Below are 40,424 nucleotides of genomic sequence, written 5' to 3'. Positions count from 1 at the left end.
AGCAAACGTTTTTTTGTTCAATTATTTTTATTTTTCCAATTTCGTTTTCTATTGCTTGAGTTATATCATTTTTTTCATCAGAACTCATATTATTTCCAAGAATTACACAATTAAAAGCGTCTCTCGGAAGTATAATTTGTCTGTCAGAGATTGTAGCTGGGATTTCCCAAAACTTTTGTGTTCTATATTCTTTTTCAAATTCCCATTTCTTTTCTTTAAAATATACTTGCTTCCACCTGATTTCTTCTCTACTCATAATTGGGTCAGGTAAAATTGTAGGCAATTCATTCACGTATTCTACTTTTCCACCACCACCAAGATATTCAAATAGAATTCTTGAATTGTAACCAACGCAAAATCCTTTTCCATTGTCAGCATATTTATTCCACATCGATTCAAGGCAGTTTTCGGCAGTAAGACTCAAAACCCCTAATCTCTCAAAATATCCAGAAAAGTAAATTTTCTGATAATTTGCATTAAATTCTGGGTCTAAATATTCTTTTCTGTCTAATAATTGTCTAACTCTTTTTCGTTTTTGTTGTCGGCTTAATGTGTTATCCAATTTTGATATTCTGGTATAAACTTGTTTTGCTTGTTCAGGTGTCATTAAATCATATCTCACAGGTATCTTACAATCAAGTCTGTCCTCAAACATATCTGGTGAAGCCATAAAGACTTCTCTTTTGGTTATAAATCTTTTGTTAAATTCATTATTCCAACTACGATATTTATAAAGAACTTCTGGAAATTCAATATCGTCTAATGTCTTTATTTCTGTTTGTTGCTTCAAATGTTTGCTAACGTTTATGTATAAGATTAGTTGCGGTTTTGTATGTGAGGATTTTCCGAAGGAAAATCAGACGTAACAAAAATGCAACGACCTTTATTTAAGCACTAATGTAGCAATTAATTTTATACGGTGTTGGCAGTAGTTTTTTTCTTTTTTCCAGCTAATAACATTAACAACAATATAATTCCACTTAAAATAACATTCAGAATATAATTATACATCGGATTGTTGTCTATTAACGGTATGAATGAAAATACTTTAGATAAAAGTAAAGCAATCAGATATGCAAATCCTCCCAGAAATATAAATCCAAGTAGAGTAGCAAAAATATCTTTCCTTTCAGTCAATAATACAAAAGGTAGCGCAATTAGTATTATTCCGAATGAAAGCACTAACCACCAAGCTGAAGTAATGAAATGTATTCTAGAATTTCTTTTGGCTTCTAATTCTACCGTTTCGACAGTTTCTGTGGCTTCTTCGTCAGAGGTTTCAAAATTCAGATTTGTCAAATAATCATAAACTTTATCTTTAAGAGTTTTATGTTCAATTAATTCAGTCCGCAGTTTGAGTAGTTTCTTTTTTTCCGAAACAGAAAAAGTCGAGTCTTTTAATCCTTCGTTAATTTCCTTTATCTGTGTTACTTTTTGAGAAGTATTGTAATAGTATGAAAAACTAAAAGTATTGTCTAAAAATATCAATAGTATAAACCCAAAAACTATAAACAAGGCTTTGGATGATAAATTTCTTGTTTTGTCGGTTAAGAAATGTATGATTGATGAAAAATCCATTCAATTTAAGTGTTCGTGAGTTTAATTACTGCCAACACTTATATATACGTACTTTTCTAAATATAATAAAATTTTAACCATAATCTATAAATGACAATAACATAAGCGGTTTTACGCATTTACAAACAAGTACAAATACTTATAAGTATTTGTACACGCCTACCACTTTATAATGGCACTTCCCCAGGTAAAACCACTACCAAAAGCCGCCAAAACCACATTGTCACCCTCTTTAATTTTACCGTCTTCCCATGCTTCAGTTAAGGCAATAGGTATGGATGCTGCAGTCGTATTCCCATAACGCATTATGTTATTGTACACTTGGTCGTCACTTAGCCTAAATTTCTTTTGTATAAACTGTGCAATACGCAAATTTGCTTGATGTGGAATGAGCATATCAATATCCTCTTTTTGTAGATTATTTGCGTTAAGGCCTTCAACAATAGCTTCACTAAAACGCACTACAGCGTGTTTAAATACAAACTGTCCGTTCATATAAGGATAGTAAGACACATCATCTGGGTCGTTTTTTTCCATAATGGTATCTACCCATCGCCCAGTACTTGGCCCTTCTAATGCCAGTTCTTTGGCATGTTTGCCTTCAGAATGTAAATGCGTAGATAAAATGCCTTTAAAATTATCTTCCTCTCTACTCAGTACAACTGCGCCTGCGCCATCACCAAAAATAACCGTGACACCACGCCCGCGCGTTGAGCGTTCCAAACCACCCGAATGGTTTTCACTACCAATCACCAAAACATTTTTATACATGCCCGTTTTAATAAACTGGTCGGCAACAGATAAGCCATAGATAAAACCAGAGCATTGATTGCGCACATCTATGGCTCCGATGGTATCCATTTCTAAAAGTTCTTGCACGCGTACTCCACCGCCAGGGAAATACATATCTGGACTTAAGGTTGCAAAAACAATAAAGTCAATATCATCCTTGGTCAATCCAGCACGTTCTATAGCAATCTTAGCCGCCTTTGCTCCCATTATCGATGTGGTATCATCACTGGTTTTTGGATCGATCCAGCGACGTTCCTTTATACCTGTACGTTCTTGAATCCACTCATCACTCGTGTCCATCCATTGTTTTAAATCGTCATTGGTCACAACGTTTTCTGGGACATATTTTCCTAAACCTGTTATTCTTGAATTGTACATCTAAAATTTATTTTCGTTTCCAAAAGAAAATGGAAAACTTGTTAAAGGACAAATTTAACCCATTTCGTATGAATCTTATATCAATTCGTTATGCGTGCATAGCAAACTGTTCGCATCTTTTATTCTAAACAAAATTTAACATCTTAATCACATTTTGAAGCCTTATTTTTCAGTACCTTCAAACCACTAATCAATAATCAAAAAACATGAAGCATTTAATCAGATTTTTTGCATTTCTCTTTCTTTTAAATAGTTATGCACAACAAAGTCTCACCTATCAGCAGCCTTCCGAAGAAATTTTGGAATTGGCAGATGTAGAATTGGCGCCCGGAGTACAAATTGACAGTAAAGGTAAAAACATGGTATTACTCTACCGCGACCAGTACAAATCTATTGAAGAACTTTCTGAAACCGAACTGCGACTTGCCGGTTTGCGTATCAATCCTGTGACCAATATTGGTAGCAGAACCAATTATTACACCAATATTAAGGTTAAAAAGATAACCGATAAAGATGCTAAACAAGTCTCGGGTCTGCCAGAAAATGCAAGACTTTCTGGGTTTAGTTGGTCACCAGACCAAACCATGATCGCCTGTTTAAACACCACATCTAAAGGTGTTGAAGTTTGGGTGCTCAACATTGCCGATGCCTCTGTAAAAAAATTGACCAATGCTAATGTCAATGCCAATATGCGAAGTACCATCAACTGGTTTAAGGATAATAAAAACCTTTTGGTTAAAATGTTACCTAGCGACCGAAAAGAGTTAATCGATACAGATGTTGCCGTTCCGACAGGGCCAACGGTTTCTGTGAGCGATGGTGCCAAAGCTCAAAACAGAACCTATCAAGATCTATTAAAAACACCGAATGATGAATTCAATTTTGAGCAATTAGCACGTTCTGAAATTAAAAAAGTGTCCATTAATGGTGATATTCAAGATTTTTTAAGTGCTGATATGTATCGTGGCATTAGTTTTTCTCCTGATGGAAACTATATCATGGTAACAAAAGTTAAGCGGCCGTTTTCATATATAGTGACTTACACTAGGTTTCCGAGCGAAAGCATTATGTATGATGCTAACGGCAAAAAAATAAAAACTGTCAATGAAGTTCCTTTGGACGAAGTAAGACCAAAAGGTTTTATGTCTACTAGAACCGGTAAACGCAACATGACATGGAGAGGAGACAAACCATCTACATTAGTTTGGGCAGAAGCTTTAGACAAGGGTGACCCTGCGGTTGAGGTCGATTACAGAGATGTGGTTTATGAGCTTGACGCTCCGTTTAATGGCAAACCAAAAGAGATTTTAAAAACAAAACAACGCTATGCCGGTGTAGAATGGGGAAATGACAATACAGCGATTGCTTACGATTATTGGTGGAATACAAGAAATTTAAAGACCTATTTGTTTAATCCTTCAAACGGAAAGGCTAAAGTTATTTCAGATAGAAATTACCAAGACCGATATAGTGATCCTGGTAATTATGTGACATCGAGAAATGAATTTGGCAGGTCTACTTTAAATATGAATGGCGATAAACTCTACCTTATGGGAGATGGCTATTCTAAAGAAGGGCAATTTCCTTTTATTGATGAATACAATATTAAATCAGGAAAAACAAAACGACTCTACCAATCTGAATATACCGATAAGCTCGAAAGCCTTAACTATGCCATTGACATGAAAAAGGGCGAAATTCTGGTTCGTATTGAATCCAAAAAGGAATATCCAAACTACTATATACGAAACATTAAAAAGAACGAATTAACTCCGATTACCGATTTTGAAAATCCTTTTAAAAGTCTTGAAGAGGTTGACAAGCGAGTTATTAATTATAAACGTGATGATGGTTTAGATCTAGAAGGCACATTGTATTTACCCTTAGATTATAAAGAAGGAGAAAAATATCCAATGATTCTTTGGGCTTATCCCCGTGAGTTTAAGGACAAAGCTAGTGCATCGCAAAGTACTGCAAATCCTAATGAATTTGTATATCCGTATTGGGGCTCTCCAATCTATTGGGTCACCAAAGGCTATGTGGTGTTAGATGATGCCGCCTTCCCTATTGTAGGTGAAGGAGATGAAGAACCCAACGATTCTTTTAGAACACAATTGGTTGCCAACGGAAAAGCGGCTATTGATGCGGTTGATGATTTAGGCTACATAGATAGAAATAAAGTAGCAGTTGGCGGTCATAGTTATGGAGCTTTTATGACAGCCAATCTATTATCACATTCTAATCTGTTTGCAGCAGGAATCGCCAGAAGTGGGGCGTATAACAGAACATTGACTCCTTTCGGGTTTCAAAGTGAAGAACGCAGCTATTGGGAGGCACCAGAAATCTACTATAATATGTCCCCTTTTATGCATGCGGACAAAATGAAAACCCCTCTGCTCCTTATTCACGGTGTGGCAGACAACAACTCTGGTACGTATCCATTACAAAGTGAACGTTATTTTAATGCCCTAAAGGGATTGGGAGCTCCCGTAAGATTAGTAATGTTGCCGAAAGAAAGTCACGGCTACAGAGCCAAAGAATCGATTATGCATATGCTTTGGGAACAAGACCAATGGCTAGATAAGCACGTAAAGAATCGAAAGAAGAAAGAAGAAACCATTGAAAGTGCTGAGGCTATAAAAGACTAACATAAATACATAAGATCAAAAGACGGTCTAAAATGTGAATAGTTCTACCATTAAGAACAAGTGAAGAATCTCATCTTTAAAAAGATTTAAAAGTTAGAATTCAACAAGATTTTTTATGACATTCAGAGCAAAACATTTTTGACCGTCTTTTTTATGCCATCTTGTCACAAATGTTGTCTTGGTATTTTATTTGTCTATATGATACTGAAAAATAAACAACAACTTTCGTCAGTTCGAGTTAAGACAAAGTCGAATTATCGAGAACTTCTCGATAAATTTTGAACACGTTCAAAATACTCGAAGTGACCATAAAATTAAAATACAATGACAAAAGGAAGTATTAATGTATCGGTAGAAAATATCTTTCCGTTAATTAAAAAGTTCTTATACTCTGACCACGAAATCTTTTTGCGTGAGCTGATTAGTAACGCTACTGATGCCACATTAAAACTAAAGCACTTAACCAGCATTGGTGAGGCCAAAGTAGAATATGGCAATCCACAGATTGAAGTTAAAATTGATAAGGATGAAAAAAAGCTTCATATCATCGATCAAGGTCTTGGCATGACTGCTGATGAAGTAGAAAAATACATTAATCAGGTTGCTTTTTCTGGTGCTGAGGAATTTTTAGACAAATACAAAGATGCTGAAAAGGATGCTGGAATTATTGGTCATTTTGGTTTAGGTTTCTACTCGGCTTTTATGGTTGCTGATAAAGTAGAAATTATAACAAAATCGTTTAAAGATGAACCTGCGGCACATTGGACATGTGATGGTTCTCCTGAGTTTACTTTAGAGGAAGCAGACAAAACGGATAGAGGTACAGAAATTATTCTTCATATTGCAGAAGACTCAACCGAATTTTTAGAAGAAGCTCGTATTCGAGAGTTACTAATGAAGTACAACAAGTTTATGCCCATTCCAATTAAATTTGGAACAAAGGAAATAAACGACCCAGATTTTACACCAAAGACAACAAAAGGCAAAGACGGTAAAGAAACTACTGAACCTCATAAGCAGATTACAGTAGACGATATTATAAATAACCCAAATCCGGCGTGGACAAAACAACCTGCCGATCTAAAAGATGAGGACTACAGCAAGTTTTACAGAGAGCTGTACCCAATGCAGTTTGAAGAACCGCTCTTCAATATCCATCTTAACGTAGATTATCCGTTCAACTTAACAGGAATCTTGTATTTCCCTAAAATGACGAATGATCTTAATATTCAAAAAGACAAGATTCAATTGTACCAAAACCAAGTGTTTGTAACAGACAATGTAGAAGGTATTGTTCCAGAATTTTTGACTATGTTAAGAGGTGTTATCGACTCACCGGACATTCCGTTAAACGTATCGCGTAGTTACTTACAAGCAGATGGTAATGTAAAGAAAATTTCATCTTATATTACACGTAAGGTTGCAGATAAACTAAAGTCGCTATTCAACAATAATCGTGAAGATTTTGAAAAGAAATGGAACGATATAAAAATCGTTATTGAATACGGTATGTTATCAGAGGAGAAATTCTTTGAAAAAGCAGATGCTTTCGCCCTATATCCTACAGTCGATGGTAAATTCTACACCTTTGAAGAATTGACCAATGCTATTAAAGCAAAGCAGACTGATAAGGACGATAAAATGGTAATTCTGTACGCTTCCAATACAGATGAGCAGCACAGTTATATCCAAGCCGCAAAAGATAAAGGCTACGAAGTTTTATTATTAGATTCTCCTATCGTGAGCCATTTAATGCAAAAGTTGGAAACGTCTAAAGAGCATATTTCTTTTGCACGTGTAGATGCAGATCATATCGATAACCTCATCAAGAAAGATGATACAACGATTTCAAAATTGTCTGATGAGGAAAAGACCAAGTTAGATGAATTGTTAAAAGACGTCGTACCATCAGAAAAATTCATGGTACAATTAGAAGCTATGGATAGCAATGCTTCACCATTTATGATTACACAACCAGAGTTTATGCGTCGTATGAAAGAGATGCAACAAACCGGTGGAGGCGGTATGTTTGGTATGGGCAACATGCCAGAAATGTATAATTTGGTGGTGAATACTAATCATGACTTAGTCAACGAAATCTTAAATACTAAGACCAAAAAGAAACAAGAACGTTTAATAAACCAAAGTTTGGATTTGGCGCGCTTATCTCAAGGTCTTCTTAAAGGTGAAGAACTCACTAACTTTATTAAGCGTAGCTATGATATGATTAAGTAAAATCCATATTTATAATTTACCTATCATTATAAAAACCACTTAGAAAACTCTAAGTGGTTTTTTTATAACTCACAGTTACTACTACTTAACTCATTCAAACAACCCATTAACTCAATATCCATTTTTCTTTACAATCAATAAGTATAGGTTTGATGTGTCTAACACAAATACTTATACCATGAACACACAATTCAATTTAGAAATTAAAAAGCCTTGCTTAGAAAACTACGATCAATTTCGACCTACAGAAAAAGGTGGTTTTTGTGACAATTGCCAAAAAGAAGTCATTGACTTTACCCAGATGAACAATAAAGAGATTGTTAACTACTTTAAAACTAGAACTACCAACAATACTTGTGGCCGTTTTAATACTCAACAATTAAGAACACCTTTTAAATCACCCCAAAAAAAATATCTGAACTTTTTTACGGGACTTGGACTGACTTTATTATCATTCTTTTCCATAACACCTGCTGAAGCTCAGGAACAAAACCAATCAACTAAAAAAGTAAAGGACAGCTCCAGTACAGAAGAGTTAAAAAACAAAGAACGAATAACGGTAAAGGGAACTGTTGTTACAGAAGAAGATGGGTTGCCCTTGCCTGGTGCAAGTGTTATTTTGCAAGGTACCGCTCACGGCATTCAGACAGATTTTGATGGCTTTTTTGAATTTCCTAAAAAACTCAAAAAAGGAGATGTGTTAATTATTAGTTATGTTGGTTTAGAATCACAAAAAGTAATCATAGAGAATAAAAAATCTGCTACTAATATTGAGTTAAAGGTGAATATGGAATATACATCTTGTGTCATTATGGGTGAAGTCGCCGTAAAAGAGATTTTTAAGTCGAAGAGAAATTAATCTTCTAAGGAATCATGAAGTATATATTAGCTTTTGTATTTTACTTTTTTCTACATTCACTAATTGCTCAAATCTCGGATTTTAATCATATTGATTTTAATAAAGCAGACAATATTGTTAAGCTTAATGAAGGCAAAGATTTAGATAATTTACCTTTATTGACGTTTCAACTTACTCATAAACTTTCTACGGATATAGAGAAATTTAGAGCTATTTACACTTGGGTCTGTCTCAATATCCGTGGAGATGCTTTTCAGCATAACTTAGTCAGCAGGAAACGAGAAAAATTTAAAAACGATAGTCTTGGTTATATCGCATGGAATAATGAGTTTAAGAAATCAGCTTTTAAAAAACTACTAAAGTATAAAAAAACAATGTGTACGGGTTATGCCTACCTCATTAACGAAATGTGCTTTATAGCTAATATACAATGTAAAATAATCGATGGCTATGCTAGATCTTTTGAGACTAACATAGAAGCGCTAGAATCCTTTAACCACTCATGGAATGCTGTAAAGCTAAATAACAAATGGTATTTATGTGATGCTACCTGGTCTAGTGGTTATATGATTAATGGCAGTCTTTTTGTTAAAGATTATAATGATGGCTATTTTTTAACAGACCCTATTCTTTTTGCAAAAAACCATTATCCACTACAAAGAAAATGGTTTTTAAATGACAGTATAATAGAACGTAAATTTACACCAGAACCAATTGTTTATGGAGAAACCTTTAGACACAAAATTATTCCAATTAGCCCTAAGAACCTAAACACTGTTATTACTAAAAATCATGAGATATGTTTCAAGTTTAAATCATTAAGCACTATCAACAACAAAGATATTTCATTGGTTCGTGTTGTAGGCAAAAAACATAGAACTTTCAAAATTTATGATCTAAAAAACGAGGATGGAGATATTTCATTTAAACATAAATTTGAACAAAAAGGATTTTATGATGTGCACTTAAAAATTAAAAAAGATATAGTTGCTTCATACAGTTTTGAAATAAAGAAATCTAAAATTTTGAATTAAGGTCTAAAGATTAGAATTTGAATGTTTAAACCACTTAGAGTTTTCTAAGTGGTTTTTTGTAACTTTATTTCTAGGGTATCGTCTCACTATAAACAACCAATCTTAAAACACATGAAATCAAAATTTTCTTTCTTAATTCTAGCATTAAGCTTTCTTTTTACGACAACCTTACAAGCACAAGATTTAACCCAGCAATTCGATGAAATTGTTTCAAAATATTATCAATCAGATATGCCAGGAGCTACAATTTTAGTAGCAAAAAATGGCAAAGCAATTTATAGAAAGGCTGTTGGTAAAGCCGACTTAGAACTTAACGTCGATATGATTCCCGAAAATGTGTTTATGTTGGCGTCCATAACCAAACAGTTTACTGCCATTGCCATTTTAATGTTAGAAGAACAAGGTAAACTCAGCTTAGATGATCCTATTACCAAATTTATCCCAGATTATCCCATAAACGGTAAAAATATAACGATTCATCATTTGCTCAACCATACGTCGGGCATAAAGAGCTACACAGGCATTGGAAATTTAGTAGAGGTGGCTCGTGTGGATAAAACCTTGGATGAGTTAATCGATTATTTTAAAAATGAGCCTATGGACTTTGATCCTGGCGAAGCATATCGCTATAACAATTCTGGTTACGTACTTCTTGGAAAAATCATCGAAGTAGTTTCTAAAGACACTTACGAAAACTTTATTGAAAACACCATTTTTAAGCCACTCAATATGACCAACAGCTATTATGGCAGCAACAAAAAATTAATAAAAAACAGAGTCAACCCATACGAGGAAAACGAATCTGGCTACGTCAATGCCAATTACCTTAGTATGACTTTACCACATGCTGCAGGCTCTCTCATGTCTTCAATAGACGATATGCTAAAATGGCAAAACGCGCTAGCCAATAATACATTGATAAAAGCGTCCTCTCTAGAAAAGGCCATAAATGGTTCTACACTCAACGATGGTGAACATATAGATTATGGCTATGGTTTAAGTGAAATGAGCTTCAGAGGTTCTAAAGGCTATTCACATAGCGGAGGTATCTTTGGTACGTCAACTAATGGTATCTATTTAATTGATGAAGATGTTTATGTTATCGGACTCAGTAATTGCAGTTGTAATAATATTGGAGATGTTACACAAAAGCTTGCTGCCACTGCCATAGGAAAACCTTTTCCGACCATGAAAGATGTTGTGAAACTTTCTGAAGACCAACTAAAGCAATGGGTAGGTGCTTACGAATTTGAAGATGGTGCAATACGACATATTTTTATAGAAGATGGCCAACTAAAAAGTATGCGAGAATCTGAAACAAATACCGTTTTTGATATTTTCCCATTGTCAGAAAACCGCTTTATGTTTAAAGAAGGTACTACGGAGTATAAATTTTCTAGATCTGCCGATGGCAAACGCCAAGCTATTTTTATAACCGATTCGGAAAATGTGGGAAATGAAGTTGAAAAATCAATGCCTGAAGCCCGAAAAGAGATGACATTATCCAATGATATTCTAAAACACTATGCAGGAAAATATGAATTGGGGCCTAATTTCTATGTCGAAGTTACCGTAGAAGGCAATCAAATTTTTGGGCAAGCTACAGGTCAGGGAAAATTCGAGATTTTTGCCGAAAATGAAACGACATTCTTTGCAAAAGTTACGGCGTTAAAAGTGAAATTTAATAAAGGTAAATCTGGTGAAGTGGAAAGCTTTACTTTGTACCAAGGAGGTGCAGAAACTATAGCTAAAAAAATAGAATAGATTTACGTAACAGCACTAAATATAAGCCACCTGAAATGTTCAAGGTGGTTTTTCTTATATAAAAGAACAGATAAACCTTTTTAAATATCTAATATCGAATTTAATCGCTTTGCTTAAAAGCTTTTACGTAATTTAAACATAATAATAAACTTTAAAGTGCGTTCCGATAATTCTAAGATAAAAGAGATTTTTAAAGATCTTGTCTTTACAGATGAAGAAATAAAACTTATTGAATCTGTTTTTCATAAAATCAATGTTAAAAGGGGAACCATCTTACTCAATGCAGGCGAAAGTGTTAACGAGCAGTACTATATTTTAGAGGGTTGCTTAAGGTCATTTCATATCGATCCAAATGGTAAGGAATATACGGTTCAATTTGGCATTAAGGATTGGTGGATAAGTGATTATACGGCGTTTTTTTCATCATCAAAAGCCATAATGAGCATAGAGGTTATACAAGATGCCATTATTTATAAAATCACTGAACAAGACAAAGAGCTTTTGTATGCAAAAATCCCAAAAATAGAACACTTTTTTAGAGTAAAGCTCGAAAAAGCTTTTGCTTCATTTCAAAAACGGATTTTATCTAACCTATCTCAAACCGCTAAGGAACGTTATCTAGATTTTGTTAAAACTTATCCTAACATAGAAAAAAACGTTAAGAACTACCACATAGCTTCATATTTGGGCATTACTACAGAAAGCCTCAGCAGAATAAGAAAAGCCTTATTAAGTAGCTAAATTTCTTATCATACATCAATTTTTGATTGTTATAATAACTCTAATTTTGTACTCCTAACAAGATTAATTTAAGTTATCCCTAAGAATTAATAGCTAAATAGCGCAAGTTGAATAAACTTGCGCTTTTTTTCACATCATTCACTAAGGCATTTTAAACTTTTGAAAATAATTTGAATAGCTATCGGTCAAGAAAATGATGCGGAATACAAAAGCATTTTACAATTGACTGTTTTCAACTACCTTTACTGCAAGAAATAGCCCAAATGTTGCAAAAAAAGAAAGCACACCCTAAAATAAAATCCCAACTTCATTCCAGAAGTCAACATAGAACACGTTATAACTTTGAAGCACTCATTAAGAGTTCTCCAGAATTAAAACGCTTTGTGTCACCAAACAAATATGGGGACGATTCGGTTGATTTTTTTAATCCTGATGCCGTACTGGCTTTAAATAAAGCACTCCTAAAATATCATTACAGTCTTGAATTTTGGCAAATACCAAAGCATTATTTATGCCCTCCAATTCCAGGTCGTGCTGACTATATTCACTATATCGCTGACGTATTACAAGGAAGTCTCAAAGACATTCCAAGAGGCAGTAAAATTAGAGGTTTAGATATTGGCGTTGGTGCCAATTGCATCTACCCTATTATTGGAAATCATGAATATGGTTGGTCGTTTATAGGAAGTGACACGGATGAAAACGCTATTGCTTCAGCTAAAAATATTATTGAGAATAATTTTAGCTTAAAGTCTCACGTAGATATTAGGCATCAAAAACATTCCGGTTCTTTTTTCAAAAATATTCTTAAACCCAATGAATATATAGATTTTACGATTTGTAATCCACCTTTTCATGCATCTAGAGAAGAAGCTCAAAAAGCAAATTTAAGAAAACTCAAAAACCTAAAAGGAAAAACCAAAGTAACACCAAAACTTAACTTTGGCGGACAGCACAATGAGCTTTGGGCCAAAGGTGGTGAAGCTCGTTTTGTAAAGGATATGATTTATGAGAGCCGCCATTTTGGCAAGCAATGTCTTTGGTTTACAAGTCTTATTTCAAAAGAAACAACCCTAAAGCCGACATATAAGATTTTACAAAATATAAGAGCAAAAGATGTAAAAACTATTGAAATGGGACAAGGCCAAAAAGTAAGTAGGTTTATTGCATGGACGTTTTTGTCACCACAACAACAAAAAGACTGGCGTAAACAACGTTGGTAAATTATTATTCTACCTTTGTTTCAAATTCTTGTAAATGTCATTTAAAGACTTAAAACTTATAAAACCTTTATTAAAAGCTATTGAAGCTTCTGGTTATACCGAACCTACTTTGGTACAGCAAAAAGCAATTCCTCCAATACTAGATAAAAAAGATGTTATCGTTTCCGCACAAACGGGAACAGGTAAAACCGCAGCTTTTGCCATGCCAATTTTACAGCTATTGTTTGACAAGCAAGATGCGCCAAGACGCGGTAAAAAAATTAAAGCTTTGATCATAAGCCCTACGCGAGAACTGGCATCACAGATTCAACAGAATTTTAAAACGTATTCACAATTTTCTAACCTAAGAACTTTTGTGATTTTTGGTGGCACTTCCATAGAACCACAAATCGATGTCTTAAAAAAAGGAGTCGATATATTAGTTGCCACTCCTGGTCGTTTGCTAGATCTACATAAGCAAGATTATATCAATTTAGACTACATAGAAACTTTAGTTTTAGACGAAGCTGATTTAATGTTGGCCATGGGCTTTATTGACGATGTAAAAAAGATAGAACGTCTTTGTCCCGAAAATAAACAGACCTTATTGTTTTCTGCGACGATTCCTTATAAAATTGAACAGTTGGCCATTACCATCCTTAAAGACCCTGAACGTATTGATGTAACTCCAACCAAATCCGTTGCTAAAGATGTGAGTCAGGTGCTTTATTATGTACCTAAACGTAATAAAATAGAATTGTGCTTGCACTTAATACGAAACACCATAAAAGGCAATGTACTCATTTTTAGACGTACAAAATTCGGCGTTAATAAACTAGAGCAGACCTTACTTAAAAACGGCTATAAGGTAGATAGTATTCATGGAGACAAAAACCAAAGTGATCGGCAAACAGCTCTAAATAAGTTTAAAAATGGATATGTAAAAATCCTTATTGCTACAGATGTTGCTGCTCGTGGTATTGACATTAATGAGCTCGATAACGTGTTTAATTTTGACATGCCCAACGTTGCCGAAACCTATGTACATAGGATAGGAAGAACTGGTCGTGCCGGTCATATCGGTAAAGCTTATGCTATATGCTCAGCAGACGAAAAAAATTATGTAAAAACCATAGAGCAGTATATTAATGTGCAAATCCCTGTTGAGACCGAACATCCTTATCCTTTAGATCCAAAAGCGAAGCCTATAGTGCATAAAAAGAAAGGTAGCAAATATAAAAAAGGTCGTAAAAGTACTGCTTCTAAGAAGAAGAAAAAGCGGTGGTATTGATATTTTCAATGACTAAATCCTTGGATTGTTAGATGGTTTAGAATACAAAAATTGTCAAAAACCGGTACTAATTATATTATTACATTGAACGCAGTCGAAATGTATTTAAATTCGCAACACAAAGGTTTTCGACTGCGTAGAAATATTTTACTATTTACCTACTTACTCAAATTTCATCTCAAAAAGTAGATAGTGTTTAATCCCGTATTCCTCACCCCATTTCTCAATATCATCTCCAGAAGATCCGACTTGACACCATGATTTTGAGCCATCCTCTCTTTCGTATGGCAAGATGTAAGCCAGCAGATAGAATGCTTTATTATAACCAATTTCTAAGTCGCTTTCATCCGCTAAATTTCTTAAACTGTAATCGTCAGATTTAATGGCATCGAACTTTTTTGTAATACCAAACCTCGGGAATTTAAAAGTCATTTTTAACTGATTATCAGATGTCAATTTTGAAATGACTTTAAAACTTAACACTGAATCATTTATAGTTTCAAACTGTTTTACTCCCAACGTTTTACTATCTACTACTACCGATTCAGATTTCACTTTTCCATTCCAAATTTCTTTTACGGTAAGTTTATAGCTTTTACCCTTTAATTTTTCATCAGAGAATTTTAGCTTTAGGTAATCTATGCCTTCAAAACTTAAAATATCGCTTATCTCTTCGTTATTAGAGGCATATTCTGTCTCCATTTTTAAACCTAATGGATTATTAAAATCCACTTGTGTTTCTTGTGCCTCTGTTACTCCACAGCAAATAAATGCAAAAATAAATAATTTTAATACCTTCATAATTTAGTCTTTGTTTATTGTTTTGATTGCGTCGTTATGTGAGTAAATAATACCATTTACAATATCAAAGAAGATGTGACCTGAGAAATCTTCTTCAGGTTTTGATGGCTTAGACATCAGTAAATTTCTCGTTTTGCTTTTGGGCTGCATCGTTATTTCTGTTGCATCATCACCAAGTAGATTTCGGGTATTGTAACCTACAACCTCTAAACTGTGATTGACATATGGTGAAAAGAAGTGAATTTTAGAATATTCGGAACGCAGATCAAAACGTTCAAAATTATTAGACCAATTATAGAAAAAATATTCGCTATTAAAATCTATAATTTTATTATTTTCCCCTATTTCCCCTATTTCAACTTTTGTAAATTCTGTATTTATAAATGAATTACTTAAACGACCTATTCTAACCTCTTTTGCATTAGCAAAATCATATTTTCCATTTAAGACAGTTTCTGCATTAAAATAACCATTGTCTACATCAAAAACATTCATGGGGTTACCGATTTTTTTAAATCTTAATCTGGTGTTTCTAATATTCATGGTTGCACGATTATAAAAATCATCCATAAAAACTAAATTTGAATTCTCTAAAGTGGCTCTAACATGAATATCTTTTGGGATTTTTATAACCATTTTAGATATTATAATATTACTTGTATTCTTATTCCATCTCTCAACTTGACGCGGTTTTATATTTAGTACCTTTCGTATTTTATTTCTACGGGTTAACTCTGACAATTTTATGTCTTGCAGAACAGAATCTATCGATTTTCTATGGATTGGCTTTTGAATAGAATCGCTACCTGTAATCTTTTCACCTAAACGACCTATAACCAGTTCTTCATAGTTATAAAACCTATCACCGATATTACTTCTAACTTTAGAAGAATAGTTTATTTTATTACCTTCCTTTTTTCCTGAAACTATTAGGTGTTTTAACTGTCTTTCTTTTATTTTTTTTCTAACATTTTTAAACTTTATTGTGTACTCAATATATACGTTATCATCTGGTGACTCTAGTACCTGAGCTGTAGTATTCTTTAAATTTAATACTAAAGTCGTATTATCATTTGTAGTGAAATTCTCTTTGTAAATGGTGTGTATTTCGTCCATCTCAATAGTAGATGACTTTTGAGCATAAACTATCGTTGATATGATTAGCACCAACAATGAGAGTTTAAATTGATTTTTCATACTGTTCGCTTTTTTGATTTAATATTTTAATATGTTCTTGTATATCTCTTAATATCTGAAGCCGAGTTTGTAAATTATCAACTAGGGCTTCTATGACTAAAATATTATTAGTGTCGTTCTTAAACTGTATAGAAATCTCTTTGTAATCGCTATCTAATTCGTCTAGTTTTTTCTTAAACCTAGCCACTAGCACTTCATCATTTGCAATAGATAAAAAGTTTTTCCATTCTTTTTCAATGTCTTCTAAATACTCAGCTTCCACAGCTTCTATCTGTGCAATCATAGGCGAAACATTTTCTTCAGTTGGCTTATTATAGAAAACACTAATACCTACGGTCAATGCAAAAACAACTATCGCTGCAATGCGTAACCAAAAGAATGAATTTGATTTCTTCTTTGGTTGGTTCTCTAATTTATCTAAAAACTCAACTCTATGATTTACCGGAGGTATTTTTAAATCCTCTCCTTGCTTAAATAAATCTCTAATATCTTGCTTCATTGTACTTAGGCTTTAATAGGTCTCTTAATGTGGCTTTTCCTCTACTGAGATGTGTTCTTGAAGTTTTGATTGGTATATTCAAAATTTCTGAAATCTCTATATGATCATAGCCTTCAATGAGATAAAGTTGTACTACAATTTTGTGTTTTGCTTGTAGCTGATCAATGGCTTTGAGTATGTCTGTTTTAGTAATTGAAGTTTCAAAATTCCAATTGTTATCTTCTATTAGTTCTAAGTCTTCAACCTCAGCATCACTAAATTTTAACTTCTGCTTTTTTAAAACGTCTAAACATTGATTGATAACTATACGTTTTAACCAAGCACCAAAGGTTGCGTTTGGCTTATAACTTTCAATATTTGTAAATGCTTTGAGAAAACCTTCTTGCATGGCATCCTTTGCACTTTCTTCATCATTTAAATATCTATAGGCTATAGTGAACATGGCTTTACAATAGTTATCATAAACCTGCATTTGAGCAACTTGATTTCCTTTCTTACAGGCTTGTATTAATAAACTATCGATTTGGTTTTGCATAAAGGTTAGTCAGTCTCTTTGTATTTAAAAACGAAGAAAAATGATAAGGGTTTCAAAATTTGAATAAAAAAGTTGAAATTAACGGAATATGAGTAAATTTAGAGTAAATTAATCCTACCAACTAAAAAAAGATGAGTCAAGATTATAATAATCCTGCATTTAAAAAACTACTACAAAAACTACAGGAGGAAAGCTGGCAATTAGAATTACTGATCTCTGGTTTCGCCATTTTTGGTTTGTTTACTGCGTATCCGCATATAAAAATTGCAGTCACTGCAGCTCAAAACGACCAAAAACTATACTTATGGATTGTGCTAACTGTAGTATTAATTTCTTGCGCTATTCTTATCTTTAATTTATTGCTACATGTGGTGTTGAGAGGTCTTTGGATTGGCGCTTTGGGTTTGCGATATGTGTCTGGAGATATTGATTATGATGAGCTTAACTACAGTCCTAAATTCACCGATTACCTTAAAAGAAAAGTAGGCTCGTTTGACAAGTATATTGGTAAATTAGAGAACTACTGTAGTGTAATTTTTGCCATTTCGTTTTTACTAATTTTCTATGTGCTCGCCTTTACATTAACCATTATTGGTATTGTAATGGTAATAAAACTATTTTTAGATAATGACAATATCAATGATACACTCGGGCAATGGATTGGTATTCCATTGGTGCTCTTTATAGTTGTTGGCTCCTTACTCACTTTTATTGATTTTGTAACACTTGGTTGGCTGAAGAAGAAGAAATGGATAAGTAAAATTTACTTTCCAATGTATTGGGTATTTACCAAAATTACCTTAGCCTTTTTATACAGACCTTTAGTCTATAACTTTTTAGATAATAGATTTGGAAGACGTATTAGTTTGGCTCTTGTTCCTATATATATTTTAATTCTTGTACTAACGACATTGAATTACAGGTCTTCAAATTATTTTGAAACTGGTGTAAGTTCTAACGAAGTTGTTGCCAATAGTAAAAATTATGAAGCCTTACTTGGCGAAGGTGATTTTATTGAAGATGTAGCTATTGGCACAAAGGTGATTACAGATCATCATATAAAAGTGTTTATGGTTATGGACGAAGATTTTGATGACTACGTATTTACCTTCAACAAAAATTTAAAAACGAGCAAAGATAATAGAGGCTTAAATTCTAACCTGTTTTACGACTCTAGCTTTAATTGGCGCAAAAGAGATAGTTTACGAAAAGCCTATTTAAAAACTCTAAACGACGTGTTTACGGTAAGAATAGATTCTGTAGATTATAAAAATGAGTTTGTTTTTACCGAAAGTCTTAAAAAACAAATGGGTTTTGAAACCTTTGTTGGCATTAAAGATTTAAAACCTGGCAAACATTTACTTAAAGTACTTAGAAAACGGATTAGAAAAAAAGATACGCAACAAATCTATCACTCTAGAATACCTTTTTGGTACTATCCTAATTAATAAGACAACCTATTATTATAATACTGTTTTAGTAAAGGAATCTGGATATTCACCATAATAGCGAACAATACCATAGCGTACATTAAAATACTAGAAAAATTAAAGGATAATCCCTCAAATAAACTTAATGAAACATCAGGTAGATCATAGCGTTCTGATAAACTTATAGTACTACTGGTTGGTTGCTTAAAAAGAACATATGTAATCAATGCTGCAAAACCTGAAACAATCAACCACCAAACATATTTAGGAATTAAAGGCTTATAAACTGTAATTTCAGAGTGACTCAAAGCTTCAACCTTAGACATTACTTTGTCCGTAAAATCGAAGGAAGGTTTATCGAGCCTATCGGCAGACATTAGCTTGTCTATTACTGCTTCTATTTTTTTATCGTCCTGTTTCATAATTCACTCTGTTTTGCGGTTGTAAATGGTGTTCTAAAATAACAGCTAGTTTTTTTCGAGCTCTAAAAAGCTTCACTTTTACTGTATTGGCTTCAATATTAATAATCTTGGATATTTCATCTAAAGATAGTTCTTCAAAATAAAACAACGTTAATATAACACTGCTATCTTCAGGTAATTTATCAATACAATTTTTTATTAAAACACTTTTTTCTTCTTTAATAATATGATCTAAAGCGTTATCTATAGTATCTAATTTATTGAACGTAAATTCATCTATTGCCACATTGTTTAAATATTTTTTGTTCTTTTTAATGTTGTCTAAACAAGTGTTATATGCCACTCTATATATCCAAGTAGAAAATTTAGAATCTCCCTTAAACTTGTGCAACGATTTAAACACCTTTATAAATGTATCTTGCGCTACTTCTTCTGCCTCTTCCTTATGCTTTAGCATTCGTAACGCTAATGTATACACCAAATCCTTATAACGATCCACCAGTTGCGCATAAGCTCTAGTATCGCCATTATTAATAGCATCTATTAATATATTTTCGTCGTTGGTGGTCATTTTTATTTAAGACGACATTAAATGTTATAAGGTTACACAATCTGATAAAAATTATTTTTTTTTGAAAAAAGTGTAACCTAAATTAAAAACTCATCGTCATAAGCTGTGAACAAATAAAATTAATCAATTAAAAAACAACTATTATGGATGCAGAATTTTTAATACCAATTAGTCTCTTTGCTGCAATTTTTGGAATGGTATATTTATACTTCTCAACAAGAAACAAAGAGCGTTTAGCCTTAATCGAAAAAGGTGCTGATGCAAGTATATTTAATATAGGCAAACGTGCAGGTTCCTCATGGAAAGTCATTGTTTTAAACTTAGCATTTCTTCTTATGGGAATTGGCCTTGGGGTATTTATTGCCAATATTTTAGACACATACACAGGTCTAGACGAGGAAGCTGTTTATCCCGCAATGATATTCTTTATGGCTGGTGTAGGACTTTATATTGGCTTTACACAAACAAGAAAAGCTTTAAATGACTGATGCATCAAGATAATCAATCAAAATAGCAAAGCGTCTCAGAAATGAGGCGTTTTTTTATGGCATAAATAATGTAGTTATAAAATAATTTGTCATGCTGAATTTATTTCAGCATCTTTAGTTTTATTAATTCTTTTGATTATAGACCTTGAAACAAGTTCAGAATGACAAAAGTTATGATTTTTGAACGATTGAAGCATACTTAGTAAAATGAAAAAAATTCTATACCTACTGCTATTTAGTCAAATAAGCATTGCACAAATCACAGTTATAGATAGTATTACAAAATATCCTGTAAGCTATGCAACCGTATCATTTGGCAATGGCAATGGTATTTTTGCCGATGATGAAGGCAAATTTGTCTTTACAAAAAAGCTGTACCCAGATATTGATTCGCTATACATTTCGGCTTTAGGGTTTAAAAATTTGAATATCTCTACCGAAAATATTCCCAAACAGCTCCTAATGCAAGCCCAAGCCGATGAATTAGATGAGATTGTTATCGATACAAAATTGAACAGAAAATTTGAAGAAGAAACCTTAAAACCCTATCTCGATGACGATTATTACAAATGCTGGTTACCAACCATAGAATCTGAAATTGCAGTTTATTTTCCTAAAACAAAAACTGAGGATCAAAAGTTAACTTCTGTTATTTTTCCCATTGCTCTAGAATCTAAAGATTGGAACAAACGCAAACGCTCCAATAGCGACAAGAAAAAATTCTCAACCTTATTTAAGGTAAAGTTTTATGCCAATGATGAAGGAGTTCCAGGAAAAGTATTAACCTATAAAACCATTGTTTTTAGAGCAACAGAAAAAAATGGAGATGCTTATGAATTGAGCGTGGAAGATTATGGCATTTATATTCCAAAGGATGGTTTTTTTGTATCACTGCAAGTTATGGGCTACACTGATAAAGCTGGTAAATTACTGCCCAATAAAAAATACAAAGAGATAAAAACCAAAAATGGTATAGTTAAAATTCCCACTAATTTTAGACCATTACTTCCTTTTACAGATAGAGTAAAAAACAAAAACACCTATATAAAACGTGTATTTATTAATGGTAACAATTGGGTAAAGTTTGATAAAGGCAATGGCTTTAAATCGAGCTTATTAGATAAAAATCTTCACAATTACGGCATTGGCCTAACCTATAAAACTTTTAAAAATGAATGAGCCTATCGGACTCTATATCATGGCCATTGTGTATATCTTAGCAGGTATTATGCATTTTATTAAACCTAAGATGTATATGCGTATTATGCCAAAATATTTACCAAACCATAAGGCTTTAGTCTATTTGAGCGGTATTGCAGAAGTACTATTAGGAATCGGATTGTGTATTCCTGTTTTAAAAGTGGTTTCAATTTATGGAATCATCATTATGCTTATCGTGTTTCTTCTTATACATTTTTATATGTTATCTGGTGAAAAGGCTTCTGCTGGCATCCCAAAATGGATATTGATTTTACGTATTCCTCTTCAATTTTTTTTAATGTATTGGGCTTGGGTTTATTTGAATTAATAGAAAATGGATATTAGAAAACATTGTCAACTTTGTAATCACCAAATAGTAGATTTTAAGACGGGTACTATATGTGGTATTACAGAACGAAAACCGGATTTTGTAAATAAATGCGTCAACGCCAAGTTTGATGAAAAGCTAGAATCAAAAATTGAAGCTGTTAATGTTGAATACGAAAATATAATAAAGACAAAATGGCTTATCTATGCCAATTTTGTTGTTTTTCTATTTATAGCAGTTGCAGTAATTTTAGCTGGTTATTTTCTAGCACAATATTTATTAAAATTTAGAGTTATTGCAGCAGCTCCATTTATTATTTCCTTAATAGGCTTATTATTTGTTATGCCATTAGCAACTGGGCCACTAAACACTTTTAGAAATGATCTGAAACTTGCCAAGGCAAAAAAAGAAAATGTCGATAAAGTTCTAGAGCTATATGGAGTCAAATATACCATTGATATATCTTTCGGAAAAAAATATCATGGAACGCAAGAAGTCTACACTGATTTAAAGATTAAGAAATAAACTACTCAATCTCAAAATCAAAATAAGTGTTAGCAAATGGTTCCCAACGCAACGTAAAATGCCACCATTCCTTAGGGTAATTTCTAAAATTATACTTTAACATAATACTTTTAAGTAAGTGCCTGTTCTTTTTTTGGTGTTCCTCTATATTTTCATAATCGACCCAAGATTCTTGGCCAAAAAAATCAAAAGGACTTCCCATATCCAGAGGCTCACCTGTTTCTCCACAAACTATAGTTAAATCTACAGTACTTCCCCTACTGTGGCCTGAGCGTGATGCAATATAACCCGCTTTAAACAAGTTCCGCTTGTTTACATTCGGATAAAATTGCTGCTTATTTATGGTGTCGTTTAAATCTTTGGCCCAACGTATAAAATGATTAACAGCACGTTGTGGTCGGTAGCCATCATAAACTTTTAGACATAAATTTTGCTGTTGCAGTTCATCTTGAATCAGTTTTAATTGTTCTGCTGTACCTTTGGTAACTATTAATCGGTTGATATTATAACCATCTATGGTATCGCCAACAAAATTATTAGAACTATAATACCGTAGCTCAACATCTAAATCTTCAATTATAGTATCAGCATATACAAAACCATCTGGTAATGTTTTTTTTTGAAGAAACCCGAACGAAACCGTTATAACAAAAAGTAGGTATGTGAGCGTTTTATAATTCATAACGAAGCACTAATTTAGACAAAAATTATACTATGGACTTGTTTTCAGCAGAGAAACAACATTTTCAGTTACCCAATGCAGAGCTGATCTATCTTCCCAGCTTCTTTAGCAAACAAGAATCCGATTTATATTTTAAAACGATTAATGCAGAAACCAACTGGCAACATGATGATATTACCGTTTTTGGAAAAACCTACAAACAACCAAGATTAACAGCACTTTTTGGCGAAACAAATCAGCCATACAGTTATTCAAACATTGTAATGTACCCTCAAACTTTCACACCAACATTATTATCCATAAAAAATAAGGTTGAACATTGTTCTGAACAAAAATTTAACACACTTCTAATCAATTTATATCGTGATGGTAATGACAGCAACGGCTGGCATGCCGATAATGAAAAAGAACTAGGTAAAAATCCCGTAATTGCTTCTGTTAGTTTTGGTGAGGAGCGTCTATTTCACTTTAAGCACAGAACTCAAAAAAAAACAGAGACATAAGCTCATATTAAAGCACGGAAGTTTATTACTTATGAAAGGCGAAATGCAACACCATTGGCTACATCAAATCGCAAAAACCAAAAAAAACATAAATCCTAGAATAAATCTAACCTTTAGAAAACTCATTCAAAGCGCATAAGAAATATACCTCATCAGAAATTTGGTAGCCAAACGTCATGGAAAACAAAAAACCGGGTTCCCTCAAACCCGGTTTCTCTAATTTGCTTTTTTTATTATGTAAGTAGATTTAGGGTCACTAAGTCAACACAACATAATGCAAATATTAATTAATTAATCCATTGAACTAAAAACTAAATTTTAGTACACTTCAAATATATAATTAGGTTTTAATATTAACGCTTAAAAACACTATTAATCGACAAAATACATATAAATTTAACATTTGAGAGTAAAATATTGCATTTCATCGATTAAATGCATATGATTTAAATTAGAAAATCGTATTTATGAATACTAAAACGGTATAAAACTTGTTTTTGAGTTAAAGATTCTTTTTAAGAACAACTAACTTTACACTTATAAATGCTAAAAATGAGACAATATATATCAACCTTGCTTCTTCTATTCTCTGTCTTCAGTTTTTGTCAAAAAAAAGCATACAGTGAAAATGAGGTTTCAGTGTCAAATTGGATTGATGGTACATTACTTACACCCAATGAAAATAAAAAACACACTTTAGCCATTATCATAGCTGGTTCGGGACCAACAAATCGAAACGGTAACCAAAACTTTCAAAAAAACAACTCACTAAAAAAATTAGCAGAAAGCCTTACCAATAACGGTGTAGCAACATTTAGATTTGACAAACGCATTGTAAAACAAATTCGTAAAGGCAAAGTCGATAAAAACTTAATGTTAGACGATTTTGTAAATGATGCTTCAGATGTAATTACCTACTTTAAAGAAAAAGATAACTATTCAAAAATATACGTTATAGGTCATAGCCAGGGAAGTTTAGTAGGTATGCTAGCCGCTAAAGATAAGGTTGATGGGTTCATATCGCTTGCAGGAGCAGGTCAAAACATAGGAGATGTTATTACCGATCAGGTTTCAAAAATGTCTCCTCAGCTGGGAGAGGAAGCTAAAAAGATAGTTGATAAATTAAAGCAAGGAGAAACCGTAAAGGATTATCCTTCAGCACTAGCATCTCTTTTTAATGAAGAGATCCAGCCATTTATGATCAATTGGATGCAATACAATCCTACAGAAGTTATTAAAGAACTTAAAATGCCTCTTCTGGTTGTAGTTGGCACAAATGATCTTCAAATTTCAGAAAATGACGCAAAGCTTTTAAAAGAAGCAAATGATAAAGCCAAACTCAAGATTATTGAAAACATGAATCACGTTCTTTTTGAAATAAAAGGAGATGATTTAGAAAACTCTAAATCTTATAATGAATCGTTCAGGCCTATTTCTTCAGAATTAATTGATAGCATTGTTAAATTTATTATAAATAATTCTTGAAAATTTGTGAACAATTAAAAAAGTATCGGGGCTAAAGATTATTCTTTATTTGTATTTTGCTAAAAATCCTATTTGAATATAGAAAATGAGTGATATAAAGAAGATATTTTTAGATAAGCTTAAAGATTTTTCAAAAGAACTGACCGAGTATGTTTCTGATAAGGTTGGAGGCTGGAAAGTTAAGGGTTTCATAGATACGGAAAAGAGTATTTACACAATATCTTCTGACACCAAAATAATCTCGAAAATTCTTGAAATCCAACTCTTCCCAAAATTTCGAGAATTCGCTGATCAAAATGGTTATGACATAGTTCTTGCCGAAATGCAAAATTGGTACCCAGATTTGTCGTTTGTAAGTAAAGAAAATCCAAAAATAAAATTTGCAGTTGATATAAAAACTACGTACCGATTAGAAGACTATGATGGGTTTTGTAACGGATTTACTTTGGGTTCTCACGGGGAGTATTTTAGAGAAAGAACAAGTGCAAAGAATATTCAGTTTCCTTACTCTGAATATACTTCCCATATTTGTTTGGGCATATTGTACACGAGAGCTTTATCAGCAGATATTGATGAAACAAGAATACTTCAATTAAACAAGTTAGATGAAATCACCTCTGTCATTAAAGACTTCGTTTTCTTTGCAGAAGAAAAATGGAAAATATCAAGTGATAAAAGTGGAAGTGGTAATACTGCTAACATAGGAAGTATCAGATTTATAGATGATATTCTAAAAGGAAATGGAGTATTTAAAAATCTTGGAGAAAAATGGTTTGATGAATATTGGATAGATCATGGAAAAATAGATCAAAAAGATGAAAAAGGTAAGCCTATATTAACACCCAAAGGAAAGATTAAGAAAATAACGAGCTTAAAAACTTACTTAAAGTATCGGGGAGAAGATATTTCTAAAATATATCCTGTTAGACCAAAAAGAAAAAATAAGAAAAAATGAAAACATTTGTCCCTCCGATAAAATCGCAAGGTATAAAAACTAAACTTGTAAATTGGATTTCTTCAAACGTAGAAAAGATAGAATTTGACCGTTGGGTTGAGCCATTTATGGGAACAGGTGTTGTTGCTTTTAATATTCGTCCCAAAAAAGCACTGTTATGTGATAGCAACCCTCATTTAATAAGCTTTTATAAAGCAGTTCAAAACAAAGAAATAACAAGTAGTATAGTAAGAAATTTTCTAAATGAAGAAGGCCAGAAACTTTTAGAGACGGAAGGAGAATATTATTATACTGTTCGTAATCGCTTTAACGAAAGAGGTAATCCGTTAGATTTCTTATTTTTAAGTCGCTCTTGCTTTAATGGAATGATGAGGTTTAATAAAAAAGGGGGATTTAATGTCCCATTTTGTAAAAAACCAAATCGTTTTGCTCAGGCATTGGTAACAAAAATAACTAATCAAGTAGAAAATATTTCTAAAATAATCGAGCATGGAGAATATGAGTTTAAACATCAAGATTTTAAAAAAACATTATCAGAATTAAAAAGTTCTGATTGTGTTTATTCTGATCCACCTTATATTGGAAGGCATGTTGACTATTTTGACAGTTGGACAGAAGAAGAAGAAATACTATTAAATAATGGATTAGAGGAATCAAACTGTAATTTCATTCTTTCAACTTGGCTAAGCAATAAGTATAGAACCAATGACTATATCTTTTCAGTTTGGCAAAACTGCTTTATAACTACAAAAGAGCATTTTTATTACGTAGGTGGTAAGGAAACTAATCGAAATGCAGTGTACGAAGCTCTTCTGTCAAATATTAAATTAAATGATAGTATTTCTAATTCCGAAATGAAATTTAGATTAGATAATAATATTTCTCAACTAACAACAAAAAAATATAAGTCAAGCACAAGCAAGCAGCTTCTATTAAAGCTAGAAGAAGAAAAACAAGAGTTTTTCTAAACAAAAAATAACATACTTACACACGTACGATATAATTAGAAAAAGCATCTCAACCACGAGATGCTTTTCTACTAACTAACCAACCAAATTGTAATGTCGCGATTTTGTAGTATAAATATCGCTGTAACCATTACACCTATTATTAATCAAACTGTGTGCCAAACTCTATTTTATATTTTTTTTCTAAAACTGTAACAAAAACATCTATTTATACACTTATATATTATATCTTTATTATATCATTTTAATATCATATTGATTTAATAAATAATTAACCAATTAAATTTTTAGATTATGAAAGAAGAAAAAACCACCGTCCCAGCTAATGGCTACTTTATGTTACTTGTATTTTTAGTATTGTTTTTTGGAAGTATAGCCACAATAATTGCCTTAGAAACACCATGGCCAGGTATTACTATATTCCTATCCTTAGTAATGGCATTTGGCTTTTTAATGGTTCAGCCCAATGGCTCCCGTGTTTTACTCTTATTTGGAAAATATGTCGGAACCGTAAAGAAAAATGGTTTCTATTGGGTAAACCCTTTTTATACCAAAAAGAAGATTTCCTTGAGAGCAAGTAACTTTGATAGTGAACGCCTAAAAGTCAATGATAAACTCGGAAACCCAGTTATGATTAGTACCATTTTGGTTTGGCGCGTGCAAAACACCTACAAAGCTGCTTTTGATGTGGACAATTATGAAAACTTTGTCCGTGTACAGACCGATGCTGCAGTGCGTAAACTGGCAAGCATGTATCCTTACGATAACTTTGCTGACGAAGGGCATGATGAGGACATCACCTTACGCTCAAGTGTTAATGAAGTCAGTAATGCACTCGAAAAAGAGATTGATGAGCGTTTATCCATAGCAGGCATTGAAGTTTTGGAAGCACGTATAGGCTATTTGGCTTATGCACAAGAAATCGCCAACGCCATGCTAAAACGTCAACAAGCAACAGCTATTGTAGCAGCGAGACACAAAATTGTAGAAGGTGCTGTTAGTATGGTAGAAATGGCCATAGAAGAACTCAACAAAAAAGGTGTTGTAGACTTAGATGAAGAGCGTAAAGCAGCCATGGTAAGCAATCTAATGGTAGTACTTTGTGGTGATAAAGATGCTTCACCTGTTGTAAATACAGGAACTTTAAGTCATTAACCACGAAAGCCTATAATGGCATTTGATAGAAAACAGTTAATACCAGCCTACATATTTAAAAAACAAATTGTTACAAAATTTTAAATAGATAATGAGAATTTTTAAAGAACAACAACGTTTTAATCAAATTTGGATTATTGCTTTAATGACCATTAGCATATTAATTATTATTGGAATAATTATAAGTGAATATATCAATGACCCTAATAGTTTTTCCCCAATGGAACTGGTATTGTTAATTGGTTCTTTAATGTTGATTTCTGGTTTTATATTTTTGCTTACGCTGACATCAAGGATTGATGAAAAAGGGATTCATTATAAATTCTTTCCATTGCATTGGAAATTTAAATCCATAGAATGGAATGACATAAATAAGGCCTACGTAAGACACTATGATGCCATAAACGAATATGGAGGTTGGGGATTTAAAGGAGGTTGGTTGTGGAAAAAATCAAAAGGAAGAGCAATAAATGTATCTGGTAATTTAGGCATTCAACTCGAATTAAAAAATGGTAAAAAACTTTTGATCGGTACTCAAAAGAAAGAAGAAGCTGAACGCATTTTGGCTACTTACAAAGAAAAAACAATTAACAATGGCTAAGAAAAAAGCGTTTGCGTTGCGCATCAATGAAGATATGCTGAAAGCTATTGAGAAATGGGCAGCTGATGAATTTCGTAGTACAAACGGACAAATAGAATGGATGTTGATGCAATATCTCAAAGACCATAATAGACAACCGAAAAAGAAAGAAAAACCAGAAGAAAAGTGATCTCAATGGATCACTTTTCCTATTGCAAATTATTGTTGTTTTTCTAAATACGCCCAAGTAAAATTGGGATGATGTCCATCCCTTCGAACCATCTTTACCCAAAGTAAGGTCATATGCTCTAAATGTAAAGATTGATCTAAATTACCTGTATCCAAGGTCATAAAACCTAAATCCTCATTTAACGCTGATACCAAGCTCTTTGATGCTTTAAAATTACCTGCAATTAACATCACAGGTTTTACATTATAATTGCTAAAACTAGAATTAATTAAATTTTCAAAGCCATAAATGGTATATGCTTTTACTACTTTGGCATCATTGGCCCATTCTTGAATTTTTTCTGCACCTGAAATTTCACTTTCTAATCCATGAGAAATACCTTTACCCACTGGATTAGTGCAATCAATCAAGGGTTTTCCATTAAACTTTAAGGGCTTTAATAATTCTTCAGCAGCAAAAAATGGTACTGCCAAAAATACCGCTTCAGAATTATTTATTGCCTCTTGGACTTTAGTAGTGCTAAAACCATTATTCTTCATTAATGCTTCTTTCACCGTTTTGTTGTTAGAATCATTATGAGCTACAATAATCTTATGTCCTCTTTTTTGAAGGTTATTCGCTAAAGCAAAACCTACATTACCAATTCCTATAAATGCTAATTTCATATTTGTCTTCGGTTTAATGCTTCTATTACCAATCTTGCAGCTGCAGCACCAGAATTTTGCTGTTGCCCTGTTATTAAATTACCATCTGCAATTACATAAGAAGCAAAGGGGTTGGCTACTTTAAAAGTTGTGTCCGACATTTTTCTCGCCTCATCTTCAATACGAAAAGGTTGTATTTTCATGCCTACAGCATTATCTGCAAAATCTTCTTCAGCATTTGCAAACCCTGTCCAAGTTTTTCCTGTAACCAATAACTCACCATTAGATGTTTTAGTTTCTAATAGTAATGCTACAGAGTGGCAAACCGCTGCACTTGGTTTATTTGACTCATAGAAGTCTACAAATAGTTTCTGTAAGTCTTCATTACCTTTAAAGGTGTACATAGGCCCCTGTCCGCCAACTAAAAAGATAGCATCATAATCCTTAGGATTTACTTCAGTTAGTTTTTGGGTACTTTCTAACATTTGGTTAAACCAGCCTTGTTGCATGTATCCTAAAGTAATAACATCATGCACAGCATAACCACTTTCATCTGTTGGGTTAGAAAAACTATCCATTACTACTTTTCCACCTTCGGTTGAAACTAATTGTATTTTGTACCCTGCTTCTTGAAACGCATGTAATGGATGCGTTAACTCTGCTGCCCAAAATCCGATTGGCCAGCCTGTTTGCTCTGAAATTGTTGGACTGCTTGCTACCATTAAAATTTTCCCTTTATATTCTGCACCATGAAAGTGCACATAACTTTCAAATTCTTTTACCATACTCGCCATTTTTTTGTGTGTTATAAAATTCATACTGTTTTTAATACCACAAAGTTATTTTGAAATTGATTATGCTCAACAAATACTTATATTTGTTAGCAACTAACATCCATGTAAGTATGCCAGATTTTTTAAACGACAAGAAACGATATTATACTCCTGTAGAATATGTGTTTGACAAAGTTGGTGGACTCTATAAAATGCCAATCCTTTGGCGATTGAAAGATAAATCATTGCGCTTTTCAGAATTAAAAAGAAGTATAAATAGAGCTTCAGACAGAATGCTCAGTAAGACTTTAAAAGAATTGGTAGCTGATGGATTTGTTTCTAAAGAAATAATCCCTGAAGTACCCGTAAAAACCATATATACTATTACTGAAAAAGGGAAACGCTCAATTGCAATTATTTCCACCTTAAGAGAATATGGGTTTGAACTAATGAAGGAAGATGGAATAGAACATTGATATTTTCGTATTTTGCATCACTAAACTGACTAACATGGAAAACGAACCTATTTTCACCAACGACGCTATCGTCTTTGGATTACTTATGATTGCCTTGGGCTTTGTATTTTTTACAGAATCTAAAAAAACGGGGTTTTGGCATAAATTTTACCGTATTGTACCAGCGCTTTTAATGTGTTATCTTATTCCTGCAATATTTAATTCTTTAGGTTTAATTTCCGATAAAATTTCTCAAACCTATTTTATTGCCAGTCGTTATCTATTACCTGCTTCATTAGTTTTATTAACCTTAAGCATAGATTTAAAAGCCATTTTTAATCTAGGTTGGAAAGCTTTGGTAATGTTCTTTACCGGTACAGCAGGAATCGTAATTGGTGGACCGATAGCTATATTACTCATTTCTTCATTTTCACCAGAAACGGTTGGTGGCGCTGGTTTTGATGCTACTTGGCGAGGCTTGGCTACTTTAGCCGGAAGCTGGATTGGTGGTGGTGCCAACCAAGCGGCCATGTTAGAAATTTATGAGTTTAACCAAGAGTTATATGGCGGAATGGTACTTGTAGACATTGTTGTAGCCAATATTTGGATGGCAGTAATTCTTTTAGGAATCGGAAAGAGAAAACGCATTGACAACTGGCTAAAAGCAGACAATACAGCTATTGACGAATTACAAAACAAGGTACAAGCCTTTAGTGATAAAATTACACGTATTCCATCAACTTCAGATCTTATTATAATATTAACAATTGCCTTTGGCGCTGTGGGTATTGCACACTTTGGGGCTGACCACATCTCTGTATTCCTTAAAGATAATTTTGAAGCTATAAGCAATCCCAAAAGTGCATTATCATCTTTCGGTAGTGGGTTCTTTTGGTTAATTTCTATTGCCACGTTGATTGGTGTATTATTATCCTTTACCAAAGCTAAAAATTATGAAGGTGCTGGTGCCAGTAAAGTAGGCAGTGTCTTTATTTATATTCTTGTAGCGACTATTGGTATGAAAATGGATTTGGGTAAAATTCTTGAGAACCCAGGACTCATTCTAATTGGCTTGGTTTGGATGGCCATTCACGCAGGGCTTCTAATCTTAGTAGCCAAACTTATAAAAGCACCCTATTTTTTCTTGGCTGTTGGCAGTCAAGCCAATGTTGGTGGTGCAGCATCCGCACCAGTTGTGGCGGCTGCTTTTCATCCTTCTTTGGCAACTGTTGGAGCCTTACTCGCCGTATTTGGTTACGTCGTCGGAACCTACGGAGCTATCCTCTGTGCAGAACTTATGAAAATTGCAGCAGGCGGTTAGTATTTTTAATTTCAAAATAAGATATTTGCCATCTCTATTCAACAAAGCATTTATGTGAAGTTGTAGCCTAATTATATAAACAACACATGTTTAAACTAAATAAAGTTATAAGCCTAGTTATTTTAGTAATAATGGTGGCTTCTTGTAATAAAGACAAGGAAACCAACTTCATTTTAAAAGGAAATATCAAAGGTCTGAAAAAAGGTGTGGTATATCTTCAGAAAGATGGTGATTCAACCATAATAGATCTCGACTCCATGGTAATTAATGGGCAATCAGAATTTACATTACAAACTAATATTGAAGAACCTATTCTGCTCTATTTAAAGCTGTTTAAAAACGATGGTGAGGAGCATTACATTCCTTTTTTCGCTGATAAAGGCACAACGGAAATCAACACTACACTGAAGAATTTTAGTTTTGATGCTAAAATAGATGGTTCCAAACAGCAAGATCTTTTAAATGATTACACAGATGTAATGTCTAAATACAATGATAAAAACCTAGACATTATTGAAGCTAGTTTTTTAGCAAAAAAAGACAATGATAGCATTGCCCTAGACTCTTTAAATAAGCTTTCTGAAACTTTATTGAAACGTAAATACTCTTATACCATTCAATTTGCGTTAAATAACAAGGATAATATGATTGCACCTTATTTGGCATTATATGAAATTCCATCTGCTAATCCGGTTTATATCGATTCTGTCTATAATGGGCTAACAGAAGACATAAAGCAGTCTTTTTACGGAAAAAAGTTAAAAGAAGTTGTTGAAAACAGAAATTCTGAAGATTAGAATAGAAAACAATTTAATGATGGCACTAAAAAAGCCAATCAATTTAATGATTGGCTTTTTAGTAGAGTTGCAAGTATATACTACTTTAAATTGTTAATTCTATCTATTAAAGCTCTTCCTTTAGATTCTAAGTCATTATTAATTGCCTTAAAATGTGCTTTAGGGTTCTCAATATCTCTTTCATTTACACGAGCTATTAACTCATCAAAACCTGCAAAAGCATCATCAATAATGGCATCACTTTCTTTGGTTGGTTTTTGGGTGTTTTCTAATTCCCAATAGTAAACTGCTTCAATGATATCGCCAAAAACATAGTTGATATCCTTTTTTAAATCTCTTTTATTTGCCATAATAATTCTATTTATTTCAGTTTCAACTCCGCAAAATAAACGTCGTTGAATTTAAATGCAAATGTAATGAATACTTATATTAATAATTCAAATTTAATTTTGAAGTTTTAAACATAAACTTCAAGAAGCTTTGCTCCTTTAGTTTTTAATTTAAAGTCTTTAATCACTGCAGGGATCAATAGTGTTTCACCTTTGGCAATCCTATCAGTTCTATTATCAGTTAACACTTCAACCTCTCCATCTACACACATGTATATCAAAAAAGAATCTTTATCATTTTTCTTTACAATTTCTGAATTTATCTCAATATAATTCGTGGTAAAAAATGGACAGCTCACCATTGGGTTTGATACATTTTCTTGTTTTTTATAAGCAATTTTAAAATCATCTTCCATATCAAACTTAAAAGCATCAATGGCAATATCATTATGCAATTCGCGCTCATTACCTTCATCATCTACACGATCCCAATCATAAACACGATACGTTACATCACTGGTTTGCTGAATTTCTGCCAATAACACACCAGCGCCAATGGCGTGGACTCTTCCTGCTTCAATAAAATAGGTGTCGCCTTCTTTTACGCTATCAAAATTTAAAATCTTGGTTAATGTATTATCTTCGAGATGTTTGAGGTAGGTCTCTTTATCTGTTTTTTGATTAAAACCTACGATGAGATTTGCATCATCATCTGCCTGCATCACATACCACATTTCTGTTTTGCCAAAAGAGTTATGGCGCTTTTTTGCCAAAGCATCGTCCGGATGTAATTGAATGCTCAGATCTTGTTTGGCATCTATAAATTTAATTAGCAGTGGAAAGTTGTTGCCGAACCGTTCGTAGTTTTTTTCTCCCAGCAAATCAGATGCATGTTCCTCTAAAAGCTCTTGTAATGATTTACCTTGCAGTTCACCATTTTCAACTATTGAAATATCACCAGGAACAGTACTCACTTCCCAACTTTCGCCCAATTGCTTAGAATCGGATTTTTTATTGAACTTTTGAATCAGTTTCTCTCCTCCCCAAATTTTATTTTTCAAAATGGGTTTAAATTTTAAGGGATGTAGAATATGCTTCATAAAACTATTCTCCGGAATATGTTACAAAGTTACGAGGTGTTTCGTAAAGTGTAATTTCCAAATGGAACTTGGAATCTAATTTTGCCTTAATCTTGTTATAGATTACAACTGCAATATTTTCTGCCGTAGGATTTAGATCTTTGAACTCGGGCACTTCCATATTTAGATTCTTATGGTCAAAGGCATTTTCAACTTCCGACTTAATGATGTCTTTTAAGATTTTAACGTCCATAACGTAGCCAGTTTCGGGGTCAATATCACCAGTAACACTTGCTATCAATTCATAATTATGTCCGTGAAAATTTGGATTATTGCACAAACCAAATACAGCATCGTTCTTTTCGAAGCTCCAATCTTTTCTGTAAAGCCTATGAGCTGCATTAAAATGTGCCTTTCTATGTACGGTTACTTTCATGAGTTATCAACATTTATGAATTCATAAAATTTCTCGAATATAATCTTAAACCAAGCTGTATAATTTTCAGGATGTAAGGCCATGTCTACTTTTACTTTTTCCAACGGCATCCATTTCCAATCGACAACTTCGTCCGTATTAATATTTGGTGCAGCATTGTAATGACCGATCATAATATGGTCGTACTCGTGCTCTGTTAACCCATTATCAAAAGGGGCTTTGTATATAAATGATGTTGACTCCTTTAAATCGGTGACAAATCCCATTTCTTCTTGCAGCCGTCTCTTACCAGCTTCTAAATTAGTTTCACCGTTGCGTTGATGACTGCAACAGGTATTGGTCCAAAGTCCCGGAGAATGGTATTTATGCAACGCACGCTGCTGGAGCATCAATTCACCTTTGTTATTAAAAATAAATACTGAAAACGCACGGTGCAGAAGTGCTTTTTCGTGTGCTTCCATTTTGGGCATTAAACCGATTTGGTTATCGTTTTCATCCACAAGGATGACTTGTTCTTCTGTCATAAAGCAAAATTAATGACTAAAGCTTTAAAAAAGCTAAAGGAATTCATAAAAAAAATAGCCGTTTATATTAAACGGCTATTTTGATACTTTATTAAACTATTATATTACTGTTTATCGTCACAAGATTTACCGTTAATACTGGTGATAATAAATTCGCTACGTCTGTTTAATTGATGTTCTTCTTCCGAACAGCTTGATTCGTTTGTTGGCTCACACCCGCAATCGTTAACCAATTGTGACTCACCATAACCTTTAGCTGTTAAACGATCTGCTGCTATACCATTATCCATTAAATACTGACGTGTCGATTGTGCTCTTCTTTCAGACAATCTTTCATTATAGTCTGCAAGTCCTCTACAATCTGTATGCGAACGAATATCGATATTCATTGTTGGATATTTGTTCAAGACTGCTAACACTTTCTGTAATTCAATCTCTGCATCGTATCTAATATTTGATTTATCAAAGTCGAAATAGATAATAGGAATATCGAGAACCTTAGCTAAATCGTCACAAGGTTCAACTTCTTGTTCGTCCTTCTCCAATAATAATTGCAACTGCAATTCTTGTTTACGTTTTGGTGTAGTAAAACGTTTTTCGTCCGAAGCATAGGTTGCTTTTTCACCTCTGATTAAGTATTCTTTTTCGCATTCTAGCTCAAACTCAAAAGTACCATCGGCTGTAACAGTTTTACGCTCAAGTTCGTTGCCTTTACCATCAAATAAAACCACTGTGGCACCTGGTATTAATTCGTCTGTGTTTTTGTCTTGGACAGTACCTTCAACGATTTGCTTACATTCTGGAACTTCGAATGTGTAAATATCATCACTACCCTTTCCTCCTTCTCTGTTAGAACTGAAATATACACGCTTGGTAACTAAGTTTTCATAATAGCCAAAATCATCTGCAGAACTATTTACAGGCTTGCCAACATTTTCAATTGGAAAGCTTCTGTTAGAACCCGAAGCAACTTTTTGATCTAATTCTTCAGATTTAAATACATCCAATCCTCCTAATCCTGGAAATCCAGTTGACGAAAAGAACAAATTACCATTGGTATCCACAAAAGGAAATGATTCTTGTCCCTCGGTATTAATTGAAGATCCCAAGTTTTCTGGTTCGCCCAGAGTACCATCGTCATTGACATCCACCACAAAAATATCGGACTGACCATAAGTTCCTGGCATGTCCGAAGCAAAATACAATCGTGATCCCGTGAGATTTAATGCCGGATGTGCAACACTGTAATCCTCACTGTTAAAATGAATTTTGTGAATTTCATCCCAAGTACCATCTTCACTCAAAGTAGCTCTATACAATTGTAATCTATTGACACCTGTTTCGTCTTCTTTATATTTTAATCTGAAGAAATTGTTTCTTGTGAAGAACATGTATTTTCCATTTGGTGAGAATACAGCACTGGATTCGTGATACTTTGTATTTACCTTACCATCAATTTCAGTTATTTCACCAAAACCATTATCTGTTTTTTCAACTGAATACAAATCTAAATAAGGTTCTTCATTCCAACGATACTTGCGTCCACCACCTCTTGCTGAAGCGAACACAATACTGTTTTCATATTCCGTAGTTCCAAAATCTGAAAACTCTGTATTGATATCTAAATTTTGAGGTTCTATATCATTACGGCTCAACTCTTCTATATTTGACTTATAATCTACCTTAGACAAAAATGCTTTTCCTCTTAAATCATCTGGTTTGAGTTCATTGAATTTTTTCATCCACTTATCTGAGTCTTCATAATTTTCAGTGCCTTTAAGTGCTAGAGCATATCTAAAATAGTATTCGGGATCTATGACTTCGTTCATAGCCATTAGTTCACCATACCATTTAGCTGCATTTTCCATATCATTATTAAAATAATAGGAATTTGCCAATTTCTGAAAAAGGTCGGCCGATCTGTAACCTTTGTTTGCCACTTCTAAAAGCACTTCACTTGTTTTAACGTAGGCAAAGTCTCTGTAGTCATCTTCGACACTTTTTATCTTTCCATTTTGGGCATAGGTAGATAAAGCAAACATACCTACTAATGCCATACATATATATCTTGAAATTGTTCTCATAGTTATATTTTTAAAAGAAACGCGGTGATAAAATTCTACCTAATCGCTTTACTTCGAATCTTAAAGTTATTTCGTGTGTTCCGCTGTTGTAATTGTTCAATCCAGTTGTAGTTAAATCGTAACCATACCCAATAAACATACCTGGTGTGGCTTGAAAACCAACAAGAGCACTTACAGAATCATCCCATCTCCAAGCCAAACCTGCCGTTAAATTCTTTTTATACCAAAAGTTAGCAGAGATATCAGCAATTAGCGGAGCACCCGAAACTCCTTTTACTAAAAAGGCAGGTTTTAATTCTAAAGTTTCACTTAAGTTAAGCACATATCCACCAATAGCATAAAAGTGCATACGTTCGGTAGCTACAGATTCTTGAAAATCATCATAATGGTCTGTTTCAATAAAATTTGGCACCGCAAATCCTAAATACCATTTTCTGGTATGCATATAAAAACCTGCTCCTACCATTGGTGAAGTTAAGTTTAAATTATTTTCAAAAGCTGGATCAGTATCTTGAAATCTTCCTTTACTCCAGTCTGTATTTAAGATATGTACTCCCCCTTTTACACCAAAAGATAATTTTAAGTCATTGGCATCTAATGGTATTGTATATGAAAAATTAACATCTACGAAGTTTTCTCTTGCTGGACCTAAAGCATCACTTACTATGTTCAAACCTAAACCTATACGCTCATTGCGTAATGGTGAATGAATACCTAAAGATTGTGTTTGCGGTGCTCCGTCTATACCAACCCATTGTGATCTATGTAATCCTACAACGCTTAACGTCTCACGTTGCCCAGCGTAAGCCGGGTTAACACTTAGCGTATTATACATATAATGCGTGTACTGAGGATCTTGCTGTGCAAAACTATTAGCACTAAGTAGTATAAATACTAAAGCTACTAATCCTTTTAATATCGATGATTTATGTATCATTTTAATATATTTTATTATTCAGTGTTAATTAGTTTCGTCTATTTACATATACCCATCCTACTCTAGGTTCTGAACCGTCTCCTAGGTCGAGTACATAGTAATACGTACCTGTAGGTAGCTTATCAGATTGGTTGATTGCAGCACTTCTTCTAAAAGTTCCGTCCCAATCGTTCTGGTAACCTTTTTTACTATAGACTATGTTACCCCATCTATTGTAGATTTCGAGTTTATTATTAGGGAATCGTTCTAAACAATCAATAACAAACGTTTCATTTATACCATTCCCATCTGGTGAAAATTCGTTGTAAATAGTTAAACATATCGGATCAACAGCCGCCGTATCTTCATTGTTACTTGCATCTATATCAGTGCCTCCATCAGCACTACTTACAAACGCAGTGTTGGCATAGTCACCAAAACCAAGTACCTCTACAGTAATCTGAAGTATTTCTACTTGATCAGGACCTAGTTGACCTACTGTCCATTCTCCATCAAACTCTGAGTATGTTCCTGTTGTAGTAATTACGGATAAAAACACATAACCACTTGGAATTTGGTCACTAATAATAACGTTAGTGGCTGTAACATTTCCAATATTGGCTACCTCAATGGTAAATACAACTTCATCACCAACTACTGGCTGTAGTTCATCTACAACTTTGGTTACTTCTAAATCAAAGATTGAGTTTACAACCGTTACTGTTGGATCATCTGGCTCTCCATCTCCATTGTCGTCATTATCATTATCGTTATTGGGATCATCACTTGTATCACCAATATCATCTGCAGGATTACCCAAATCACCACCAGGTTCCTCACTGGTTACCGTTGCCGAATTTGTAACAAAACCTACATCTAAGTCAACTTGAGTGATTTGGTACGTAGCAGTAAATGTCGTGCTATCAATTTCACCCGGCAATAGTTGAGCTATTGGCCCTCCCACTAAATTTAAGCCAGGTAATACATCTTGCACTTCGATATTAGTCAATGTTACGTTTCCTGTGTTTTCTACAATAAACACGTAAGATATAACGTCGTCAATGCTTCCTGCAATACCATCACCATTGGTATCTTCAAGTGGTAATGTTGTCTTAACAAGACTTATCATAGGCTCTTGAAGTATTTCTGTGTCCGTTGGGTCGTCCGTTCCAGTTGGGTCCGTAGGGTCATCGCTATCATCAGTAACACCGCCACCTATACCAATTAGATCCATGCCGCTAGCCATCGCCTGGTTCGTTACGATGCCCATATCGATATCAACCTGCGTGATCGCATAGGTCGCCGTAAAGATCATTGGGTCCTGTGGCGTAACCGCTAGATCATCAGCGTTCGTATCACCGTCTTCGTCACTTCCCCCACTGACATAGGTTGGTGTCGGCAAAGTACCCGTTCCCGTAAAGTCCGCTGCATCTTCAGTGACGCTTATATCAAATAACGTCGTATTGCCCGTATTTGTAACTGTATAGGTATAGGTGATGATGTCTCCCACGCTTGCAATGCCATCAACACCTAAGTCTAGACTGCTTATCTTTTCTATAGAAATATTCGGTGCCTGTGGGATCGTCGTATCTGTTGGGTCGTCCATTCCAGTTGGGTCCGTAGGGTCGTCACTCTCATCCGTGACACCGCCACCCAATGGATCCGTACCATTGGCCATCGCCTGGTTCGTCACGATGCCCATATCGATATCAACCTGCGTGATCGCATAGGTCGCCGTAAAGATCATTGGGTCCTGTGGCGTAACCGCTAAATCATCAGCATTTGTATCACCGTCTTCGTCACTTCCCCCACTGACATAGGTTGGTGTCGGCAAAGTACCCGTTCCCGTAAAGTCCGCTGCATCCTCCGTGACACTTACATCAAATAACGTCGTATTGCCCGTATTTGTAACTGTATAAGTATAAGTGATGATGTCTCCCACGCTTGCAATGCCATCAACGCCTAAGTCTAGACTGCTTATCTTTTCTATAGCTACACTTGGCATTTGTACGATGACGGTCTCGGTTGGA

Annotated in this window: 43 protein-coding genes; 24 read left to right on the top strand and 19 right to left on the bottom strand. The window is 33.8% G+C overall.

Annotated features, from left to right (window positions below; all coding sequences use genetic code 11):
• The 3 genes from KCG49_RS15340 to KCG49_RS15330 all read right to left on the bottom strand — a co-directional run.
• A partial coding sequence (locus KCG49_RS15340) for a DUF2971 domain-containing protein (protein ID WP_218547762.1) occupies nt 1-790 on the bottom strand: 790 nt, incomplete at its 3' end.
• Nucleotides 791-912: 122 nt separating this feature from the next.
• Nucleotides 913-1,578 carry a DUF4131 domain-containing protein gene (locus tag KCG49_RS15335; protein ID WP_218547759.1) on the bottom strand — a complete coding sequence of 222 codons (666 nt, stop codon included), beginning with the start codon at nt 1,576-1,578 and terminating at the stop codon, nt 913-915.
• Nucleotides 1,579-1,737: 159 nt separating this feature from the next.
• Entirely contained in the window at nt 1,738-2,748 is a 1,011-nt protein-coding gene (locus KCG49_RS15330; protein ID WP_218547758.1) for a 3-oxoacyl-ACP synthase III family protein, read from the bottom strand.
• Nucleotides 2,749-2,954: 206 nt separating this feature from the next.
• Between KCG49_RS15330 and KCG49_RS15325 the strand changes: the two genes are divergently transcribed.
• The 8 genes from KCG49_RS15325 to KCG49_RS15290 all read left to right on the top strand — a co-directional run bounded on the left by KCG49_RS15325 (nt 2,955) and on the right by KCG49_RS15290 (nt 14,522).
• Nucleotides 2,955-5,396: an alpha/beta hydrolase family protein gene (locus KCG49_RS15325; RefSeq protein WP_218547756.1), complete on the top strand. Its 2,442-nt coding sequence runs from the start codon at nt 2,955-2,957 to the stop codon at nt 5,394-5,396.
• A 324-nt stretch (nt 5,397-5,720) separates the two neighbouring features.
• On the top strand, nt 5,721-7,631 hold the full coding sequence (htpG, locus tag KCG49_RS15320) for a molecular chaperone HtpG (protein WP_218547755.1): 1,911 nt from the start codon (nt 5,721-5,723) through the stop codon (nt 7,629-7,631).
• A 178-nt stretch (nt 7,632-7,809) separates the two neighbouring features.
• Nucleotides 7,810-8,490 carry a carboxypeptidase-like regulatory domain-containing protein gene (locus KCG49_RS15315; protein WP_218547754.1) on the top strand — a complete coding sequence of 227 codons (681 nt, stop codon included), beginning with the start codon at nt 7,810-7,812 and terminating at the stop codon, nt 8,488-8,490.
• 14 nt (nt 8,491-8,504) lie between these two features.
• Nucleotides 8,505-9,524, top strand: a complete 1,020-nt coding sequence (locus KCG49_RS15310) for a transglutaminase domain-containing protein (protein ID WP_218547753.1) — start codon at nt 8,505-8,507, stop codon at nt 9,522-9,524.
• A gap of 111 nt (nt 9,525-9,635) precedes the next feature.
• Entirely contained in the window at nt 9,636-11,288 is a 1,653-nt protein-coding gene (locus KCG49_RS15305; RefSeq protein ID WP_218547752.1) for a serine hydrolase, read from the top strand.
• Between the two features lie 156 nt (nt 11,289-11,444).
• A complete protein-coding gene (locus tag KCG49_RS15300) occupies nt 11,445-12,029 on the top strand; it encodes a Crp/Fnr family transcriptional regulator (RefSeq protein WP_369680372.1) in 585 nt (194 codons plus the stop codon).
• A gap of 263 nt (nt 12,030-12,292) precedes the next feature.
• Nucleotides 12,293-13,252: a 23S rRNA (adenine(1618)-N(6))-methyltransferase RlmF gene (gene rlmF, locus KCG49_RS15295; RefSeq protein WP_218547751.1), complete on the top strand. Its 960-nt coding sequence runs from the start codon at nt 12,293-12,295 to the stop codon at nt 13,250-13,252.
• A 34-nt stretch (nt 13,253-13,286) separates the two neighbouring features.
• Nucleotides 13,287-14,522 (top strand): DEAD/DEAH box helicase, encoded by a 1,236-nt coding sequence (locus tag KCG49_RS15290; RefSeq protein ID WP_218547750.1) that lies wholly within the window; start codon nt 13,287-13,289, stop codon nt 14,520-14,522.
• A 162-nt stretch (nt 14,523-14,684) separates the two neighbouring features.
• Here the strand turns inward: KCG49_RS15290 and KCG49_RS15285 are convergent, their stop codons facing one another.
• The 4 genes from KCG49_RS15285 to KCG49_RS15270 are packed head-to-tail and all read right to left on the bottom strand — an operon-like array spanning nt 14,685 to nt 17,554.
• The gene (locus KCG49_RS15285) at nt 14,685-15,323 is read right to left on the bottom strand and encodes a hypothetical protein (RefSeq protein WP_218547749.1); all 639 of its coding nucleotides are present in this window, start codon (nt 15,321-15,323) and stop codon (nt 14,685-14,687) included.
• A gap of 3 nt (nt 15,324-15,326) precedes the next feature.
• The gene (locus tag KCG49_RS15280) at nt 15,327-16,520 is read right to left on the bottom strand and encodes a hypothetical protein (protein ID WP_218547747.1); all 1,194 of its coding nucleotides are present in this window, start codon (nt 16,518-16,520) and stop codon (nt 15,327-15,329) included.
• Nucleotides 16,504-17,019 carry a hypothetical protein gene (locus KCG49_RS15275; RefSeq protein WP_218547745.1) on the bottom strand — a complete coding sequence of 172 codons (516 nt, stop codon included), beginning with the start codon at nt 17,017-17,019 and terminating at the stop codon, nt 16,504-16,506. Before KCG49_RS15275 ends, KCG49_RS15280 begins: the two co-directional genes overlap by 17 nt.
• Complete coding sequence (locus KCG49_RS15270) at nt 17,003-17,554, bottom strand: RNA polymerase sigma factor (RefSeq protein WP_218547743.1); 552 nt, start codon at nt 17,552-17,554, stop codon at nt 17,003-17,005. The genes KCG49_RS15275 and KCG49_RS15270 overlap by 17 nt, the downstream gene beginning before the upstream one ends.
• Before the next feature lie 131 nt (nt 17,555-17,685).
• Between KCG49_RS15270 and KCG49_RS15265 the strand changes: the two genes are divergently transcribed.
• Nucleotides 17,686-19,002, top strand: coding sequence for a hypothetical protein (locus KCG49_RS15265; protein WP_218547742.1), 1,317 nt, complete (start codon nt 17,686-17,688; stop codon nt 19,000-19,002).
• Here KCG49_RS15265 and KCG49_RS15260 read toward each other — a convergent pair.
• Entirely contained in the window at nt 18,999-19,406 is a 408-nt protein-coding gene (locus KCG49_RS15260; protein ID WP_218547741.1) for a hypothetical protein, read from the bottom strand. The two genes, KCG49_RS15265 and KCG49_RS15260, sit on opposite strands and share 4 nt — an antisense overlap.
• Nucleotides 19,390-19,977, bottom strand: a complete 588-nt coding sequence (locus tag KCG49_RS15255) for an RNA polymerase sigma factor (RefSeq protein WP_218547740.1) — start codon at nt 19,975-19,977, stop codon at nt 19,390-19,392. The genes KCG49_RS15260 and KCG49_RS15255 overlap by 17 nt, the downstream gene beginning before the upstream one ends.
• Nucleotides 19,978-20,120: 143 nt before the next feature.
• Here KCG49_RS15255 and KCG49_RS15250 point away from each other — a divergent pair, with 143 nt between their 5' ends.
• The 4 genes from KCG49_RS15250 (at nt 20,121) to KCG49_RS15235 (ending at nt 22,518) form a co-directional block, all read left to right on the top strand.
• Nucleotides 20,121-20,465, top strand: a complete 345-nt coding sequence (locus tag KCG49_RS15250; RefSeq protein ID WP_218547739.1) for a DUF6249 domain-containing protein — start codon at nt 20,121-20,123, stop codon at nt 20,463-20,465.
• Between the two features lie 207 nt (nt 20,466-20,672).
• Nucleotides 20,673-21,644: a peptidase associated/transthyretin-like domain-containing protein gene (locus KCG49_RS15245; protein WP_218547738.1), complete on the top strand. Its 972-nt coding sequence runs from the start codon at nt 20,673-20,675 to the stop codon at nt 21,642-21,644.
• Nucleotides 21,637-21,993 (top strand): DoxX family protein, encoded by a 357-nt coding sequence (locus tag KCG49_RS15240; protein ID WP_218547737.1) that lies wholly within the window; start codon nt 21,637-21,639, stop codon nt 21,991-21,993. Before KCG49_RS15245 ends, KCG49_RS15240 begins: the two co-directional genes overlap by 8 nt.
• A 6-nt stretch (nt 21,994-21,999) precedes the next feature.
• Nucleotides 22,000-22,518, top strand: a complete 519-nt coding sequence (locus KCG49_RS15235) for a hypothetical protein (protein WP_218547736.1) — start codon at nt 22,000-22,002, stop codon at nt 22,516-22,518.
• 1 nt (nt 22,519) lies between these two features.
• On the opposite strand, the gene KCG49_RS15230 is transcribed toward KCG49_RS15235, so the two are convergent.
• Nucleotides 22,520-23,200 carry a M15 family metallopeptidase gene (locus tag KCG49_RS15230; protein WP_218547735.1) on the bottom strand — a complete coding sequence of 227 codons (681 nt, stop codon included), beginning with the start codon at nt 23,198-23,200 and terminating at the stop codon, nt 22,520-22,522.
• 32 nt (nt 23,201-23,232) lie between these two features.
• On the opposite strand from KCG49_RS15230, the gene KCG49_RS15225 reads away from it, so the two are divergent.
• From KCG49_RS15225 to KCG49_RS15195, 8 genes are all read left to right on the top strand, one after another.
• Nucleotides 23,233-23,703: an alpha-ketoglutarate-dependent dioxygenase AlkB family protein gene (locus KCG49_RS15225; protein WP_369680371.1), complete on the top strand. Its 471-nt coding sequence runs from the start codon at nt 23,233-23,235 to the stop codon at nt 23,701-23,703.
• A gap of 31 nt (nt 23,704-23,734) precedes the next feature.
• On the top strand, nt 23,735-23,842 hold the full coding sequence (locus tag KCG49_RS16565) for a hypothetical protein (protein WP_369680370.1): 108 nt from the start codon (nt 23,735-23,737) through the stop codon (nt 23,840-23,842).
• 500 nt (nt 23,843-24,342) lie between these two features.
• Nucleotides 24,343-25,188 carry an alpha/beta hydrolase family protein gene (locus KCG49_RS15220; protein WP_369680369.1) on the top strand — a complete coding sequence of 282 codons (846 nt, stop codon included), beginning with the start codon at nt 24,343-24,345 and terminating at the stop codon, nt 25,186-25,188.
• An 85-nt stretch (nt 25,189-25,273) separates the two neighbouring features.
• The gene (locus tag KCG49_RS15215; protein WP_218547731.1) at nt 25,274-26,143 is read left to right on the top strand and encodes a type II restriction endonuclease; all 870 of its coding nucleotides are present in this window, start codon (nt 25,274-25,276) and stop codon (nt 26,141-26,143) included.
• The gene (locus KCG49_RS15210) at nt 26,140-27,111 is read left to right on the top strand and encodes a DNA adenine methylase (RefSeq protein ID WP_218547729.1); all 972 of its coding nucleotides are present in this window, start codon (nt 26,140-26,142) and stop codon (nt 27,109-27,111) included. The genes KCG49_RS15215 and KCG49_RS15210 overlap by 4 nt, the downstream gene beginning before the upstream one ends.
• A gap of 294 nt (nt 27,112-27,405) precedes the next feature.
• A complete protein-coding gene (locus KCG49_RS15205) occupies nt 27,406-28,266 on the top strand; it encodes an SPFH domain-containing protein (protein ID WP_218547727.1) in 861 nt (286 codons plus the stop codon).
• A gap of 91 nt (nt 28,267-28,357) precedes the next feature.
• On the top strand, nt 28,358-28,867 hold the full coding sequence (locus KCG49_RS15200) for a hypothetical protein (RefSeq protein ID WP_218547725.1): 510 nt from the start codon (nt 28,358-28,360) through the stop codon (nt 28,865-28,867).
• Nucleotides 28,860-29,036: a type II toxin-antitoxin system antitoxin gene (locus KCG49_RS15195; RefSeq protein WP_218547723.1), complete on the top strand. Its 177-nt coding sequence runs from the start codon at nt 28,860-28,862 to the stop codon at nt 29,034-29,036. The genes KCG49_RS15200 and KCG49_RS15195 overlap by 8 nt, the downstream gene beginning before the upstream one ends.
• A gap of 29 nt (nt 29,037-29,065) precedes the next feature.
• Here KCG49_RS15195 and KCG49_RS15190 read toward each other — a convergent pair whose 3' ends face one another.
• Both KCG49_RS15190 and KCG49_RS15185 read right to left on the bottom strand, forming a co-directional pair.
• Nucleotides 29,066-29,701: an NADPH-dependent F420 reductase gene (locus KCG49_RS15190; RefSeq protein WP_218547721.1), complete on the bottom strand. Its 636-nt coding sequence runs from the start codon at nt 29,699-29,701 to the stop codon at nt 29,066-29,068.
• Entirely contained in the window at nt 29,698-30,498 is an 801-nt protein-coding gene (locus KCG49_RS15185) for a type 1 glutamine amidotransferase domain-containing protein (RefSeq protein ID WP_218547719.1), read from the bottom strand. The genes KCG49_RS15190 and KCG49_RS15185 overlap by 4 nt, the downstream gene beginning before the upstream one ends.
• 86 nt (nt 30,499-30,584) lie before the next feature.
• Here KCG49_RS15185 and KCG49_RS15180 point away from each other — a divergent pair, with 86 nt between their 5' ends.
• The 3 genes from KCG49_RS15180 (at nt 30,585) to KCG49_RS15170 (ending at nt 33,026) form a co-directional block, all read left to right on the top strand.
• Nucleotides 30,585-30,929, top strand: a complete 345-nt coding sequence (locus KCG49_RS15180; RefSeq protein WP_218547718.1) for a winged helix-turn-helix transcriptional regulator — start codon at nt 30,585-30,587, stop codon at nt 30,927-30,929.
• Nucleotides 30,930-30,963: 34 nt separating this feature from the next.
• Nucleotides 30,964-32,229, top strand: a complete 1,266-nt coding sequence (locus KCG49_RS15175) for a DUF819 family protein (protein WP_218547716.1) — start codon at nt 30,964-30,966, stop codon at nt 32,227-32,229.
• Between the two features lie 86 nt (nt 32,230-32,315).
• Nucleotides 32,316-33,026 (top strand): DUF4369 domain-containing protein, encoded by a 711-nt coding sequence (locus tag KCG49_RS15170; protein WP_218547714.1) that lies wholly within the window; start codon nt 32,316-32,318, stop codon nt 33,024-33,026.
• 80 nt (nt 33,027-33,106) lie between these two features.
• Here the strand turns inward: KCG49_RS15170 and KCG49_RS15165 are convergent, their stop codons facing one another.
• The 7 genes from KCG49_RS15165 to KCG49_RS15135 all read right to left on the bottom strand — a co-directional run.
• Nucleotides 33,107-33,376 (bottom strand): hypothetical protein, encoded by a 270-nt coding sequence (locus tag KCG49_RS15165; RefSeq protein ID WP_218547712.1) that lies wholly within the window; start codon nt 33,374-33,376, stop codon nt 33,107-33,109.
• Nucleotides 33,377-33,483: 107 nt separating this feature from the next.
• Nucleotides 33,484-34,455, bottom strand: coding sequence for a type I phosphomannose isomerase catalytic subunit (locus KCG49_RS15160; RefSeq protein ID WP_218547710.1), 972 nt, complete (start codon nt 34,453-34,455; stop codon nt 33,484-33,486).
• A 4-nt stretch (nt 34,456-34,459) separates the two neighbouring features.
• Nucleotides 34,460-34,870: a 6-pyruvoyl trahydropterin synthase family protein gene (locus KCG49_RS15155; RefSeq protein WP_218547708.1), complete on the bottom strand. Its 411-nt coding sequence runs from the start codon at nt 34,868-34,870 to the stop codon at nt 34,460-34,462.
• Complete coding sequence (gene idi, locus KCG49_RS15150) at nt 34,867-35,394, bottom strand: isopentenyl-diphosphate Delta-isomerase (RefSeq protein ID WP_218547707.1); 528 nt, start codon at nt 35,392-35,394, stop codon at nt 34,867-34,869. Before idi ends, KCG49_RS15155 begins: the two co-directional genes overlap by 4 nt.
• A gap of 104 nt (nt 35,395-35,498) precedes the next feature.
• Nucleotides 35,499-37,478 (bottom strand): OmpA family protein, encoded by a 1,980-nt coding sequence (locus tag KCG49_RS15145; RefSeq protein ID WP_218547705.1) that lies wholly within the window; start codon nt 37,476-37,478, stop codon nt 35,499-35,501.
• A gap of 10 nt (nt 37,479-37,488) precedes the next feature.
• The gene (locus tag KCG49_RS15140; RefSeq protein WP_218547703.1) at nt 37,489-38,415 is read right to left on the bottom strand and encodes a PorP/SprF family type IX secretion system membrane protein; all 927 of its coding nucleotides are present in this window, start codon (nt 38,413-38,415) and stop codon (nt 37,489-37,491) included.
• A 28-nt stretch (nt 38,416-38,443) separates the two neighbouring features.
• Nucleotides 38,444-40,424, bottom strand: a 1,981-nt coding sequence (locus tag KCG49_RS15135) for a CLIPPER-2 domain-containing protein (RefSeq protein WP_218547702.1), incomplete at its 5' end; no start/stop codon positions are given.

It is taken from the genome of Winogradskyella luteola, assembly GCF_019203985.1.
GTDB lineage: Bacteria > Bacteroidota > Bacteroidia > Flavobacteriales > Flavobacteriaceae > Winogradskyella > Winogradskyella luteola.
Note: the sequence above shows the minus strand (reverse complement) of the source record. Positions and strands in the feature narration are given on the sequence as shown.

Excerpts from the sequence above, each read along its gene's own strand:
- KCG49_RS15335 (WP_218547759.1), bottom strand. The coding sequence starts at position 1,578 with ATGGATTTTTCATCAATCATACATTTCTTAACCGACAAAACAAGAAAT.
- KCG49_RS15330 (WP_218547758.1), bottom strand. The coding sequence starts at position 2,748 with ATGTACAATTCAAGAATAACAGGTTTAGGAAAATATGTCCCAGAAAAC.
- KCG49_RS15325 (WP_218547756.1), top strand. The coding sequence starts at position 2,955 with ATGAAGCATTTAATCAGATTTTTTGCATTTCTCTTTCTTTTAAATAGT.
- htpG (WP_218547755.1), top strand. The coding sequence starts at position 5,721 with ATGACAAAAGGAAGTATTAATGTATCGGTAGAAAATATCTTTCCGTTA.
- KCG49_RS15315 (WP_218547754.1), top strand. The coding sequence starts at position 7,810 with ATGAACACACAATTCAATTTAGAAATTAAAAAGCCTTGCTTAGAAAAC.
- KCG49_RS15310 (WP_218547753.1), top strand. The coding sequence starts at position 8,505 with ATGAAGTATATATTAGCTTTTGTATTTTACTTTTTTCTACATTCACTA.
- KCG49_RS15305 (WP_218547752.1), top strand. The coding sequence starts at position 9,636 with ATGAAATCAAAATTTTCTTTCTTAATTCTAGCATTAAGCTTTCTTTTT.
- rlmF (WP_218547751.1), top strand. The coding sequence starts at position 12,293 with ATGTTGCAAAAAAAGAAAGCACACCCTAAAATAAAATCCCAACTTCAT.
- KCG49_RS15290 (WP_218547750.1), top strand. The coding sequence starts at position 13,287 with ATGTCATTTAAAGACTTAAAACTTATAAAACCTTTATTAAAAGCTATT.
- KCG49_RS15285 (WP_218547749.1), bottom strand. The coding sequence starts at position 15,323 with ATGAAGGTATTAAAATTATTTATTTTTGCATTTATTTGCTGTGGAGTA.
- KCG49_RS15280 (WP_218547747.1), bottom strand. The coding sequence starts at position 16,520 with ATGAAAAATCAATTTAAACTCTCATTGTTGGTGCTAATCATATCAACG.
- KCG49_RS15275 (WP_218547745.1), bottom strand. The coding sequence starts at position 17,019 with ATGAAGCAAGATATTAGAGATTTATTTAAGCAAGGAGAGGATTTAAAA.
- KCG49_RS15270 (WP_218547743.1), bottom strand. The coding sequence starts at position 17,554 with ATGCAAAACCAAATCGATAGTTTATTAATACAAGCCTGTAAGAAAGGA.
- KCG49_RS15265 (WP_218547742.1), top strand. The coding sequence starts at position 17,686 with ATGAGTCAAGATTATAATAATCCTGCATTTAAAAAACTACTACAAAAA.
- KCG49_RS15260 (WP_218547741.1), bottom strand. The coding sequence starts at position 19,406 with ATGAAACAGGACGATAAAAAAATAGAAGCAGTAATAGACAAGCTAATG.
- KCG49_RS15255 (WP_218547740.1), bottom strand. The coding sequence starts at position 19,977 with ATGACCACCAACGACGAAAATATATTAATAGATGCTATTAATAATGGC.
- KCG49_RS15250 (WP_218547739.1), top strand. The coding sequence starts at position 20,121 with ATGGATGCAGAATTTTTAATACCAATTAGTCTCTTTGCTGCAATTTTT.
- KCG49_RS15245 (WP_218547738.1), top strand. The coding sequence starts at position 20,673 with ATGAAAAAAATTCTATACCTACTGCTATTTAGTCAAATAAGCATTGCA.
- KCG49_RS15240 (WP_218547737.1), top strand. The coding sequence starts at position 21,637 with ATGAATGAGCCTATCGGACTCTATATCATGGCCATTGTGTATATCTTA.
- KCG49_RS15235 (WP_218547736.1), top strand. The coding sequence starts at position 22,000 with ATGGATATTAGAAAACATTGTCAACTTTGTAATCACCAAATAGTAGAT.
- KCG49_RS15230 (WP_218547735.1), bottom strand. The coding sequence starts at position 23,200 with ATGAATTATAAAACGCTCACATACCTACTTTTTGTTATAACGGTTTCG.
- KCG49_RS15225 (WP_369680371.1), top strand. The coding sequence starts at position 23,233 with ATGGACTTGTTTTCAGCAGAGAAACAACATTTTCAGTTACCCAATGCA.
- KCG49_RS16565 (WP_369680370.1), top strand. The coding sequence starts at position 23,735 with ATGAAAGGCGAAATGCAACACCATTGGCTACATCAAATCGCAAAAACC.
- KCG49_RS15215 (WP_218547731.1), top strand. The coding sequence starts at position 25,274 with ATGAGTGATATAAAGAAGATATTTTTAGATAAGCTTAAAGATTTTTCA.
- KCG49_RS15210 (WP_218547729.1), top strand. The coding sequence starts at position 26,140 with ATGAAAACATTTGTCCCTCCGATAAAATCGCAAGGTATAAAAACTAAA.
- KCG49_RS15205 (WP_218547727.1), top strand. The coding sequence starts at position 27,406 with ATGAAAGAAGAAAAAACCACCGTCCCAGCTAATGGCTACTTTATGTTA.
- KCG49_RS15200 (WP_218547725.1), top strand. The coding sequence starts at position 28,358 with ATGAGAATTTTTAAAGAACAACAACGTTTTAATCAAATTTGGATTATT.
- KCG49_RS15195 (WP_218547723.1), top strand. The coding sequence starts at position 28,860 with ATGGCTAAGAAAAAAGCGTTTGCGTTGCGCATCAATGAAGATATGCTG.
- KCG49_RS15190 (WP_218547721.1), bottom strand. The coding sequence starts at position 29,701 with ATGAAATTAGCATTTATAGGAATTGGTAATGTAGGTTTTGCTTTAGCG.
- KCG49_RS15185 (WP_218547719.1), bottom strand. The coding sequence starts at position 30,498 with ATGAATTTTATAACACACAAAAAAATGGCGAGTATGGTAAAAGAATTT.
- KCG49_RS15180 (WP_218547718.1), top strand. The coding sequence starts at position 30,585 with ATGCCAGATTTTTTAAACGACAAGAAACGATATTATACTCCTGTAGAA.
- KCG49_RS15175 (WP_218547716.1), top strand. The coding sequence starts at position 30,964 with ATGGAAAACGAACCTATTTTCACCAACGACGCTATCGTCTTTGGATTA.
- KCG49_RS15170 (WP_218547714.1), top strand. The coding sequence starts at position 32,316 with ATGTTTAAACTAAATAAAGTTATAAGCCTAGTTATTTTAGTAATAATG.
- KCG49_RS15165 (WP_218547712.1), bottom strand. The coding sequence starts at position 33,376 with ATGGCAAATAAAAGAGATTTAAAAAAGGATATCAACTATGTTTTTGGC.
- KCG49_RS15160 (WP_218547710.1), bottom strand. The coding sequence starts at position 34,455 with ATGAAGCATATTCTACATCCCTTAAAATTTAAACCCATTTTGAAAAAT.
- KCG49_RS15155 (WP_218547708.1), bottom strand. The coding sequence starts at position 34,870 with ATGAAAGTAACCGTACATAGAAAGGCACATTTTAATGCAGCTCATAGG.
- idi (WP_218547707.1), bottom strand. The coding sequence starts at position 35,394 with ATGACAGAAGAACAAGTCATCCTTGTGGATGAAAACGATAACCAAATC.
- KCG49_RS15145 (WP_218547705.1), bottom strand. The coding sequence starts at position 37,478 with ATGAGAACAATTTCAAGATATATATGTATGGCATTAGTAGGTATGTTT.
- KCG49_RS15140 (WP_218547703.1), bottom strand. The coding sequence starts at position 38,415 with ATGATACATAAATCATCGATATTAAAAGGATTAGTAGCTTTAGTATTT.